This window comes from Pseudomonas sp. SL4(2022) (assembly GCF_026625725.1).
Taxonomy (GTDB): Bacteria; Pseudomonadota; Gammaproteobacteria; order Pseudomonadales; family Pseudomonadaceae; genus Aquipseudomonas.
In genome coordinates this window covers 1-54,589 of record NZ_CP113060.1, presented here as the reverse complement: position 1 = coordinate 54,589, position 54,589 = coordinate 1, and the positions used below count along the sequence as shown (strand labels likewise).

General features: G+C 59.6%; 55 protein-coding genes, 2 tRNA genes and 2 rRNA genes (1 of these 59 cut by a window edge). 35 read left to right on the top strand and 24 right to left on the bottom strand.

What is annotated here, in order from left to right:
• Nucleotides 1-844: the 3' portion of an electron transfer flavoprotein subunit alpha/FixB family protein gene (locus OU997_RS00295; RefSeq protein ID WP_267808481.1), read on the top strand. The gene continues 86 nt to the left of window position 1, outside the view; only the last 844 of its 930 coding nucleotides appear in the window; its start codon lies beyond the left edge, outside the window; its stop codon occupies nt 842-844.
• A 28-nt stretch (nt 845-872) separates the two neighbouring features.
• Here OU997_RS00295 and OU997_RS00290 read toward each other — a convergent pair whose 3' ends face one another.
• On the bottom strand, nt 873-1,865 hold the full coding sequence (locus OU997_RS00290; RefSeq protein ID WP_267808480.1) for an alpha/beta fold hydrolase: 993 nt from the start codon (nt 1,863-1,865) through the stop codon (nt 873-875).
• Between the two features lie 111 nt (nt 1,866-1,976).
• Between OU997_RS00290 and OU997_RS00285 the strand changes: the two genes are divergently transcribed.
• From OU997_RS00285 to OU997_RS00275, 3 genes are read left to right on the top strand one after another with little or no spacing between them, the layout of a single operon-like run.
• On the top strand, nt 1,977-2,804 hold the full coding sequence (locus OU997_RS00285; RefSeq protein ID WP_108486314.1) for a substrate-binding periplasmic protein: 828 nt from the start codon (nt 1,977-1,979) through the stop codon (nt 2,802-2,804).
• A 9-nt stretch (nt 2,805-2,813) separates the two neighbouring features.
• Nucleotides 2,814-3,170: a DUF4398 domain-containing protein gene (locus OU997_RS00280; protein WP_371920658.1), complete on the top strand. Its 357-nt coding sequence runs from the start codon at nt 2,814-2,816 to the stop codon at nt 3,168-3,170.
• Nucleotides 3,167-3,976 carry an OmpA family protein gene (locus OU997_RS00275; protein ID WP_108486313.1) on the top strand — a complete coding sequence of 270 codons (810 nt, stop codon included), beginning with the start codon at nt 3,167-3,169 and terminating at the stop codon, nt 3,974-3,976. Before OU997_RS00280 ends, OU997_RS00275 begins: the two co-directional genes overlap by 4 nt.
• Before the next feature lie 92 nt (nt 3,977-4,068).
• Here the strand turns inward: OU997_RS00275 and cysB are convergent, their stop codons facing one another.
• From cysB to OU997_RS00250, 5 genes are all read right to left on the bottom strand, one after another.
• Nucleotides 4,069-5,043 (bottom strand): HTH-type transcriptional regulator CysB, encoded by a 975-nt coding sequence (gene cysB / locus OU997_RS00270; RefSeq protein ID WP_267808476.1) that lies wholly within the window; start codon nt 5,041-5,043, stop codon nt 4,069-4,071.
• A gap of 113 nt (nt 5,044-5,156) precedes the next feature.
• The gene (locus OU997_RS00265) at nt 5,157-5,657 is read right to left on the bottom strand and encodes a universal stress protein (protein ID WP_108486311.1); all 501 of its coding nucleotides are present in this window, start codon (nt 5,655-5,657) and stop codon (nt 5,157-5,159) included.
• Nucleotides 5,658-5,793: 136 nt separating this feature from the next.
• Nucleotides 5,794-6,699, bottom strand: coding sequence for a 5'-nucleotidase (locus OU997_RS00260; RefSeq protein ID WP_108486310.1), 906 nt, complete (start codon nt 6,697-6,699; stop codon nt 5,794-5,796).
• 9 nt (nt 6,700-6,708) lie between these two features.
• A complete protein-coding gene (locus OU997_RS00255) occupies nt 6,709-7,656 on the bottom strand; it encodes a putative 2-dehydropantoate 2-reductase (protein ID WP_267808474.1) in 948 nt (315 codons plus the stop codon).
• Complete coding sequence (locus OU997_RS00250; RefSeq protein WP_371920666.1) at nt 7,656-8,045, bottom strand: thioredoxin; 390 nt, start codon at nt 8,043-8,045, stop codon at nt 7,656-7,658. Before OU997_RS00250 ends, OU997_RS00255 begins: the two co-directional genes overlap by 1 nt.
• On the opposite strand from OU997_RS00250, the gene OU997_RS00245 reads away from it, so the two are divergent.
• Both OU997_RS00245 and OU997_RS00240 read left to right on the top strand, forming a co-directional pair.
• On the top strand, nt 8,044-8,463 hold the full coding sequence (locus OU997_RS00245) for a PilZ domain-containing protein (RefSeq protein WP_108486307.1): 420 nt from the start codon (nt 8,044-8,046) through the stop codon (nt 8,461-8,463). The two genes, OU997_RS00250 and OU997_RS00245, sit on opposite strands and share 2 nt — an antisense overlap.
• Nucleotides 8,464-8,642: 179 nt before the next feature.
• Entirely contained in the window at nt 8,643-9,719 is a 1,077-nt protein-coding gene (locus OU997_RS00240) for a 3-deoxy-7-phosphoheptulonate synthase (protein ID WP_177479984.1), read from the top strand.
• Nucleotides 9,720-9,865: 146 nt separating this feature from the next.
• Here the strand turns inward: OU997_RS00240 and OU997_RS00235 are convergent, their stop codons facing one another.
• From OU997_RS00235 to OU997_RS00225, 3 genes are all read right to left on the bottom strand, one after another.
• On the bottom strand, nt 9,866-11,062 hold the full coding sequence (locus tag OU997_RS00235) for a benzoate/H(+) symporter BenE family transporter (protein ID WP_108486305.1): 1,197 nt from the start codon (nt 11,060-11,062) through the stop codon (nt 9,866-9,868).
• Nucleotides 11,062-11,673, bottom strand: coding sequence for a LysE family translocator (locus OU997_RS00230; protein ID WP_267808472.1), 612 nt, complete (start codon nt 11,671-11,673; stop codon nt 11,062-11,064). The genes OU997_RS00235 and OU997_RS00230 overlap by 1 nt, the downstream gene beginning before the upstream one ends.
• A 124-nt stretch (nt 11,674-11,797) precedes the next feature.
• Entirely contained in the window at nt 11,798-12,253 is a 456-nt protein-coding gene (locus tag OU997_RS00225) for a MarR family winged helix-turn-helix transcriptional regulator (protein WP_267808471.1), read from the bottom strand.
• Between the two features lie 111 nt (nt 12,254-12,364).
• On the opposite strand from OU997_RS00225, the gene OU997_RS00220 reads away from it, so the two are divergent.
• The 3 genes from OU997_RS00220 (at nt 12,365) to OU997_RS00210 (ending at nt 16,202) form a co-directional block, all read left to right on the top strand.
• Entirely contained in the window at nt 12,365-13,522 is a 1,158-nt protein-coding gene (locus tag OU997_RS00220; protein WP_267808469.1) for a PLP-dependent aminotransferase family protein, read from the top strand.
• A gap of 31 nt (nt 13,523-13,553) precedes the next feature.
• A complete protein-coding gene (locus tag OU997_RS00215) occupies nt 13,554-14,156 on the top strand; it encodes a glutathione S-transferase family protein (RefSeq protein ID WP_108486301.1) in 603 nt (200 codons plus the stop codon).
• A 114-nt stretch (nt 14,157-14,270) separates the two neighbouring features.
• Nucleotides 14,271-16,202, top strand: coding sequence for a DEAD/DEAH box helicase (locus OU997_RS00210; RefSeq protein WP_267808467.1), 1,932 nt, complete (start codon nt 14,271-14,273; stop codon nt 16,200-16,202).
• Between the two features lie 9 nt (nt 16,203-16,211).
• Here the strand turns inward: OU997_RS00210 and OU997_RS00205 are convergent, their stop codons facing one another.
• Nucleotides 16,212-16,613: a hypothetical protein gene (locus OU997_RS00205; RefSeq protein WP_108486299.1), complete on the bottom strand. Its 402-nt coding sequence runs from the start codon at nt 16,611-16,613 to the stop codon at nt 16,212-16,214.
• A gap of 114 nt (nt 16,614-16,727) precedes the next feature.
• Here OU997_RS00205 and OU997_RS00200 point away from each other — a divergent pair, with 114 nt between their 5' ends.
• The gene (locus OU997_RS00200; RefSeq protein ID WP_108486298.1) at nt 16,728-17,141 is read left to right on the top strand and encodes a hypothetical protein; all 414 of its coding nucleotides are present in this window, start codon (nt 16,728-16,730) and stop codon (nt 17,139-17,141) included.
• 82 nt (nt 17,142-17,223) lie between these two features.
• Nucleotides 17,224-17,727: a cupredoxin domain-containing protein gene (locus OU997_RS00195; protein WP_267808465.1), complete on the top strand. Its 504-nt coding sequence runs from the start codon at nt 17,224-17,226 to the stop codon at nt 17,725-17,727.
• Between the two features lie 70 nt (nt 17,728-17,797).
• On the opposite strand, the gene OU997_RS00190 is transcribed toward OU997_RS00195, so the two are convergent.
• Nucleotides 17,798-18,169: a glutaredoxin family protein gene (locus OU997_RS00190; RefSeq protein ID WP_108486296.1), complete on the bottom strand. Its 372-nt coding sequence runs from the start codon at nt 18,167-18,169 to the stop codon at nt 17,798-17,800.
• A gap of 134 nt (nt 18,170-18,303) precedes the next feature.
• On the opposite strand from OU997_RS00190, the gene OU997_RS00185 reads away from it, so the two are divergent.
• A complete protein-coding gene (locus tag OU997_RS00185) occupies nt 18,304-18,540 on the top strand; it encodes a DUF3820 family protein (RefSeq protein WP_267808463.1) in 237 nt (78 codons plus the stop codon).
• Between the two features lie 130 nt (nt 18,541-18,670).
• On the opposite strand, the gene OU997_RS00180 is transcribed toward OU997_RS00185, so the two are convergent.
• Nucleotides 18,671-20,266: a malate:quinone oxidoreductase gene (locus OU997_RS00180; protein WP_267808462.1), complete on the bottom strand. Its 1,596-nt coding sequence runs from the start codon at nt 20,264-20,266 to the stop codon at nt 18,671-18,673.
• Between the two features lie 222 nt (nt 20,267-20,488).
• Here OU997_RS00180 and OU997_RS00175 point away from each other — a divergent pair, with 222 nt between their 5' ends.
• Nucleotides 20,489-20,689 carry a hypothetical protein gene (locus tag OU997_RS00175; RefSeq protein ID WP_267808460.1) on the top strand — a complete coding sequence of 67 codons (201 nt, stop codon included), beginning with the start codon at nt 20,489-20,491 and terminating at the stop codon, nt 20,687-20,689.
• On the opposite strand, the gene folE is transcribed toward OU997_RS00175, so the two are convergent.
• Entirely contained in the window at nt 20,679-21,227 is a 549-nt protein-coding gene (gene folE / locus OU997_RS00170) for a GTP cyclohydrolase I FolE (protein WP_108486294.1), read from the bottom strand. The two genes, OU997_RS00175 and folE, sit on opposite strands and share 11 nt — an antisense overlap.
• Before the next feature lie 89 nt (nt 21,228-21,316).
• Nucleotides 21,317-21,658 carry a winged helix-turn-helix transcriptional regulator gene (locus OU997_RS00165; RefSeq protein ID WP_267808459.1) on the bottom strand — a complete coding sequence of 114 codons (342 nt, stop codon included), beginning with the start codon at nt 21,656-21,658 and terminating at the stop codon, nt 21,317-21,319.
• 87 nt (nt 21,659-21,745) lie between these two features.
• Between OU997_RS00165 and OU997_RS00160 the strand changes: the two genes are divergently transcribed.
• Nucleotides 21,746-22,294, top strand: a complete 549-nt coding sequence (locus OU997_RS00160) for a carboxymuconolactone decarboxylase family protein (RefSeq protein ID WP_267808458.1) — start codon at nt 21,746-21,748, stop codon at nt 22,292-22,294.
• A 9-nt stretch (nt 22,295-22,303) separates the two neighbouring features.
• Here OU997_RS00160 and OU997_RS00155 read toward each other — a convergent pair whose 3' ends face one another.
• The 3 genes from OU997_RS00155 to OU997_RS00145 form a co-directional block, all read right to left on the bottom strand.
• Entirely contained in the window at nt 22,304-22,861 is a 558-nt protein-coding gene (locus OU997_RS00155) for a Smr/MutS family protein (protein ID WP_108486291.1), read from the bottom strand.
• A 60-nt stretch (nt 22,862-22,921) separates the two neighbouring features.
• Entirely contained in the window at nt 22,922-23,242 is a 321-nt protein-coding gene (locus OU997_RS00150) for a hypothetical protein (RefSeq protein WP_108486290.1), read from the bottom strand.
• A 114-nt stretch (nt 23,243-23,356) separates the two neighbouring features.
• Nucleotides 23,357-23,953: a cysteine hydrolase family protein gene (locus OU997_RS00145; protein ID WP_267808455.1), complete on the bottom strand. Its 597-nt coding sequence runs from the start codon at nt 23,951-23,953 to the stop codon at nt 23,357-23,359.
• A 157-nt stretch (nt 23,954-24,110) separates the two neighbouring features.
• On the opposite strand from OU997_RS00145, the gene OU997_RS00140 reads away from it, so the two are divergent.
• On the top strand, nt 24,111-24,242 hold the full coding sequence (locus tag OU997_RS00140; RefSeq protein WP_256583010.1) for a hypothetical protein: 132 nt from the start codon (nt 24,111-24,113) through the stop codon (nt 24,240-24,242).
• A gap of 72 nt (nt 24,243-24,314) precedes the next feature.
• Nucleotides 24,315-25,247 carry a 50S ribosomal protein L3 N(5)-glutamine methyltransferase gene (gene prmB / locus OU997_RS00135; RefSeq protein ID WP_256583009.1) on the top strand — a complete coding sequence of 311 codons (933 nt, stop codon included), beginning with the start codon at nt 24,315-24,317 and terminating at the stop codon, nt 25,245-25,247.
• On the opposite strand, the gene OU997_RS00130 is transcribed toward prmB, so the two are convergent.
• On the bottom strand, nt 25,248-28,724 hold the full coding sequence (locus OU997_RS00130; RefSeq protein ID WP_267808452.1) for a PAS domain-containing hybrid sensor histidine kinase/response regulator: 3,477 nt from the start codon (nt 28,722-28,724) through the stop codon (nt 25,248-25,250).
• 242 nt (nt 28,725-28,966) lie between these two features.
• On the opposite strand from OU997_RS00130, the gene OU997_RS00125 reads away from it, so the two are divergent.
• Both OU997_RS00125 and OU997_RS00120 read left to right on the top strand, forming a co-directional pair.
• Entirely contained in the window at nt 28,967-29,536 is a 570-nt protein-coding gene (locus OU997_RS00125; RefSeq protein WP_267808450.1) for a GNAT family N-acetyltransferase, read from the top strand.
• A 3-nt stretch (nt 29,537-29,539) separates the two neighbouring features.
• Nucleotides 29,540-30,373, top strand: coding sequence for an AraC family transcriptional regulator (locus tag OU997_RS00120; protein ID WP_108486285.1), 834 nt, complete (start codon nt 29,540-29,542; stop codon nt 30,371-30,373).
• Nucleotides 30,374-30,594: 221 nt separating this feature from the next.
• Here OU997_RS00120 and OU997_RS00115 read toward each other — a convergent pair whose 3' ends face one another.
• Nucleotides 30,595-31,386 carry a hypothetical protein gene (locus OU997_RS00115; protein ID WP_267808449.1) on the bottom strand — a complete coding sequence of 264 codons (792 nt, stop codon included), beginning with the start codon at nt 31,384-31,386 and terminating at the stop codon, nt 30,595-30,597.
• Nucleotides 31,387-31,450: 64 nt separating this feature from the next.
• The gene (locus tag OU997_RS00110; RefSeq protein WP_267808447.1) at nt 31,451-32,446 is read right to left on the bottom strand and encodes an alpha/beta hydrolase; all 996 of its coding nucleotides are present in this window, start codon (nt 32,444-32,446) and stop codon (nt 31,451-31,453) included.
• A 162-nt stretch (nt 32,447-32,608) separates the two neighbouring features.
• Here OU997_RS00110 and aroC point away from each other — a divergent pair, with 162 nt between their 5' ends.
• From aroC to OU997_RS00085, 5 genes are all read left to right on the top strand, one after another.
• On the top strand, nt 32,609-33,700 hold the full coding sequence (aroC, locus tag OU997_RS00105) for a chorismate synthase (RefSeq protein ID WP_108486282.1): 1,092 nt from the start codon (nt 32,609-32,611) through the stop codon (nt 33,698-33,700).
• Between the two features lie 88 nt (nt 33,701-33,788).
• The gene (locus tag OU997_RS00100; protein WP_108486336.1) at nt 33,789-34,940 is read left to right on the top strand and encodes an MFS transporter; all 1,152 of its coding nucleotides are present in this window, start codon (nt 33,789-33,791) and stop codon (nt 34,938-34,940) included.
• Between the two features lie 45 nt (nt 34,941-34,985).
• A complete protein-coding gene (locus OU997_RS00095) occupies nt 34,986-35,534 on the top strand; it encodes an acireductone dioxygenase (RefSeq protein ID WP_108486281.1) in 549 nt (182 codons plus the stop codon).
• Nucleotides 35,535-35,606: 72 nt separating this feature from the next.
• Nucleotides 35,607-35,798 (top strand): PLDc N-terminal domain-containing protein, encoded by a 192-nt coding sequence (locus tag OU997_RS00090; protein WP_108486280.1) that lies wholly within the window; start codon nt 35,607-35,609, stop codon nt 35,796-35,798.
• Nucleotides 35,799-35,824: 26 nt separating this feature from the next.
• Nucleotides 35,825-36,355 carry a histidine phosphatase family protein gene (locus OU997_RS00085; RefSeq protein ID WP_267808444.1) on the top strand — a complete coding sequence of 177 codons (531 nt, stop codon included), beginning with the start codon at nt 35,825-35,827 and terminating at the stop codon, nt 36,353-36,355.
• Between the two features lies 1 nt (nt 36,356).
• Here OU997_RS00085 and OU997_RS00080 read toward each other — a convergent pair whose 3' ends face one another.
• The 4 genes from OU997_RS00080 to OU997_RS00065 all read right to left on the bottom strand — a co-directional run bounded on the left by OU997_RS00080 (nt 36,357) and on the right by OU997_RS00065 (nt 40,654).
• Nucleotides 36,357-36,854, bottom strand: coding sequence for a methylated-DNA--[protein]-cysteine S-methyltransferase (locus tag OU997_RS00080; protein ID WP_267808443.1), 498 nt, complete (start codon nt 36,852-36,854; stop codon nt 36,357-36,359).
• A 4-nt stretch (nt 36,855-36,858) separates the two neighbouring features.
• Nucleotides 36,859-37,743: a DNA-3-methyladenine glycosylase family protein gene (locus tag OU997_RS00075; protein WP_267808440.1), complete on the bottom strand. Its 885-nt coding sequence runs from the start codon at nt 37,741-37,743 to the stop codon at nt 36,859-36,861.
• A gap of 307 nt (nt 37,744-38,050) precedes the next feature.
• The gene (locus tag OU997_RS20895) at nt 38,051-38,590 is read right to left on the bottom strand and encodes a methyl-accepting chemotaxis protein (RefSeq protein WP_371920665.1); all 540 of its coding nucleotides are present in this window, start codon (nt 38,588-38,590) and stop codon (nt 38,051-38,053) included.
• A gap of 1,044 nt (nt 38,591-39,634) precedes the next feature.
• Entirely contained in the window at nt 39,635-40,654 is a 1,020-nt protein-coding gene (locus OU997_RS00065; RefSeq protein ID WP_420713266.1) for an AraC family transcriptional regulator, read from the bottom strand.
• A 122-nt stretch (nt 40,655-40,776) separates the two neighbouring features.
• On the opposite strand from OU997_RS00065, the gene OU997_RS00060 reads away from it, so the two are divergent.
• From OU997_RS00060 to OU997_RS00005, 12 genes are all read left to right on the top strand, one after another.
• Entirely contained in the window at nt 40,777-42,252 is a 1,476-nt protein-coding gene (locus OU997_RS00060; RefSeq protein WP_267808436.1) for a flavin-containing monooxygenase, read from the top strand.
• Complete coding sequence (locus OU997_RS00055) at nt 42,236-43,165, top strand: alpha/beta hydrolase (RefSeq protein ID WP_267808435.1); 930 nt, start codon at nt 42,236-42,238, stop codon at nt 43,163-43,165. The genes OU997_RS00060 and OU997_RS00055 overlap by 17 nt, the downstream gene beginning before the upstream one ends.
• Complete coding sequence (locus tag OU997_RS00050) at nt 43,165-43,926, top strand: SDR family oxidoreductase (protein ID WP_267808433.1); 762 nt, start codon at nt 43,165-43,167, stop codon at nt 43,924-43,926. Before OU997_RS00055 ends, OU997_RS00050 begins: the two co-directional genes overlap by 1 nt.
• A gap of 315 nt (nt 43,927-44,241) precedes the next feature.
• Complete coding sequence (locus OU997_RS00045; protein ID WP_108490342.1) at nt 44,242-44,577, top strand: ribonuclease E inhibitor RraB; 336 nt, start codon at nt 44,242-44,244, stop codon at nt 44,575-44,577.
• 176 nt (nt 44,578-44,753) lie between these two features.
• The gene (locus OU997_RS00040) at nt 44,754-45,461 is read left to right on the top strand and encodes a type 1 glutamine amidotransferase (RefSeq protein WP_267808430.1); all 708 of its coding nucleotides are present in this window, start codon (nt 44,754-44,756) and stop codon (nt 45,459-45,461) included.
• Between the two features lie 251 nt (nt 45,462-45,712).
• A complete protein-coding gene (locus tag OU997_RS00035; RefSeq protein WP_267808429.1) occupies nt 45,713-47,122 on the top strand; it encodes a circularly permuted type 2 ATP-grasp protein in 1,410 nt (469 codons plus the stop codon).
• A 2-nt stretch (nt 47,123-47,124) separates the two neighbouring features.
• Nucleotides 47,125-48,075: an alpha-E domain-containing protein gene (locus OU997_RS00030; RefSeq protein ID WP_108490345.1), complete on the top strand. Its 951-nt coding sequence runs from the start codon at nt 47,125-47,127 to the stop codon at nt 48,073-48,075.
• On the top strand, nt 48,072-48,866 hold the full coding sequence (locus OU997_RS00025; RefSeq protein ID WP_108490346.1) for a transglutaminase family protein: 795 nt from the start codon (nt 48,072-48,074) through the stop codon (nt 48,864-48,866). Before OU997_RS00030 ends, OU997_RS00025 begins: the two co-directional genes overlap by 4 nt.
• A gap of 690 nt (nt 48,867-49,556) precedes the next feature.
• Nucleotides 49,557-51,092 (top strand): 16S ribosomal RNA (locus tag OU997_RS00020).
• A 65-nt stretch (nt 51,093-51,157) separates the two neighbouring features.
• Nucleotides 51,158-51,234, top strand: a tRNA-Ile gene (locus OU997_RS00015).
• A 31-nt stretch (nt 51,235-51,265) separates the two neighbouring features.
• Nucleotides 51,266-51,341: transfer RNA gene (locus OU997_RS00010), tRNA-Ala, on the top strand.
• Between the two features lie 242 nt (nt 51,342-51,583).
• A 23S ribosomal RNA gene (locus OU997_RS00005) occupies nt 51,584-54,474 on the top strand.
• Together the 16S and 23S rRNA genes with 2 tRNA genes alongside form the textbook arrangement of a ribosomal RNA operon.
• Nucleotides 54,475-54,589: the final 115 nt, after the last annotated feature.

Below are 54,589 nucleotides of genomic sequence, written 5' to 3'. Positions count from 1 at the left end.
TGGTGACATCCACGTTCTGGTTGCAGGTTCCGCTTGCGGCGCTGTTGCTGATGCCGCTGCCAAAATTGCTGGCGTTGCTAAAGTGTTGGTTGCTGACAACGCAGCCTTCGCTCACCAGCTGCCGGAAAACGTTGCGCCGCTGGTAGCTGAGTTGGGCAAGGGTTACAGCCACATCCTGGCTGCTGCCACCAGCAACGGTAAGAACATTCTGCCGCGCGTTGCTGCTGCGCTGGACGTTGATCAGATCTCGGAAATCATCGCTGTTGAAAGTGCTGATACCTTCAAGCGTCCGATCTACGCTGGTAACGCCATTGCCACCGTGCAGTCTTCCGCTGCCGTTAAAGTCATCACCGTGCGTGCCACTGGTTTTGATCCTGTTGCTGCTGAAGGCGGTTCTGCTGCTATTGAAGCAGTCGGCGGCGCCGCTGACGCTGGCAAATCGACCTTCGTTGGTGAAGAACTGGCCAAGTCCGATCGTCCAGAACTGACCGCTGCCAAAATCGTCGTTTCCGGCGGTCGTGGTATGCAGAACGGCGACAACTTCAAGCATCTTTACGCGTTGGCTGACAAGCTTGGCGCAGGCGTGGGCGCTTCGCGCGCTGCCGTTGACGCCGGTTTCGTACCCAACGACATGCAGGTCGGCCAGACCGGCAAGATCGTTGCACCGCAGCTGTACATTGCTGTCGGTATCTCCGGCGCGATCCAGCACCTGGCCGGTATGAAAGACTCCAAAGTGATCGTTGCGATCAACAAGGACGAAGAAGCGCCTATCTTCCAGGTGGCTGATTACGGCCTGGTTGCTGATCTGTTCGAAGCTGTCCCTGAGCTGGAGAAACTGGTTTAAGCCGGTTTCCTGTCCAGAAAAAACCCGCTCACTGAGCGGGTTTTTTTATGCCTACGTGTTCTTGGTTGTTGCCGCGGCCTGATTCACTTCGTGAGTTGTGCAGGCTCTGCAGGAAGTCCCGGTAGTGTTGTGCGGTCAGCTGTGGACGCTCGATCATCGGTGCATGGCCGGTATCTGCGAGGGTCACTACGCGAGGATCACGCAACAGCGGGCGCATGACATCAATGCTGGAGACATCGAGCACCCGATCTTCTGCGCCCCAGATGATCAGCGTCGGTGCCTGGATCTTCGGCAGCACCGGTTCCAGCGGAATGTAGCGGTCGATCAAGTGGGCAAACACTTGGTCGTAGTGCGCGCTATTGGCGATGGCCTGCTCGGCGAAATAGCCCTTGAGCGATTCTGGCAAGTAGGGCGGTTGTACGAAGATGAACTGCAGCAGGCGCTGAAAGTCCTCGGGGCTTTTCACCACCAGTGGATTGGGTTCCCCGCGCTGCAGTCGTTGCATCAGTTCGCTGGGCTGCGGCGACGTGATACCGGCGTTGTTGAGTAATGCCAGAGAACGGGTTCTATGTGGATAGCGCGCGGCATAGAGTGCGTTGATATGCCCGCCCATGGAATTGCCGATCAGGTGCAGCTGCTCAATTCCCAGCGCATCAATCACGCTGGCCATGTGCTCGGCTTGGGTGCCTACATCGTAGCTGCCAGCAGGTTTTTCGCTGGTGCCGAAACCCGGCAGGTCGAGTGCTATCACTCGATAATCCTGGCTGAAATGGCGGGCAAAGCGCAGCCAGTTGTCTTTGTTGGCGGCAAAGCCGTGCACCATCAGGATGGTTTGTGCATTGCGCGGGCCGCCTTCGTAGTAATGAATGTTAAGATTGTTCACGCTGATCTGTTTGAGGCTGAGTCCGGCGCGTTGCCGTTCGATCAGCTGCAGGCTTGCCAGCTGGGCGGCAGGTGACAGGTAAAGCAGCGCAGTACTCCCGATGAGTATCAGCGCTAATCCTGCAATGAGTTTTTTCATGGCAAGCCTTTATCGCGAATTGGTATTAGTGCGTATTAAGCTAGCATGTTGCTGCTGTTATCCGATCTGCGCTCGCAGACGCCCATCCTAGGTTAAATCGAGATGTTGCCAATGTTTGAGCGTGGCTTTGTTAAATCATTTCTATTGCTGCTTGGTCTGCTGTTGCCCGTTTTTGCAGCGGCTGCAGGCAAGTGTGAGCGTTTGGTTGCGACCGGAAATCCTGAGTATCCGCCCTATCTGTGGCGTGATCCGCAAAATCCTCAGCAGCTGATCGGTGCCAATGCCGACTTGCTTAAACACCTTGCCCAAGAGTTGGGGGTGGGGGTGGACATCATCTATACCGGACCGTGGTCGCGGGCACAGGATGAAGTCAGAACCGGGCGTGTGGACTTGATTGCTGGTGCATTCCTGACTTTGGCCCGCTTAGAGAGTATGGACTATGTGCATCCACCGTTTTTAAACACACCCAGTGTGGTGTGGGTGCACCGTGGTGCAGAGTTTCCCTATGCTGGCTGGGAGGATCTGCGTAGCCGCTTGGGTGATACGCTGCTCAACAACAGTTTTGGTCAGCATTTTGATACCTATGCAAAAGACAATCTGAGCCTGGAAGGTGTATCCAGCTTGACCCAGGCTTTCCAGAAGCTACTTCTCGGGCGTACTGACTATGTGCTTTATGAGCGTTACCCAGGCCAGGCTGTAGCAGAGTCATTGGCTATTCAGGATGATCTGTTGGTCCTTGATCCGCCTATATCCAGTGAAGGCCTGCACCTTACGCTGTCACACAATTCGGCCTGTAATGATGCTTGGTTACGCGGCATGCTTGCCAAGAAAATGACCGAGGCCGTTGCCGCCGGCTTGCCTGAGGTCTTGTTGCAACGCAATCTGCAGCGTTGGAAAGAGCAACAGCTCAGCCCAGCCTATGCGACTCAAGAAGAGTAGGTAATTTCTGTGATATCCAGACGAATCTGTGCATTTTTGCTGCCGCTCGTGCTCAGCGCCTGCGCAACCGACCCCGCGCCGCATGAACAACTGCGCTTGAGTGAGCAGGCACTCAGTCAAGCTAAAGCAGTAGGCTTGTCTGTCGAGCAATCTGCAACATTGCGCCAGGCTGAAGATAAGTTCGCTCAGGCGCAAGTGGCCATGCAGGACGAAGATTTTAAACAGGCGCGGCTCTTGGCTGAGCAGGCTGAGCTGGATGCGCGTCTGGCCGAAGCGCAGCTGCTAACCGAGAAAAGCCAGCAACAATTGACTGAGTTGAGTAACGCTATCAACCGCCTACGCAAACAACTGGGAGGTTTGCAATGATGAACGCCCGGATAGTGTTTGTGGCGTTGATAAGTTCGTACGGGCTTGCCGGGTGCACATCCCAAGGTGCCAGTCATAAGGCGCTGGAGTCCGCTCACGTGGCTTTTCAGCAGGTGAAGGATGATGCCAATGTATTACGCAGTGCACCCAAAGACCTGATTCGTGCTGGAGAGTCGCTGGCCAAGGCTGATCGACTTTCAAGCTACTGGGGCAGCACTGCGGATGTGGCGCACTACGCGTACCTTAGCCAGCAGTACAGTGCGATAGCTGTACAGAAGAGTGCTCTCAATCTGAATCATGAGCGGGCTGCCAAGCTTGAGCTGGAGCGCCAGCGGCTGCAACTGGCCCTGCGCGAGGCCAAGCTGCTGAGCGTCCAGGATCAGACGAATTGGCTTGAGGAACAAATGGTCAGCCTGGCGACTACGCAAAGTGAGCGTGGGCTGGTGATGACGTTGGGCGATGTACTGTTTGATGCAGGACACAGTGATCTGAAAGCTTCAGCCAACCGTACTGTGCTCAAACTGGTGCAGTTCCTGCGGCTCAACCCCCGCCGCATCGTGCGCATTGAAGGCTACACCGACAGCCGTGGTGATGCGCAGGAAAACTTGGAGTTGTCCCGCGCCCGTGCGCAAGCGGTTGCTGATGTACTTGTTGACCTGGGTGTTGAAGCCCGCCGCATTGAAGTTCAAGGGCACGGCGAGAGTTTTCCTGTTACTGAAAATGCATCAGCCAAGGGGCGAGCACAGAATCGACGCGTTGAGATTGTGTTCTCGGATGAGCAAGGGGCGCTCGGCTCATCGCGTTGAGCGGGGGCCTTAGCACAAAGCGTCAGGTTTCTTTTTTACACGAGACCTAGCATAGCCGGCAGCATCATAGTGATACTGCCGTTGTGCAGACGTTAGTGCAGCGGAAGCTCAACGCCTTTGAACAATTCCTCCAGTTCTACCCTGCTGTGGCACTGTACCGCTTTGGCCATCACTTCGCGGGTGAGGTGGGGGGCAAATCTCTCGATAAAGTCACACATAAAGCCACGCAAGAAAGTGCCACGGCGAAAGCCGATCTTGGTGACGCTGGCTTCGAACAGATCGCCTGCATCCAGCACGACGAGATCTGGGTCGATTTTAGGGTCAATCGCCATCTTGGCCACGATGCCCACCCCCAACCCCAGTCGCACGTAGGTCTTGATGACGTCAGCATCAGCTGCTGTGAACACGACCTTAGGCGCGAGCCCTCGATGGCTGAATGCTTCATCCAGTTTGGAGCGGCCCGTGAAGCCGAAGGTGTAGGTCACGATTTCATGTTCGGCCAGGGCTTCCAGTGTGAGCTTAGGCAGCTTCGTAAGTGGGTGCCCTTGTGGCACCACCACACAGCGGTTCCAGCAGTAGCAGGGCATCATGATCAAGTCGTTGAACAGTTCTAGGCCTTCCGTAGCGATGGCAAAGTCGACTGTGCCGTCAGCTGCCATTTCAGCGATTTGTGTCGGTGTGCCCTGATGCATGTGCAGGGCCACGTCCGGGTATTGCTTGATAAAGGCGCTGATAACGGGCGGAAGGGCATAACGCGCCTGAGTGTGAGTGGTAGCAATCGACAGAGTGCCTTTCTTTTCGTTGGAGAATTCCTGGGCAATCTGTTTGATGCTTTCGACCTTGCGCAGGATTTCACCGGCGGTATTGATGATGCGCTCGCCCGCCGGTGTGATGCGGGTCAGGTGCTTGCCGCTGCGTGCAAAAACTTCGACGCCCAGTTCGTCTTCGAGTAGGCGGATCTGTTTGCTAATACCCGGCTGAGAGGTGTAGAGGCTTTGTGCCGTGGCAGAAACGTTAAGGTCGTGATGCGCAACTTCCCAGATATAGCGCAGTTGTTGAAGCTTCATAGAAAACCCTCAAAGCAAAAAGACCGCCGTTCAGGTTGCCGGCGCTTTATATAACCATAACGAAGATTGAAGCGTTTAATTTAGACCAAAAATAAAAGAAAGTCCGTGTTTCTTCACAGCTCTCCACGGCTTCGGTGCTGCAGCATTGGTACTAAGTACACCGGCACTTCGGAAAGCTGCACCAAGCGCGAAGCCGTTCGACCCAGGGGAATGTCCATATCAGTGCCGTGACTGTGGCTACCCAGTACCAAGAGATCCACGCCAAGTTGCTGCGCTTCATCGAGTATCACCAGGGGGGGATCGCCCTGAACCACTCGTACTGCCTTGATCAGATCAAGGTCGTGCAGGGCCTCGCCAATTTCATCGCGAAACCCCTCCAGTACCCGCTGTTCGATGCTTGCCATCACGGTGCTCAGACCGTTTTTGCGCAACTCCGTGAGTCGCTCTTCATCCAGATAAGTTTGCAGCACTGACTCGGCAAACAGGCCCATGGGTTCTACTGCGTGCACCACATACAGGCTGGCATTGAATGAGCGAGTCAGCGCCAGTGCGTGTTGCAGAATGTAGGGGGCGTACAGGCCGAGATCAGTGGCATAGAGAATCGAGCGAATCATGCGGCCTCCTTGACTGCCTGACTGGCGGGCCTGATCTGAGCTTAGCAGCGCCTTCGATAAGTCAAAGAAAGCTGAGGTTTTGAGGACGAATGGTTATATAGGTAGTGGGAGGGCGGTTGCGCGCCCTCGCGTGGGGCTAGAGTTGCGGTTCGTTGCTGACGCCATGTGGCACATGCCCGGTGGGCACAACTTTACTGGCTTTTTCACAGTGGCCGGCCTGGTCGTCGAAGAACACGTCAGCACCAAAGGTTTCCAAGATTGCAGCTTTTTCCAGGCCCCCAAGGAAGAAGGATTCATCCAGACGGATATTCCACTCACGCAATGTGCGGATCACCCGTTCATGTGCCGGAGCCGAGCGTGCAGTGACCAGGGCTGTACGAATCGGGCACTGTTCTTCGGCAAACTCCTGCTGCAGGCGGTGCAGGGCGGCAAGGAAGGGTTTGAATGGACCGCCGCCGAGCAATTCACGGGCGGACTGGCGCTCGTGGCTCTGGAACGCTTCCAGCCCCGCTTGTTGGTAGACCCGTTCGGATTCATCGGAAAACAATACGGCATCGCCGTCGAAGGCGATGCGCAGCTCATTGCTGGCCGCTCGCCGAGCGCCGCCAGAAAGAATGGTCGCCGCACCGAAGCCGGCACGCAGGGCGCTGCGCACATCTTCGGCATGGGTGGAGAGAAACAGATGGCAGCCGAATGCGGCCAGGTAAGGATCGGGGCTGCGCCCGCCGACAAACGCGGCGCGGGAGATGCCCAAACCGTAGTGTTGAATTGAGTTGAACGCGCGCAGGCCGGTGTCGGCGCTGTTGCGCGAAACCAGAATGACCTCGACCCGCTGCTGCTTGAGGGCGGTGTTCAATGCCAGCAGTTTCTCTACCAGTGGAAAGGCATCACCAGGGAGGAGTATTTCGTCCTCGTGCTCAATCTGGTATTGGCGATAGGCCTCGACGCCCTGGCTTTCATAGACCTGATGACTGTCGTGCAGGTCGAACAGCGCCCGCGAGGAGATCGCCAGCACCAGTTTGTCGCCTAATTTCGTGCTCATGGCTGGGTCCTATCGCGCGCGTTGCTCGAGGAAAAGCAGGGTCTGATAAAGCATCTTGGTGCGTGGCATGGCGCAGCCAGCCAGGGCCGCTGCGGCCAATGGCGCGGCGTAGATGGCGTGCAGTTCCAGTGGGCGCTGCAGAGCAAAGTCGTGGTACATGCTCGGCAGGTAATCCGGCATGCGGTCGGTGGCCGCCAGCAGCTTGCCGGCAAAGCCTGCGGGCAACTGATAGCCACAGGCGCCGGCGGCATCCGCCACTTCCTGCATGATCGCCTCAATCAGCGCGCGGCTGTCAGCATTGCCCATCAACGCCGTGGTGGCGCTGTTCAGCAGCACGGCCAAGCCGTTGTAGGGCACGTTCCACACCAGTTTCTGCCAGCGCGCCTGGTTCAGTTCGGCCATGGCGGTGGAGTCCAGCCCAGCGGCCTGGAACAGCGCGCTGCCTTGTTCGAGGATCTGTTGACGGCTCTCAGCATCGTTCGCCGGGCCTGAGTGATAGCCCAGATTGACGCTGCCCAGCGCCTGATGCTCGACCACCCCCGGTGCGCTGCGATGGGCGCAGATATAGCAGAGTCCGCCCAGCAGGTGCAGTGAGTCCGGTAACAGCGGGCGCAGTTCATCTTCCACGGCCAGGCCGTTCTGCATCAGTACCACCTTGGCGCCGGGGGCGGCAGCTTGGCTGATCAGCGGGGCCAGTTCGATGTTGCTGGTGGTCTTGGCGCCAATCAGCAGCCAATCGCACGGCGGCATATCGGTCGCTGACTGATACGCCTGCACGTTATCCAGGTGCAGAGTGCCGTGTACCGCGCTGTTGACTTGTAGGCCCTGGCTGGCGACAGCGGCAAACTCGCTGCGCAGCAGAAAGTGCACATCAAAGCCGGCGCGCGCCAACATCAGGCCATAAAAGCCGCCAATCGCGCCGGAACCGATAATGCCGATACGGGGGGCTGCATTCATCAGGGTAATTCCTCTGCGGGGCGCGACAAGGCAGTCTCTAGCGCCTGAGTGAGTTCGGCGATATGCAGATGACTGTGCACAGCGCCATAAAATTGGCCATCACGCACGGCAAACAGGGCCGGTAGCTGAAAAACCTCGTAGCGCGCTACTAAACCGCCATTGTTGGCAGCATCGACCCAGGCCAGTCGCGCCACCGGCAGTGGCAGTTGAGCCAGTTCACGGCGGGCCCAGCGACAACTGGCACAACCTATGCTGGTAAATATCAGCAGTGATGTGCCGGGCAGGTCCAGCAGATGGCGATCTGCATCAAGGTCGGTCAGTTCCAGCTCAATCACGCTACTGCTCAATGTGGTGGTGTCAGGCTTAAGGCATCCGAGGTCAACACAGATGCGTCACTTTTTGCGTCATCCCAGTGATATGCCGGTTGAGTTGGTTCTGCGTAAACAGGCGTTTGTGCCTAGGCAGCGGCTCAACAATATCAGCCTCGGTGGTGTGGCATGCAACTCCAGTCGCGCTTTTCGCCGTGGTACGGCGGTTGAGTTGCGTATCCCGCTGTTTGGAGAGCATGCGCGCTATCCAGGCTTGGTAGCCTGGTGTCGCAAGCAGGAAGAGGGGTATCTGGTCGGTGTTGCCTTTGTCGATGAAGACACCCTGTTTCGCGCGCGCATGGTCGAGCAAGTTTGCCAGATAGAGCATTACCGCCATCAGCGCGAGCAGGAGCTGGGCTGCAGTTTACCGATCGAAACGGTTGCGCAGGAGTGGATCAGCCGGCACGCCGCGGAGTTTTCTCGCGCCAGCCTGAATTAAACGCATGCAGGCGAATCCATCTGTCGAGGCGGCTTAAGCCGCCAAGCCCATTGTCGAGCCGGGCCTTTACGCGCTAAGGTTCGGCTTCCCCGCTGTGCTCATAATGCTGTGCTCCGCCACACGGGGAGCGCTGGCGGCCGGCACCCGTGACCTGATGACTCTGACTGATGAATAGCACGATGGCTGATTTACCGATTGATGACCTGAACGTTGCCTCCAACGAAACCCTGATCACCCCCGCACAGCTCAAGCGTGAAATTCCGCTGACCGAAGCTGCCCTGCGTACGGTTGCCAGCGGCCGGGAGGTAATCCGCAATATTCTCGATGGCAAGGATCATCGTCTGTTTGTCGTGGTTGGGCCGTGCTCGATTCACGATATCAAGGCTGCTCACGAGTATGCGGCACGCCTAAAGGCGCTGGCGGCCGAGCTGTCGGACAGTCTGTATCTGGTTATGCGCGTGTATTTCGAAAAGCCACGTACGACCGTTGGCTGGAAAGGGTTGATCAACGACCCGTTTATGGATGACTCGTTCAAAATCCAAGATGGCCTGCACATCGGTCGTCAGTTGCTGCGTGACCTGGCGGAAATGGGCCTGCCGACCGCTACCGAAGCCCTCGATCCGATCTCCCCGCAGTACCTGCAGGACCTGATCAGTTGGTCGGCAATTGGTGCGCGTACCACTGAATCGCAAACCCACCGTGAAATGGCCTCTGGCCTGTCTTCGGCTGTGGGCTTCAAGAACGGTACTGACGGCGGCCTGACCGTGGCGATCAATGCCCTGCAATCAGTGTCCAGCCCGCACCGTTTCCTCGGCATCAACCAAGAAGGTGGCGTGTCCATCGTCACCACCAAGGGCAATGCCTACGGTCACGTGGTGCTGCGCGGTGGTAATGGCAAACCAAACTACGACTCGGTCAGCGTGGCCGTGTGCGAGCAAGAGCTGACCAAGGCAGGCATCAGCCCGAACATCATGGTCGATTGCAGCCATGCCAACTCCAACAAGGACCCGGCCCTGCAGCCGCTGGTGATGGACAACGTCGCCAACCAGATTCTGGAAGGTAACCAGTCCATCGTCGGCCTGATGGTGGAAAGCCACCTCGGCTGGGGCAACCAGTCGATTCCCAAGGACCTCAGTCAGCTCAAGTACGGTGTGTCCATCACCGATGCCTGCATCGATTGGGAAAGCACCGAGAAAACCCTGCGCGGCATGCACGCCAAGCTCAAGGATGTGCTGCCAAAGCGTCAGCGCGGCTAGGTTCAACGGCTGTAATAAAAACGGGCTTATGCGTGCTGCATAAGCCCGTTTTTTATTGAGCGATTGAACGGGGTGCAGTGTGGGAGGGGCTTTAACCGCGAGCATTCAACGCCGTTATTGCGGCTAAAGCGCCTCTCACGTGACACTCAAACGTCGCGCTTGCCCCAATTGAGAATCACCAGGGTCAGCAAGCCGGTAACAATCCCCCAGAACGCCGAGCCCACCGAGAACAGGGTCATCCCCGAGGCCGTCACCAGAAAGGTGATCAGCGCCGCTTCGCGTTCTTTCGGCTCGCTCATGGCCTGGGTCAGGCCGCCGATGATCGAGGCGAATAACGCAAGCGCCGCGATGGACAAGATCAATGCTTTTGGCAGCGCGGCAAACAGCGCCGCCAGAGTGGCGCCGAAAATGCCGGCGATGCCGTAGAACACCCCGCACCAGATGGCGGCGGTGTAGCGTTTTTTCGGGTCTTCGTGGGCTTCCGGGCCGGCGCAGATCGCTGCGCTGATAGCGGCCATATGAATGCCATGGCTGCCAAAGGGTGCCAGCAGCATGGATGTCAGTCCGGTCGTAGTTAGCAAGGGGCTGGCCGGCACGTCATAACCATTGGCGCGCAGCACCGCCATGCCCGGCAGGTTCTGCGAGGCCATGGCGACGATAAACAGTGGGATACCGATGCTGATCATTGCGGCCAGTGAGAAGCTTGGTGTGGTCCATTCTGGCACCGCCAGTTGCAGCTCGAAATGCTCGAAGTTGAGCAGGCCGAAGAGTGCAGCCAGCACGCTACCGACGATCAAAGCAGCGAGCACGGCATAGCGCGGCAGCAGACGTTTGCCCAACAGGTAGGCGACCAGCATGGCCACCACCAGCACCGGCTGCTGCTCGGCGGCTACGCAGATTTCCAGGCCGATCTTGAACAGTACGCCGGCCAGCAGCGCGGCGGCGATGGAGGCAGGGATGCGACGCATCAGGCGGTCGAAGGTGCCGGTCAGGCCGATCAGCACAATCAGCACCGAAGCGAAGATATAGGCACCAATCGCCTCGCTGTAAGGCACGCCCGGTAGGCTGGTGATCAGCAGCGCGGCGCCAGGGGTGGACCAGGCGATCATGATTGGCGCGCGGTAGCGCAGCGACAGGCCAATGCAGCAGAGTGCCATGCCAATCGACAGTGCCCAGATCCACGAGGAAATCTGCCCGTTCGTCAGCCCGGCGGCCTGACCAGCCTGGAACATCAGCACCAGCGAGCTGGTGTAGCCGGTGAGCATGGCAATAAACCCTGCGACCACCGCCGAGGTCGATGTGTCGGCCAACGGCCTTAGGCGGGTTGGTGTTAGATCGTGCATCAGAGCAGTCCGGTGTCGGCGAAGATGGGGTACAGCGAGGCGACCAGCAGCAGGGCCATGCTGATATTGAACACGCGCAGCGCTCGGGTATTGCTCAGCCAGTTGCGCAGCAGGCTACCCGCGACCGTCCACAGGCCGACGCTGGGGCAGTTGACCAGAGCGAACAGCGCGGCGATCACCAGTACATTGACCACGAAATTGTCTGGCGGCGTGTAGGTGGTGATGGCGCCGATGGCCATGATCCAAGCTTTCGGGTTGACCCATTGGAAGGCCGCCGCCTGGAGAAAGCTGAAAGGTTTGCCGGCGGCGTTACTCTGGCTGTCCGGCGCGCCGGAGTTGGCGATTTTCCAGGCCAGATATAGCAAGTAAGCCGCGCCCAGATAGCGCAGCACGCTGTACAGCAGCGGTACCTGCTCGAATAGCTGACCCAGGCCAAGGCCTACCGAGGCCACCAGCAGCATAAAGCCCAGGCTGATGCCGAACATATGCGGCAGGCTGCGACGCAGGCCGAAGTTCACTCCGCTGGCGAGCAGCATCATATTGTTCGGCCCCGGCGTTACCGAGGTGACAAAGGCGAAGGCGATGAAGGCGAGCAGCAGTTCGGTGGTCATGGCGCAGCACTCAGGGGCAGTGCTGATCAGCCTAGGGGTAGATGCTCAGAGCGTCGCGGTACAGCGACGCGGGCAATCAACGGTACAGTTCTGCAGTGTATATGCGCAGTCAGTACAGTTTGCTCTAGCCTTCGACGGTACCGCTCTGGCGACTGTGGCCCAATGTCTGGTTGACCTGCAGCCAACCGCTCACGGCGGTTTCCCCGGCCTCACTGAAGACCCGCTGCAGCAGTTTGGCCTGTTCGCGGCGTAGCGCCTGTTCCAGCTTGGCGCCTTCAGCAGTAAAGCCGAGCAGGCGTTTGCGCTTGTCGTCTTCAGCGGCAAGGCTCTGCACCAGGTTCATTTCGAGCAATTGGCGCAGTGGGGTGTTTAGCGCCTGCTTGCTCACGCCCAGGTAGCCGAGCAGTTCTTTCATGCTCAGCCCCGGGTACTTGGCGATAAAAAACAGAATGCGGTGGTGCACCCGCGACAGGCCACGGCGCGCCAGCATTTCATCGGCCTTGGCGGTAAACGCCTGGTAGCCAAAGAAGAAAGCTTCCATGGCGATTTGCTGAGTGGTAGTGCTTTTGAGGTCAAGCATTAAGGTCAAGCCTATTGACGTATCTGCAGTGGTCGTCGTAGTTTCAGGCAACCAGAATTTCGGTCAAACAGTTTGACCTATTTTTATTTGCCTTTGCTACCGGTGATATCCATGGCCTTCTCCGAACGTGTTGCCCGCCTGAAAAGCTCCCTGATCCGTGAAATCCTCGCCGCGGCGCAGCGTCCGGAAGTCATGTCCTTTGCTGGCGGCTTGCCTGCCGAGCCGATGCTGCCGAACGTCGAGTGGACCGAGATGCCGGCCAGCATGGGCCAGTACGGCATGAGCGAAGGTGAACCGGCACTGCGCGAAGCCATTGCCGCCGAAGCTCGTGCCTTAGGCGTGCCGTGCGATGCCAGCCAGGTGCTGATCGTCAGCGGCTCGCAGCAGACCCTGGATCTGGCCAGCAAGCTGTTTATCGACCCGGGTACCGAAGTGCTGCTGGAGGCGCCGACCTACCTGGCCGCGCTGCAGGCCTTCCAGCTGTTCGGCGCCGATTGCATCGCCGTGCCGCAGGAAGCCGACGGTCCGCAGATCGACGCCCTGCGTCAGCGTCTGGAAAACCACAAGCCGGCGTTTGCCTACCTGATCCCGACCTTCCAGAACCCTTCGGCGGTACGTTACAGCGAGGCCAAGCGCGACGCGGTGGCGGCGCTGCTGGATGAGTTCGGCGTGACCCTGATCGAAGACGAGCCCTACCGTGAGCTGGTGTTCGACGCAGGCAGTGCCACGCCGATTGTCAGTCGCCTGCAGAAGGCCAGCTGGATCTACACCGGCACTGTGTCGAAAACCCTGTTGCCGGGTCTGCGCGTCGGTTACCTGATCGCCACCCCGGACCTGTTCCCTTACCTGCTGCGCCTCAAACAGTCGGCGGACCTGCACACCAACCGCATCGGCCAGTGGCAGGCGTTGCAGTGGCTGGGCAGTGAAAAATACCGTGGCCATCTGGCTGAACTACGCGACTTCTACCGCATCCGCCGTGATGCCATGCAAGCGGTGCTGGAAGAGCATTTCAGCGACCTGGCCGACTGGCAGATTCCCCAGGGGGGGTTGTTCTTCTGGTTGACCCTCAAGCAGCCATTGGATACCCGCACCCTGCTGGCACCGGCGCTGGCGCAGAACGTGGCGTTTATGCCGGGCGAGCCGTTCTTTATCGACCCGGACGTCAACCCGGGGCATTTGCGGCTTAACTTCAGCCACGTCGCACCGGAGCGCCTGAGCGAAGGCCTCAAACGCCTGGCCGAGGTTATTCGTCAGGCGCAAGCAAGCTAGTCCAAGCGTTCAAGCAGGTTAGGAGGGCGATATGTACAAGGTTTATGGCGATTACCGCTCGGGCAACTGCTACAAGGTCAAGCTGATGCTGCATCTGCTGGATCAGCCCTATGAGTGGATTCCGATCGATATCCTCAAGGGCGAGACCCAGAGCGACGTTTTTCTGGCCAAGAATCCCAACGGCAAGATCCCGGTACTGGAGCTGGACGACGGCACCTGCCTGTGGGAATCCAATGCCATCCTCAACTTCCTCGCTGATGGCAGTGCGTTTCTGCCAACCGAGCCGCGCCTGCGCACCCAGGTGCTGCAGTGGCAGTTTTTCGAGCAATACAGCCATGAGCCTTATGTCGCGGTGGCGCGCTTTATCCAGCTGTATCAGGGCCTGCCTGAAGCGCGCCGCGCAGAGTACGAGGAGTGCCATGTGCGCGGTCATAAGGCGCTCAAAGTGATGGAGAAGCAGCTGCAGCGCACGCCGTATCTGGTTGGGGAGAACTTCTCGATTGCCGATATCGCGCTGTACGCCTACACCCATGTGGCGGACGAAGGCGGCTTTGACCTGACGCCGTATCCGGCCATTCGCACCTGGCTGGCGCGGGTTGCTAGCCACCCGCGTTATGTCGGCATGCTCGACTGATAACCGTCGGATGAGCTGAGCGGTGAGAGGCGCTGCGCTTTCTCATCGCTCAGTCGCCAGCTCGCCGTAAAAAGCACTTATCATTCAACGATCTATCTTCTGGCTGGGTCGCGAATGCCATCTGCTGTTCAGCGCTATAAGCGGCTGTTTTCCGCTGCTTTGGCGCGCTACTTCCCTCATACCACGGCCTACCTGCGCGCCGAGCGTGATGCGGCTGCGCAGCTAAACCAGCCAGCGCCTCGGGCGAAAAAAGCGCCTGGCAAGGGCCAAGCGGCTAACCCGAAGCCGCCGGCTGAACCGCGCCGCACTGCGAGTAAACCGCGTGTCCAAGGCATTTACGGACCGGCTATGCTGACGGTCGAGGCCGCGCAAGCCCAGGCCATGCGCGAGCAAGTGGCGCGGGCGGTGACGGCTGGGGTGCTCAGTGCGCCATCGGATGAACAGTGGGCGATGATCCTCAGCCATCATCCGCTGACGCGCATCTTCGCCGGGGCCGGTTCGGGCAAGTCCACCACGTTGGTGCTGCGGGTGGCATTTATGATCTGCCATCTGGGCATCAAGCCCGAGCAACTGACGGTGATTTCCTTTACCAATGCCTCCTGCGCCGAGCTGCGCGAACAGCTGCTCAAGGTCCTGGGCTTCTTCAACTATCCCTTCGATGGCAGTCAGGCGCGCCAGTGCGTGCGCACCTTCCACTCAGCCATGGGCAGCGTGGCCAAGAGTCTGCTGGGTAATCCGCGCTGGTTTGAACAACTGGACGACCCGCAGGCGGCGAGCCGCGAACTGGATAACCCACTGAGCGCTGGCCGCCTGCGCCCGGCCCAGCAGCGTCTGCTCAAGCAGGCTTACCAGCAGTGCTATGCCGAGCAGCGGGTGTTTCGGCAAAAGGTGCATAGCCTGCTGCAGCTGCCACCACCGTCCGATACGGTTAAGCGCCTTCCCAAGGCCCCGCTTGATCTGTTCAAACTTACGGGCGAGTTCAGCGGCGTGCCGCTGTATGAAGCCTTCTACGCCCAGGCCGGCTTTGCCGAGAGCATCGGCATTGAGCTGTCGACGATGCAGCCGCAACGCCTCGACACTGCGGCGCCCGTGCGTGAGTTTCTTGAAGCATTGCTGCTGTTCTGGCCCTATTTTCAGCGCGCTTTGCAGGAGCAGGGGCTGTTGACCTTCAACGCCGCCTTTGCCCAGCTGACGGCGCAGCTAAATGCCGGCGAACAGAGCGTTGCGCCACAGCTGCTGGCGCTATTTAGCCATCTGCTGATCGACGAATTTCAGGACATCTCGCCGCAGATCGTCCAGTGGCTGCAGGCCGTGCAGCGCACGCTGGCCGGGCAGGGCGCAGCCGTCAGCTTGATGGCCATCGGCGATGACTGGCAGTCGATCTACGGCTGGCGTGGCAGCTCACCGGAGCTGTTTATCGACTTCGACCGGCACTTTCCCGGGAAAGGCAAAGCCAAGTGCAGCGCCGTGCTGACCCTGGCCAACAACTACCGCTCGATTGAGCCGATTATCCGTGACGCCGAAGCGCTGCTGGGCGACGTGCAGCACAAACAGGTGAAGGCCAGTCAGGCAATCAAAGCCACGCAGCCGGGTGATCATGGCGTGCGCCTGATTCAGCGCTTCGACAGCAAGGCGCGTTTGCCGGAGCTGCTCAAGCAGATCGGCGAGCAGTGCGCCTACGCCGCCGAGCGCAACAGCCGTGAGCCCAATGCGGTGTTGCTGCTCAGTCGGCGTAATGAGCCGCTGCAGGCCATGACTGCGCAGCTCGATAAGAAACTGCCAGTCAAGGCCTACACCATCCATCGCGCCAAGGGCCTGCAGGCCGAAGTGGCGATCATCCTCGATGACTGCATGCCGCCTGAGCCGCATCCGGTGCGTAATGCGCTGTATGCCTACTCGGGCTTCTTCAGCAACAGCTACGACCAGGCCATGCAGGATGAAAGCCTGCGCCTGGCCTATGTGGCGATCACCCGTGGGGTCAGCCGGGTGTTCTGGTACTGCCAGAAGGCTCAGGGCGCAACAGCGATATTGGCGAGGCGCAAGTGATAGACGCTGTCAGGTATCGCGCAGCAGGTCATGGGCGTTAAGCAGTTCGTAGGCGATCTGCGGGCGTTTCTCCAGACCTCTGCGGATGGCCGTGGGGATCGATTGACGGGTTTTGCGGCACAGCCCGGGCAACTCATCGATCTGAATCGCGATGCCGCGCATGCTGCGTACTTCATTGAAGCCTGGGGCAACCGCGACGCGAACGCCGAGTTGTTCGTAGATGCGCCGTTGCAGCTTTTCCAGATCCGCCAGGCTTTCAAGGTTTTCCAGGCGCTCTAGCAGGCGCTTTTCCTCGGTGCGGGTGAGCAACAGGATGCGCACATCGCTGTTGGCTTGCTGCAACAGCTGCTCGCGCCCGCAATCGCAGGCACCGGGTGGGCAGGGTTGGCGCAAGGGTGGGGTGCTGGTCATGGGCTCCGATCATAGCCAGCTATGGGCGCATTTGCCCATGCTCAGGCATGGACAAAGCTGCTGTTGGGCGGATAATCCGCCTCCATGCCCTTGCTCACGATAACTTCCGCTGCCATGCGTTCACTGCGAACTGCCCTGATCTGCCTGCTGATGCTGACCCTGCCGGCGCAGAGTATGGCTGCCCTCAGCATGCAGGTGTGCGCGGTAATCCAGCAGGGCGGGCCGATGGCCCAGGTTGATCCACAAGTGACGGCGCACCATCCGGGCGTGATGGGCATGGCTGCGTCTGCTGAGGCGTCTACCCATGGCGAACATCACGCCCGCGACAACGCCAGCCAGTCGCTAACTGCCACCGATAACAGCCTGTGTAGCCTCTGCGCCTTTTGTGTCGGTGCGGTGGCGCTGAGCACGGCGGCGGCCAGTAATACCCCACTGCAAACGGTCGAGCCGTCTCTGGCGCGGCTGGATCAATTTATCGGTTTTATCAGCGAACCCCTCGAACGGCCGCCGCGGTTATTTCTTGTCTGAACACCGTGTCGTTGTGTGTGGCCAGCTTTATCGAGCGGCCTGCTCACAGCGTTTATTCAGCTTTTAGTTCGAGAAAATAACCATGAGTGCATCTTCAAATGCTGTCGCGTTGCTATTGAGTCTGGGCGTTCTGTTGGGCAGTGGCGCTGCGTGGGCCGCTGGCGAGCATCACGGCGGGCATCACGCGGCTGCGCCGGCCCAGCAGCAGAAGGCCTGGGGGATTGCCGGCGAGCCGGAGCAGGTCAGTCGTACCATCGAAATCAGCATGAGTGATCAGATGCGTTTTAGCCCCGACCAGCTTGAAGTCAAGCAGGGCGAAACCATCCGCTTTATCCATCGCAATGACGGGCAGGTCATGCACGAGTTTGTGCTCGGTACCCAGACTGAATTGCAGGCGCATGCTGCGATGATGGCGACATCCACGGGCATGCAGCATGAATCAGCGGATATGACGCATGTGGCACCGGGACAGCGCGAGGAGGTTATCTGGACCTTCAACCGTGTCGGTGAATTCGACTTTGCCTGCCTGATTCCAGGCCACTACCAGGCCGGCATGGTCGGTAAGGTGCGGGTGTTGGCGAACTGAACACGTTGGGCTGAGTGATCAGCCATAGCGCTGAAACAACCGGGGCCGCTTAGCGGCCCCGGTTGTTGGTTCAGACGGCTGCGAAGCGCTCGTCGAGATAGGCGATGATCGCCTTGGACTCATACAGCCAGGTGCTCTGGCCGTTTTCTTCGATGCGCAGGCACGGCACTTTGATCTTGCCGCCTTGCTGTTCCAGCTCGTTGCGCGCCTGGACGTCGTTCTTTGCATCGCGCAGGGCCACGGGCACATTCAGCTTATGCAGGGTGCGGCGGGTTTTTACGCAGAACGGGCAGGCGTGGAATTGGTACAGCGCGAGGTTGCTGGCGCTTTGCTCGACCGCAGCCTGAGCTTCTGCGGTGCGCTTGAGCTTGGCCGGACGGCTGATCCAGTCGAGGAAGATGATCAACTGGCCGAGGCCGATACGCAGTGCCTTGATAATCATGCGGGGACAAACCTTGGGTCGATAAACAGGGGCGCGCAGCTTACCCGAGTTTGCTGCGATTGGCCCGGCGCTGGCCGTGCTCCCGGTCGAACGGCATAATTTGCGCTCGATTACCTGACCCTGCCGAGCCTGCGATGAAACCCGAAGACCTGTTGTTGCTGGTGACCCGCGAGATGCCGTTCGGCAAATACAAAGGCCGTTTGCTCGCCGATCTGCCGGGTAATTACCTCAACTGGTTTGCCCGTGAAGGTTTCCCCCAGGGTGAAATCGGCCGGTTGCTGGCGCTGATGCAGGAGATCGACCACAACGGCCTGTCGGGCCTGCTCGACCCGCTACGCACTAAGCCGCGTGTGCCGTTCAAGGGGCGGTAGGTTTTTCACCGGGCAATAAAAAACCGGCTTATGGCCGGTTTTTTATTGCGTGCCATCCATGGCGGCAGCGTGTGTCGCGTGAGCGACGGTAAAAGGTGCTTCTGGCAATTTGCATTGCGCAGCAGGCGGCTTACTGCGCCTGGCTGACCTCTGGGGTGAGGGCCAGCGGTGGCACTTCAACGAACTCCAGTTGCAGGCGTTCGCTACTCCAGGCGCGTGTCTGGTTGGTCAGCGCCAGGTTGTCGTTCAGCTTTTGGCCGTAGGACGGGATGATTTCTTTCAGCTTGGCTTGCCACTGCGGGCTTTGCATCTTGTCCTTGAAGGTCTTCTCCAGCACCGAGAGCATGATCGGCGCGGCGGTCGAGGCACCTGGAGAGGCGCCGAGCAGCGCGGCGATGCTGCCATCGGCGGCGCTGACCACTTCGGTGCCGAATTGCAGAATGCCGCCGTGTTCAGCGTCTTTTTTGATGATCTGCACGCGCTGGCCAGCCTGGATCAGCTCCCAATCCGCCGATTGGGCGTTGGGGAAATACTCGCGTAGCGAAGCCATGCGGTCTTCCTGGCTGAGCATCAACTGGCCCATCAGGTAGGTGCTGAGTGAGAAGTTGTCGATGCCGGCGTGGGTCATGGGCAGGATGTTGTCAGTGGTCAGGGCGCTGAAGGTGTCGAGCAGCGAACCATTCTTCAGGAACTTGGTGGAGAAGGTGGCGAACGGGCCGAACAGCAGCACCTTCTTGCCATCGATCACCCGAGTGTCCAAGTGCGGCACGGACATGGGCGGCGAACCGACCGACGCTTTGCCATAGACCTTGGCTTGGTGCTGGGCGACGATCTCCGGGTTGCTGGTGGCGAGGAACGAGCCACCCACCGGGAAGCCGGCATAGCCTTCGGCTTCGCTGATGCCGGACATTTGCAGCAATTTCAGCGCTGCGCCGCCGGCACCAATGAACACGAACTTGGCATTCACGGTTTTTTCTGCGCCGCCATTGGTCAGGTCGGCCACCCGTACGTTCCAGGTGTTGTCGGCATTGCGCTCGATGCCGCGCACTTCATGCTGCAGGTTGAGGCTGATGTTGTCCTGTTGGCTTAGCGAGTCGAACAGCTGACGGGTGATTTCGCCAAAGTTGACGTCGGTGCCGATCGACATACGGGTCGCGGCCAGGGTTTGTCCCGGTGTACGCGCCTGCATGATCAGCGGCGCCCACTGCTGGATCTGCTGTGGATCTTCGGAATATTCCATGCCGCGGAACAGTGAACTGGCCTGCAGCGCCGCATGGCGCTTCTTAAGGAAGTCAACGTTATCCTCACCCCAGACAAAGCTCATATGCGGCACGTTGTTGATAAACGAGGTCGGGTTATTCAGAACCTTGCGTTCAACCTGGTAAGCCCAGAACTGTTTGGAAATCTCGAAGGCTTCATTGATCGCTACGGCCTTGCTGATGTCGATGCTGCCATCGGCCAGTTGCGGGGTGTAGTTCAGTTCGCAGAAGGCCGAGTGGCCGGTACCGGCGTTGTTCCAGGCATTGGAGCTTTCGCTGGCCACCTGATCGAGGCGCTCGTAAATGTCGATGCTCCAGCCCGGCTCCAACTCGTTGAGGTAGGTGCCCAGGCTGGCGCTCATGATGCCGCCGCCAATCAGCAGAACATCCACGGTTTTTTCCGGCTCGGGTTGCTTGGCGCAGCCGATCACGCTCAAGCACAGCAGGGCCAACAGGAGTTTTTTCATTGAACCAATCATCTCACTCGGTGAACTCGGGATGACGCCCGCGTCGACACAGGGGCTGTGTGCGGCAAACACTGCCGTGCCCGTCGCTTAGCGACAGGCGCATGACAGGTTTGCTGGGCGTCGTGTGCAAAACGGCAGTGGCACTGATGGCAGGCTGCTTGGCCTGTCATGGCACGCCAGGAGGCGCGGTTGACTGCTGTGGCTGGGTTAATGGCAAGAAGCGTGCCCGATATCCTGATGCCACTGGCTGCGGCGCTCTGCCGCATCAGCGGACGGTTGAGCGGGTACGCTGGTGGCGTGATCTCGCCATGCGCCAGGCCGTTTTTAACTGGCTTTGGCGGAATCTCGCCGTTTGTCTCGGGGGAAAATGAAAAAACCGGCGCATGGCCGGTTCTTTCTAACGCTGGATTGATCAGCTATTGACCAGACTGAGGAACTCGCTGCGCGTAGCGGCGTTCTCGCGGAACTCGCCGAGCATCACCGAGGTGACCATGGACGAGTTCTGCTTCTCCACGCCGCGCATCATCATGCACATGTGCTGGGCTTCGATTACCACCGCCACGCCGAGAGCACCAGTGACTTGTTGGATGGCTTCGGCGATCTGCCGGCTGAGGTTTTCCTGGATCTGCAGGCGGCGTGCATACATGTCGACGATGCGGGCGACTTTCGACAGGCCGAGCACCTTGCCATTGGGGATATAGGCGACGTGGGCTTTGCCAATGAAGGGCAGCAGGTGGTGCTCGCACAGCGAATACAGCTCGATGTTCTTCACCAGCACCATTTCACTGTTATCGGAGCTGAACAGTGCGCCGTTGGTCACTTCTTCGAGGCTCTGCTGATAGCCCTTGCACAGGTACTGCATGGCTTTGGCGGCACGCTTGGGGGTGTCGAGCAGGCCTTCGCGGGACACGTCCTCGCCAAGCTGGCCAAGGATCGCGGTGTAGTTTTGTTCCAGGGACATGATCTTCCTGTGGCACTAGCGGAGATTTACAGACGCGCAGGTTAGGGCGGTGCCGTCGGGCTGGCAAGGGCACGGCACGCCAATGTGCATCAGTTTTCTGACCAGGGCGGTAGCTGGGCAGCCCAGTTGTCGGCCCACAGGGTCAGTGGCAGGAACTGTTCGACCAACTCGATACCCAGGCGCGATAGCTGGTAGCCGCGCTCGCCGTTCTCCAGCAGCTGGGCGTCACGCAGCTCACCCAGGCGGGTGTTGAGCACGGAGGGCGATACGCCTTCGCAGCGGCTCTGCAACTCGCGAAAGTTGGCCGGGGTCTGATGCAGTTCCCAGAGCACACGCAGGCTCCAGCGGCGACCCAGCAGGTCGAGCAGTGCCATGATCGGGCGGCCTGTTTGCGAGCCACGTACCGGCTGGCCGGGTGTCGGGGTGTCCATGCTGGCTCCTTGCTTCTTTTTTAGTAGCGGCCTAGAGTGAGTTTGCTACTTTTTTCGTAGCTTAACAGCCCGTCAGGAGTATTGCCTATGTACAGCCCGCGTATTCAGCCCGTGCAACCACCCTATACCTCTGATGTGCAGGCGGCGTTTGATCGGGTTATGCCGCCCGGTATGCCGCCGTTGAAACTGTTTCGCAGCATGGCGCACAACCCGCGGGTGCTGCAGCGGTTGCTGGCTGCAGGCTTGCTTGATCGTGGCAGCATCAGCCTGCGCGAGCGTGAACTGCTGATCCTGCGCACCACGGCACGTTGTGGCGCGGAGTATGAGTGGGGGGTGCACGTTGCCGCATTCAATGGTCAGGCGGGGCTCAGCCCTGAGCAGCTGGCCGATACCTGCGCCGTCGTGACTGATGGCGGGTTATGGAGTTCGACTGAGCAGGCGTTGCTGGCGCTGGCTGACAGCCTGCATAGCAGCGCAGCGGTGGAGGATCGTCTGTGGCAGCAACTCAGTTCAGCATTCACTGAGGCACAACTGATCGAGTGCCTGGTGCTGGTGGGTTTTTATCACGCGGTCTCGTTTGTGGTGAACGGCCTGCGTGTCGAGCACGAGGCCCAGGCACCACGCTGGGCTGGCTAGGCGAGCGTGCTAGTCGTCGCGGCCGTCCATCATGGTGCGTTTGAGCATCACATAAACAGCGCCAGTGCCGCCGTGCTTGGCCAGGCAGGAGGTGAAACCGAGCACCTGCGGGTGCTGGCGTAGCCAGGTGTTGACGTGGCTTTTGATCATCGGTTTGCGGCCATCCATGCGCACAGCCTTGCCATGGGTGACGCGCACGCAGCGCACTTCCAGCTTGTTGGCTTCGGCAATGAACGCCCAGAGGGTGTCGCGGGCCTTTTCCACGTTCATGCCATGCAGGTCGAGACTGCCCTCGAAGCTGATCTGGCCCAGCTTGAGCTTGCGCATCTGGCCTTCCTGCACGCCGTTGGCCGCCCAGTACAGCGGGTCTTCAGCGCCCACGTCGATGACAAACTGATCGGACAGGCCGTCGACCTTGATACTGTCCACGCGCGCCGTAGCCGCCTGGCGCAGAGTGGCCAGCTGGGCACGGTTGGGTTTTGGCTTACCGGTATCGGCGCGGTCATGCTTGATGGGTTTGACGCCGCGCAGTTCGGCTTTGAATAGAGAAAAATCATCGTCTTGCATAGGGGCCTCCGCGAAGGCCGCTAGTGTACCTAAGCGACCGGCTTTCGTGCTGGCCTGTCGCTAGTCGCGCTTTTTCATCAGGTGGGGGGCCATGTTCAGTTCAGTGGCGCGCCGCGCACGGCGTCGACAGCGGCGCCAGAGCATGATGCCGACATACAGCAGGGCCAGGCCGATCACGGCGAACAGGCTGGCAGCCACTGCGGATTCATTCAGCGGGCCGAGTACCGAATGCTGGCCGAGTAGGGCGGCAACGCCGGCCATGCTCAGCAGAATGCCGAAGGTCGCCAGCAGGGCCCCCAGCGCGGCCCCCAGACGCGTTTGCCAGCTGCCGGCACTGCGCGGGCGCAGGCGTCGAGCATCAAAACCATCGGATAACTTCATGCCGGTTTCCTCATGCCGATTGACTCAGTGGCTATCGGCGGTATGACCGGCCGCTGCCGGTGTGGTTCAACCGTCACTGCTTAGGGTGTGACGGCACGCCCGTTTGTAGACGCTTCAGAGCAGGGCGCTGGCGCGTGGCACCACGGCGGCAAAGTTGTCGGCCAGGGCGATCATCTCGGCCCGGTGCATGTCGGCCGCACTGATCACCTGGCCGTCGAGCGTCGGCAGATCACGGGTGGCGCAGGCCGCATCGACCACGGTGCAACGGTAACCATAGTCCTTGGTGGCGCGTACCGTGGTGCTGATGCTGGAGTGGGTCATGAAGCCGCAGACAATCAAATCCAGCCGACCCAGTGTCTGCAGACGTTCATGCAGGTCGGTACCGGTAAAGGCATTGGGCATTCGCTTCTCGACGATGAACTCGCCCGGGAGCGGTGCTGCTTCCGGCAGGTGCAGGCCACGTGGGCCGCGCGGGTCGAGTAAACCGTCAGGGATACCCAGGTGTTTGACGTGAACGATGGCACTGCCCAGGTCTCGGGCCGCAGCGAGCAACTTGGCGATTTCTTCCAGCGCAGCATCCAGTCCCGGTAGTTGCAACACGCCGCTGCGGTATTCCTCTTGCGCATCAATGACCAGCAAGGTCGCATTGCTCAGGCTAGCGGGCGCATGGCCGCGGCCAGTGAGGGCGAACATCGTTTTAGGGGTGGACATGGCAGGAACTCCAGGCTGGCATGGACAGTCCACCCATTGTCCGCCTGTGCCGCGCTGCTGTGAACCTTTGTGGTTGATGATCTTGCGTGTCGCCTGTGCGGCGAGCAGAATCGAGCGGCTGCCGAGGAACGGTTTTTTCAAGCAAAGGAGCTGCAATATGAATCTGATTGCACTGTTTTTTGAACACTTCTGGCTGTTGTTCGCTGTGGCTATTTCCATAGCTGTGCTGCGCGAACTGCGCATCAAACGTGACGAGCCGTCCTCCAGCGAGTCGCGCAACAACCCCTAGGTCAGCTCGGGTACAGCTCTATAAGGCGCGCAATGGGCTAGAATGCGCGACTTTATCCTGCGGAGAGCTGCCGTGAGCGACGCTAAAAACGCCTATCCAACCCGTCTGCGCACCATCCGCGACTACATTCGCTGGGCCGTCAGCCGCTTTCATGGCGATGAACTGTTTTTCGGTCACGGCACCGATAATGCCTGGGACGAAGCCCGTCAGCTGGTGCTGGGGGCACTGCATCTGCCGTATGAAATCGCCGACAACTACCTCGACTGTCGCCTGGATGACGCCGAACATCAGCACCTGCACAGCCTCCTGCAGCAACGCATCGAATTGCGCGTGCCCACGGCCTACCTGCTGGGTGAAGCCTGGTTTTGCGGTTTGCCCTTTATCGTGGATCAGCGCGTGCTGATTCCCCGCTCACCGATTGCCGAGCTGATCGAGCAGCACTTCGAGCCTTGGCTGGCAGTCGAGCCCGCGCGGATTCTCGACCTGTGTACCGGCTCGGGCTGCATCGGTATTGCCTGCGCCTATGAGTTCCCCGAGGCCGAAGTGGTGCTCGGTGATCTGTCCTATGAAGCGCTGGAAGTGGCCAACCAGAATATCGAGCGCCATGGTCTGGATGACCGTGTGTACACCGTGCAGGGCGATGGCTTTGCCGGGCTGCCGGGTCAGCGTTTTGACCTGATCGTATCCAACCCACCTTATGTGGATGCCGAGGATTTCGCCGATATGCCGGCCGAATATCAGCATGAGCCTGAACTGGGCCTGGCCTGCGGTGAGGATGGCCTGGATCTGGTTCGGCGCATGCTCGCCGAGGCGGCGGATCATCTGACTGAGAAAGGTGTGCTGATTATCGAAGTCGGCAACAGCCAGGTGCATGTCGAGGCGTTATACCCGGAAGTCGACTTCACCTGGCTGGAGTTCGAACGCGGTGGGCACGGCGTATTCCTGCTCGCGGCCGCGCAGTGCCGCGAGCATCAGGCATTGTTCCGTCAGCGCCTACTGGGCTGATCAACGCAACATCAGGTGCCGGCTGAGCAAGGCGCGCAAGGCCGCTGGTTTGACCGGCTTGCTCAGGTAATCCAGACCGGCGGCATGCACCTGAGCGATCAGCTCGGGGCGGCCGTCGGCGCTGATTACCACGCCCGGCAGTGGCTCGGCCAGGCGGGTACGTAACCAAGCCATGAGTTCGGTGCCGGTTTCGCCGTCATCCAGGTGGAAATCCACCAGCGCCAGTTGCGGGCGCACGTTCTCGCTCAGCAGATGCTCACATTCCAGCCGATTGCGCGCGGTCCACACCTGGCACCCCCAGCGTGACAGCAGGCTGTGCATGCCGGTGAGGATGCTGTCTTCATTGTCCACGCAGAGCACCTGCGTGCCGGCCAGGGCCTGACCGGACTGCTCTGGCGCGATGGCGGGTTTGGGGGCTTCGGCCTGCTGTGCCAGGGGCACGGTGACGCTGAACACGCTGCCTTTGCCCGGCCAGGAGCGTACTTCCAACTGGTGGCCGAGCACGCGGCACAAACCGTCGGCAATCGCCAGGCCCAGGCCCAGGCCTTTTTCGGCGCGGGTCTGGTGGCTGTCCAGGCGTTTGAATTCTTCAAAAATCACCTTGCGCTTGTCGTCGGGAATCCCCGGGCCGCGATCCCATACTTCTAAACGCAGCTGCTGGCCGTTGCGGCGTACGCCGAGCAGTACGCGGCCCTTGGCGTAGCGGAAGGCGTTGGTCAGGAAGTTCTGCAGAATGCGCCGCAGCAATTTGATGTCGCTGTCGATCCGCAGGCGGCTGCCGCGCAGGCGGAAGTCCACGCCGTGTTCGGCGGCCAGCACCTTGAATTCCGCACCGAGGGTGTCGAACAGGCTGTTCAGTGCAAACGCGTGGCGATCCGGGGTGATGCGGCCGTTTTCCAGGCGTGAGATATCCAGCAGGTCACTGATCAGGTCTTCGGCGGAACGCAGCGAGCTATCCAGGTGGCGTACCAGTTCGCGGGCGTCGCTGGGCAGGGCGTCATCCTGATGCGCAAGGGCGGCGGAGAACAGCCGCGCGGCATTCAGCGGCTGCATCAGGTCATGGCTGACTGCGGCGAGAAAGCGGGTTTTTGACTGGTTGGCCGCTTCCGCCACGCGCTTGGCTTCAATCAGCGCCTGGTTCAGTTGCGAAAGCTCCTGAGTGCGCTCGCTGACCCGCTGTTCCAGGCCTTCATTGGCGTCCTTGAGTGCACGCTCGGCTTCGCGGAACTCGGTGATGTCAGTGAAGCTCATCACGAAGCCGCCGCCGGGCATGGGGTTACCGATCAGCTCGATCACCCGGCCGTTGGGAAACATGCGTTCAGAGGTGTGCGCCGTGCCCTGACGCATCCAGTACAGGCGTTTGCTGACGTGTTCCTCGATATCGCCGCCACCGAGCAGGCCGCGTTCAGCGTTGAAGCGGATCAGCTCGGCCACCGGCCGGCCGACATACACCTGGCCGTCGGGGTAGTTGAACAGCTCGATATAACGATGGTTCCAGGCCACCAGGCGCAGCGACTGGTCGACCACGCTGATGCCCTGGGTGATGTTCTCGATGGCGCCCTGCAGCAGTGCGCGGTTGAACTGCAGCACTTCCGAGGCTTCGTCGACGATGCGCACCACATCCTCGACGTGCATCTCGCGGCCTTCGATGGCGGCCTTGACCACGGCACGTGTCGAGGATGCCCCCAGCACACCGGCCAGCAGCCGCTCGGTGTGGGCGATCCAGTCGCTGGTGGCATTCTGGTTGGGGTCAAAACCCTTGCCCTGGCGGTAGGCAAAGCGCATGAAACTCTGCCGCGCGCGGTCTTCACCGACAAAACGGTTGGCCAGCAGCAATAGGTCGCCGACCTGCACCGCGAGCATACTGCGGTTGCTCGGCTTGGTACCCAGGTCGTGGCCGATAAAACGGCCGGCTTGCCAGTGCTCGGCCACGCGGGTGCGCGAGAAGTAGGAAACCCAGGCAAACAATAGGAAGTTGCCGGCCAGTGACAGCACCACACCGCGGGTCAGGGGGTCGACCTGGAAGCCAATCGGACCATACAGCAGGCTGGGCAGGCCAGGGAAACTCTCCAGCGGCCAGCCCAGACCACGTGCCACCAGCGGTATGACCAGGGTATAGAGCCAGATCAGCGCACCAAAGAACAGGCCGGCAAACACGCCCTGGCGGTTGGCCTGTTTCCACACCAGGGCACCGAACATCGCCGGGGCCAGCTGGCCAATGGCGGCAAAGGATACCTGGCCGATGGTTGCCAGGCTGGCGTTGGAGCCGAGCAGGCGATAGCACACGTAGGCCAGCAGCAGGATCAGTACGATGCTGACCCGGCGCGCGGTAAGCATCCAGTGGCGGAAGGCTTCGAACGGCCGCTCGGTGTTCTGCCGACGCAGCAACCAGGGCAACAGCATGTCGTTGGAAATCATTGTCGACAGCGCCACCGAGGCGACAATCACCATGCCGGTGGCCGCCGAAGCACCGCCGATAAAGGCCAGCAGCGCCAGCGCCGGGTGTGCCTCGGCCAGCGGCAGACTGATTACGAAGGAGTCCGGGGTGATGCCGGCCGGCAGGAGCATCTGCCCTGCCAGCGCGATGGGCACTACAAACAGTGCGGCGAGGATCAGGTAGGCAGGGAATACCCAGCGTGCCAGATTCAGGTCCTTGGGCTCGATATTCTCCACCACTGTTACATGGAACTGCCGTGGCAGGGCGATGATGGCGATCATCGCGAGGCCAGTCTGGGTCATCATCGCTGGCCAGTTGACGGTTTGTTCCCAGAATTTCTCCAGTCCTGGGCTGGCCTTGGCCTGGCTGAACAAATCGCCAAAACCGTTGTACAGGCCGTAGGTGACGAATGCGCCGACGGCGAGGAAGGCCAGCAGCTTGACCAGCGACTCGAAGGCAATCGCCAGAACCATGCCGCGGTGATGCTCGGTGACATCCAGATTGCGTGTGCCGAACAATATTGTGAACAGTGCCAGTGCCAGTGACACGATCAGGGCGGTGTCCTGAGCGCTGGTGCCACTGGCGCTGGCCCCTTCGCCAATCAGCAGATTGACCCCAAGTACGATGCCCTTGAGTTGCAGCGCAATGTAGGGCAGCACGCCGACCAGGCAGATCAGCGCCACCACCACCGCCAGCGCCTGGGACTTGCCATAGCGCGCGGCGATAAAGTCAGCAATCGAGGTGATGTTCTCCTGCTTGCTGATCATCACCATTTTCTGCAGCACCCAGGGGGCGAACACCAGAATGATGATTGGCCCGAGGTAGATCGGCAGAAATGACCACAGCTGCTCGGCGGCCTGGCCTACCGCGCCGAAAAAGGTCCAGCTGGTGCAGTACACCGCCAGCGACAGGCTGTACACCCATGCCCGCACGCGTGGCGGCATAGGTGTGGCGCGGCGGTCGCCATAGAAGGCAATGGCGAACAGGGTGGCCATGTAAATCAGCGCTACGGCGGCGATCAGCCCACTGGACAGGGTCATGCAAGCTCCGAAAGCAAACTATAGGGGGCTGCCGGGGTCATAACTGGCAGCGCAGCGGCTGACCAGAGCCTACCGCATCAGCGCCCATTGAAGAGGATGGGTGTCAGTCTCGCAGCAAAGTGATGGTGCGTCAGGCACGACCAAGGTCGCACTGGCGTATAACCTATAGCTGTTGTGGATTGTGCACACGGGTTGGCCCTGTTAGCGTGTCGCGCCTGCGACGCTGTCCGAGGAGGGACCCTATGTTCAAGCCGCAACTGATTACCCTGCAACGTGGCGGATTGCGCATCGAACCGATGGTCGATGCCGATATTCCCGCCCTGATCAGTCTGGCCGAAGCCAATCGCCAGGAACTGATCTACATGAGTGGCAGCCAGCGGCTGGACTGGTATCGCCAGGGTTTGCTTGAGCAGCGTGAAGGGCGCGCCTTGCCCTTTGTTATTCGTTTGGGCGATCAGTTGGTGGGCACCACCCGTTTCGGTGACTTCATGAACAGCTTGCCGGCGGTTGAGATCGGCTGGACCTGGCTGGATCGCAGTCAGCACGGCACGGGCCTGAATACCACCATCAAGTACCTGATGCTGCGGCATGCCTTCGAGAACTGGAGCATGGTGCGGGTGCAACTGAAGACCGCTGCCAGCAACCTGCGCGCGCAGCGTGCCATCGAAAAGCTCGGTGCGCAGCGCGAAGGCGTGCTGCGCAACCACCGCCGCCTGGCCGATGGCCGTCTGGATGATACGGTGCTGTACAGCATCACCGATCACGACTGGCCGGCGATCAAGCAGCAACTGGAGGCGCGTTTCAGCGGTTGAGGCATGGCGCACGCGGGTATCGAGCAAACACGTTTCTGGCAGGCGCGCGAACTGGGCGGTATCGAGCTGCTGCACGCGCACTATATCGAGCAGCGCTTTTCGCCCCATGTGCATGAAGGCTTTGTCTTCACGGTGATCGAAGAGGGTGCCCAGCGCTTTCGCCACCGTGGCAGCGAGCATCTGGCGCCGGCTGGCAGCATGGTGCTGATCAACCCGGATGAGTTGCACACCGGCTCCAAGGCCCATGATCAGGGTTGGCACTACCGCGGCTTCTACCCGGACAATGCGCAGGTGTACGGCGTGTTGGCGGAGTTGGAGTTGGGGCGGCAGGGCATGCCGTCATTCATCCTCAGCGTGCTGCATGATCCGCAACTGCATCGCCAATTCGGCAATCTGCATAAGCTGCTGGACAGCCAGGCGTCGGCGCTGCAGCTGCAGACCGCCTGGCGCGAGGCGATTCTGCTGCTATTCCAGCGCCATGCGCGGTTGCCTGAGGGCCTGGTGCCGGGCCATGAGCCGCGTGCTGTCAGCCGTGCCAAGGAATTGCTCAGCAGTCGGCTGGCGGCGCCACCCTCATTGGAGGAGTTGGCGCAGGCGGTGGGTTTGTCGCCGTTTCATTTCGCCCGCGTATTCCGCCGCGCCACCGGCCTGCCGCCACACAGCTGGCTGCAGCAGCGCCGCCTGGAGCAGGCGCGGGCGCTGCTGCGTGATGGTTGTGCGCCGCTGAGTGTGGCGATGCAGTTGGGTTTTGCCGACCAGAGTCATCTAAGCCGACAGTTCAAACAGGCTTATGGCGTGGCACCGGGGCAGTACCGCCAGGCCCGCGCCATTTATTAGCAGCCCGCTGAAAACGTCGCGAGGCAGCCGAGACAAGGCGCTACGTTAGTAACAGCCTCTGGCTGGTCAACGCGGCGAAGAAGCGGAGTTTACGAGCTGTAAATGAGCATTACTCGTTTCACTCGCCCTTCGGGTCGCGCTAAAGCGCGTTAGCCGCAAGCGGCTAGCTGAGCCTGCTTTTAACGCTGTATCGGCAATGCAGGTAGTTTTCAACGGAGCTGCTAGCGCGTGGCAATCCATATCAGCAACCCCGCCTGAAACACACAGAATGCCACCAGACAGGTGATGGTAAAGCGCAGGCCGTTGTCTTCACGCTTGAATACCCCGATGCGTTCTTCCAGTTTGCGCACTTTCACGTCCTGCTCGCGCAGGCTCTGGTCGGCCTGTTGCAGCATGCTGGCGGCGTCCAGCAATTCGACGACCTGCACTTTTTCCGTATGCCAGTCGCCATGCAGCGAGCTGACCCGTGGCGCGCCGCATTGCGCTTTGATTTTCAGCGGGTCGAGGTACTCGACGACAAAGCCCTGGGCCTGCAGACAGTGGTCGCGCCGGGCGCGGGCTTCCTCGGTAAAGGCATCCTTGCTCGGCAGGGGGCTGTGTTGCACCTGGTAGTGGGCGAAGTGCTGACGCGCCCAGGCAATCCCCTGGGCCAGCAGGAAACGTCCCAGGCCACGGTTTTCTGGCTCCACATACAGGCCTTTTTCCGGACCGAAGCGCACCACGCGCTGCTCGTGATCGGCCCAGACTTCAAGCATGTTCTGTTCCTGGCGTACGCGCTGACCGGGGAGCTGTAAGGTCAGACGCAGTAGGCTTTGCTGCTTGCCCAGGCGTTCGACGCGGCCTAACTGGATAAAGCGCAAGGGCCGCGCGCCGGTATGGCGGTCGGTGGGCAGGGCGGCCAGGCGCAGCAGGCGAAAGTGCTCAGGCGGCAGCTCCGCCCACGGATGAGCCTGCTCGACGACCTCCGGGACGGCGGCGTCGGTATCGGTGTGTGGCTCTGGATTGTCAGTCATACATGGCGATCCTGTGCGCGACATCTTCAGGTGTCGCCTGATGCGCTTATCGGCTGCCGCGAGGCTAACTGGAGGCTGGCTTTTTGCCGCTGCGCTGGATGAACTGGGCGATCTGCTCGCCCAGTCCCTGTGCCAACGGTAGCCGAGGATTGTTGTAACTGGCCAGTTGCGCCGGTAAATCCAGCGCGCTGATGCGCAGCATATGGTTCATGCCGGGGATGATCAGCAACTCGGCATCCGGCTTGGCCGCCTGCAAGGCGTGGGCATCGGCGAGACTGACCTGAATATCGTGGCTGCCTTGGACGATCAGCGCCGGAATCTGCAAACGGGCAAAGGCCTGGCCGGGGTCTTGCTGCAGCAGGGTGATCAGGTAGGGCTGCACGCTTGGGCGAAACAGCACTTGCAAGGACTTGGGCACCTGCGGCATGAGCTGCCCGCCCAGCAGGCGGTCGAGCAGGTGATTGCTCTGTGCCAGCTGATCCGGCGGCAGGCGGGCGGCCAGTTGTTCACGCAGCAGTTGGTCGATCGGTCGGGAGCTGCCGGCAATCGCCACCAGCGCATCGGCCTGAGCCCGCTCGGCCGCCAGGCTGGCAATCAGCGCGCCTTCGCTGTGGCCGATCAGGATCAGTCGGTCAAACGCCGGGTCAGCCCTGAGCAGCTGTGCCCAGCCCACGGCATCGCTGACATACCCCTCAACACTGAGGTCGCGTTCATCCGGGGTGGCGGCGCGGCTCGCGGCTACACCGCGTTTGTCATAGCGCAGGCTGGCGATGCCCTGTTTGGCCAGACTTTGCGCCAGGCGCTTGAGGCTGTCGCTCTGGCCGCCTTCGGGGTTGTTGCCGTCACGGTCGGTGGGGCCTGAGCCGGCAATCAGCAGCGCCACAGCCACTGACGTGGTGCTGCTGGGCTTGAGCAGCGTGCCCTGCAGCGTGCCCTGGCTTGTCTGCAGGCGCATGGGGTGCTGCACGCTGCTGTGCGCGGTGCTGCTCTGTGCGACGTCGGGGGCGGCTTGCAGCAGGGCGCTACAGAAAAGAAGTGGCAATAGAAGAACTCGGGTCATGGAAAGGAACTGCCAGGGATGAGCCTATTGGACGTTTATCCCCCCTGAAGGTTCGAGGATGATCTGGGCGAACGCCACGGGTATACTCGCCGCCTTTACTCAAGTGGGGTATTGCGCCGGCTGGCGTAGCCTCGGAGCTGATTTTCGCGGAGCGTTTTGCACATGTCCGGCAATACCTACGGCAAGCTGTTCACTGTCACCACCGCTGGCGAGAGCCATGGCCCGGCATTGGTCGCCATTGTCGATGGCTGCCCGCCGGGGCTGGAAATCAGCCTGGAAGACCTGCAGCGTGACCTCGACCGACGCAAACCCGGCACTAGCCGGCATACCACGCAGCGCCAGGAAGACGATGAGGTGGAAATCCTTGCCGGGGTGTTCGAGGGCAAAACCACCGGTTGCTCGATTGGCCTGCTGATCCGCAACACTGACCAGAAGTCCAAAGACTACTCGGCGATCAAGGATTCCTTCCGCCCGGCGCACGCCGATTACACCTATCACCACAAGTACGGCGTGCGTGACTACCGCGGTGGTGGCCGCAGCTCGGCGCGGGAAACCGCCATGCGTGTGGCCGCGGGTGCCATCGCCAAGAAATACCTGGCCACTCAGGGCATCGTGATTCGCGGCTACATGAGCCAGCTGGGGCCGATTGAAATCCCGTTCAAGACCTGGGACAGCGTCGAACAGAACGCCTTCTTCAGCCCCGATCCGGACAAGGTGCCGGAGTTGGAAGCCTATATGGACCAGCTGCGCCGTGATCAGGATTCAGTTGGCGCGAAGATCACCGTGGTTGCCGAGGGCGTGATGCCCGGCCTGGGCGAGCCGATTTTCGACCGCCTGGACGCCGAACTGGCCCATGCGCTGATGAGCATCAACGCAGTCAAGGGCGTGGAAATCGGTGCGGGTTTCGCCAGCGTGGCGCAGCGCGGCACCGAGCACCGTGACGAGATGACCCCTGAAGGTTTCCTCTCCAACAATGCTGGCGGCATTCTCGGTGGGCTCTCCAGTGGTCAGCCGATTGTGGCCCACCTGGCCCTCAAACCGACGTCGAGCATCACCACGCCGGGGCGCTCGATCGATATCCACGGCAACCCGGTGGACATCATCACCAAGGGCCGTCATGACCCGTGCGTGGGCATTCGTGCTACACCAATCGCCGAGGCGATGATGGCCATCGTGCTGATGGACCATCTGCTGCGCCACCGTGCGCAGAATGCCGAGGTGCGGGTCAGCACGCCGGTGTTGCCACAGCTGTGACAGCCCGCGTAGGTTGGGTTGCGCGCAGCGAAGCCCAACAATGCGCGGCCTGGGTGTCGCTCTGCTCAACCCAGGCTACGGCCAAACCATGAGCGGCGCATTGCCTTACTGGCGTTTGTCCGGTTTCTACTTCTTCTATTTCTCGCTGCTTGGCGCCACCGCGCCGTTTCTCGCGCTGTATTTCGATCACCTGGGGTTTTCTGCTGCGCGGATTGGCGAGCTGATCGCCATTCCCATGCTGATGCGCTGCATCGCGCCAAATATCTGGGGTTGGCTGGGTGACCACACGGGCCGGCGGCTGGGCATTGTGCGCTTTGGTGCGCTCTGTACGTTGCTGTGTTTCGCCGGCATCTTTGTCAGCCAGAGCTACGCCTGGCTGGCGCTGATCATGGCGCTGCATGCGTTCTTCTGGCATGCGGTGCTGCCGCAGTTTGAAGTGATCACCTTTGCCCATCTCAAGGAGCAGGCGGCGCGCTATAGCCAGATCCGTCTGTGGGGCAGTATTGGGTTTATTGTCGCGGTGGTCGGTTTGGGCAAGCTGTTCGAGCGGCTCAGCCTGGATGCCTACCCCTGGGCGCTGATCCTGATCATGAGCGGCATCGTCCTGAGCAGTTGGTGGGTGCCCAATGCGCAGCCGCAGATGCGCCCCAATACCCAGGATCAAGGCGGCTTTCTCCAGCAGCTTCGGCGGCCGGGGATTCTCGCCTTCTACTTAAGCGCCGGCCTGATGCAGTTGAGCAACGGCCCGTACTACACCTTTCTCAGCGTGCACCTGGAAACACTCGGCTATTCGCGCGGGGTGATCGGCCAGCTGTGGGCGCTGGGTGTGCTGGCTGAAATCGTGCTGTTTATGTTTATGGCCCGGTTACTGGCGCGCTATTCCCTGCGTACCGTGCTGCTGGCAAGCTTTCTGATTACCGCTGTGCGCTGGTTATTGCTGGGCAATCTGGCTGGGCATCTGCCGGTGCTGCTGTTTGCCCAGTTGATGCATGCCGCAACCTTTGGCAGTTTCCACGCGGCGGCCATGCATTTTGTCCAGCGCAGCTTTGCTGATCGCCAGCAGGGCCAGGGCCAGGCCTTGTATGCTGCGTTGGCGGGCGTCGGTGGGGCATTGGGGGCGTTGTATTCCGGTTATAGCTGGCACAGCCTCGGCGCGGCCTGGACCTTTGCCATCGCCAGCCTGATTGCCCTGGCGGCGGCGGTGATTACCGCACGCTATATGCGTGATGAGCGGCCCTGAGCTGCTATCTATTGAATTGAAACCGACTGTACGAGAGCCCTGAGCATGAGCAGCCTGACCGTCTACCCGCAGTCTTCGCCCGAGTACCCGAACAAGCTGCTGACTCACGTCGAAGACATCGCCAGCACTCTGGCTGCCGTTGGTGTGCAGTTCAGTCAGTTGCCTGTTCAGCAGGCGGTCACGGCCGGTACAGCCAGTGATGAGCTGCTGGCAGCCAGCCAGGTGCAGATCGACCAGTTGCTGACCCAGCATGCTTATGCAAGCGCCGAGGTGCTGAGCCAGTGTGATGAGCGCGGGGAGGGCAGTGAACTGGCTCGTAGCCTGCGCGCGGAGCAACGCTGTCAGCCGGCTCATCTGCATTACTACCTGGCTGGACGTGGCCTGCTGGCGCTGCATATCGACGAGTACGTCTACAGCCTGCTGTGCGAGAAGGGCGACCTGGTGCAGTTACCCGCCGCCACTGCGCATTGGTTTGACGGCGGTGAACATCCGCGCTTTGCCGTTTTGCGCTTGTTTGACAGCCCCAAGGTCCCCGATTTTGTGCCTGTAGCGGGTGATTTCGCCGCCACATTCGCGGGGTTGGATGACTGCTGATAGGGGGCGCGACTGAACTGTTCAGCGCAGCGGCTATCCTACCTAGGCACCCCAACCAAGGAGAGACAGCATATGGGCTCAATGTTCAGCGGACTACTGGGTCTGGTGATTCTGGCACTGGATGTCTGGGCGATCCTCAGCGTTATAAAAAGTAATGCCGAGATTGGTATCAAGGTGCTGTGGGTCTTGCTGATTGCTCTGTTGCCGGTGATTGGTCTGATCATCTGGGCATTGCTGGGGCCGCGTGGCACGGTCAAGTTCTAGCCAGGCGGCGGGCAGGCGCGTGGTTAGTGGCGCTTTGCTTGCTGAGCGGCGCGCTTCAAGCCAGTGATCAACACGCCTGGACCGCGCTGCGTGACGGTCGCGCCGTGCTGCTGTTGCGCCATGCCACAGCGCCCGGTACAGGTGATCCGGCGAATTTCCAGCTGAATGATTGCCGCACCCAGCGCAACCTCAATCAAGTTGGCCGTGAGCAGGCGCAGCGCTGGGGACAGTTGTTGCGTAGCCAGTGGATTGAAGCGCGTCTGCTGAGCAGCCGCTGGTGTCGCGCTCAGGATACGGCCCGCGAAATGGGCTTGGGCGCAGTCGAAGCGCTGCCTGCGCTGGATTCATTCTTTCAAACGCCCAACACCGCCCGTGAGCAAACTGTCGCGCTGATCGAGCAGATCAATGCACAACCGCGTGGTGCGTCGTCGGTGCTGGTCTCCCATCAGGTCACTATCACCGCGCTGACCGGCCTCTACCCGGCGTCTGGCGAGGGTCTGATTCTGGCATTGCCGCTAGAGGCTCCGGCGCGTGTGCTGGCGCGAGTTCAGCCCTAGGCTAAATGCTCAGCAAGCGCTGTTCCGGCAGTTGCGCGCCCTCCAGTTTGAGCAGCAGCGCCTTGCGTGACAGGCCGCCGGCATAACCGGTAAGGCTGCCGTCACGGCCAATCACCCGGTGACAGGGAATGATGATGGCAATCGGGTTGGCACCATTGGCTGCGCCGACCGCACGCACGGCCTTGGGCCGTGCGATCTCGGCGGCGAGGTCGCTGTAGCAGCTGGTATGGCCAAACGGAATGGCCTGCAAAGCCTGCCACACCGCTTGTTGAAACGCCGTACCTTGCGGCGCCAGCAGCAGCTCGAAGCGTTGCCGCCGCCCGGCGAAATACTCATCCAGTTGCCGGCACACCTCATCCAGCTCATCGACCGCGCTGCGCCATTTTTCGCCGATGTGCCAGGGCTTGTCAGCGACATCCATCAGCAGTTGTTGCAGGCCCGTTTCGTCAGCGGCCAATAGCAGGCGTCCAATCGGGCTGTCGTGGTAGCGGTAGAACATCGCTTTAACCTTCCGAGTAGTTGTGCCACAGGTGCGCGGCGGCGTAAGCGCGCCATGGTCGCCAGGCTTCGGCACGGACCTTGAGCTGTTTGGCGTCGATGCCGTCTGGCCCCCACACCGGGGCCTTGAGCAAGCCCAGGTCACTGGCAGGAAAGGCATCAACCTCGCCAAAGGCACGCAGCGCAATGTATTCCGCCGTCCACGGGCCGATGCCGGGCAGGGCGCAGAGTCGTTCGATAAATGCCGTATAGCCGTCCTGCAAATCCAGACGCAGAGCACCGCTGGCTACCTGCGTAGCGAAATGCTGCAAGGTCTGCACGCGTTTGCCGGGCATGCCGATGCCCTCCAGATTGGCTTCGGCGATTGCGTTAGGGCTGGGGAACAGCCTTTGAATATCGGGCGCATCGGCAAATTGCAGCGATTCGCCCAGTCGGGAAACCAGGCGGCCAGTGATGGTCACCGCTGCCTTGACCGTGACCTGCTGGCCAATAATGGCGCGCACGGCTTGTTCAAATGGCTCGAAAGCGGTGGGTAAACGCAAACCAGGATTGCGTGAAACCAGAGGCCCGAGCTGCGCATCGTTGGCAAAGTGCGCGCTGATCTGCTGCGGCTGGCAGTCCAGATCAAACATCGTACGGACCCGCGCAGTGAGCGTCGCCAGGCAGGGCTGCAGCGATTCGCTGTACTGCAGTTGCAGCGCGTGCTGATCAGCCAGCGGCTGCACGCGGAACCAGCCATGTTGGCCATCGAGGTGCACGCTGCGCGCGTAACTGTGCGGTTGCAGGCTTTCCACCCCCGCTAGGGCACGCAGGGCAAAGTGCGCGTGGAATTGTTGCCACTGCCAGGGCGGCTGGTAGCTCAGTAACAGGGTGTGGGGTGATGGGCTCATGGCCGAACAATAACCGCCGTTCGGCTGGCTGTCAGCGCAGAACTGACTTTCAAACTGGAGCCGGTAGGGCGGGATGTGCTCGTTTTAACAACTGTTTACGACCTCGCGAGCTAGAGTCCGGCAAGGCGCTACGTTAGTAACAGCCTCCGGCTGGTCAAAACAGGCGAGGAAGCGGAGCGTACTGTTGTACATGGGCATTACTCGTTTCACTCGCCCTTCGGGTCGCGCTGAAGCGCGTTAGCCGCAAGCGGCTAGCCGAGCCTGTTTTTAACGCCGCAGGGCCGACGCGCAGCAGGTCGTGGAGGCGCTAAGCGCTGGCCACCCGCTGATGCAGCTGATGCGATAACTGCTCCAGCTGTTGGCCAAGTTGCACCAGCGACTCTTGGGCATCCAGCAGTTCGGCACTGGCGGCGCGCTGGCGCTGACTGGCATCGCGTTGTGCGGCACTGTTGTCACGCACGTGCAGCAGTTGCTGGTGCGCCTGGGTGAGCGCCTGACTGTGCTGCAGGATTGACTGCGACAGGTTGTCGGTCAGTCCGGCGTTGTTGCTCAATGCGTGGCTGACATCACTGACCTGCGTGGCTCCGGTGTCGATGATTTGCTGCGATTGGCCGAGTACGCTCTGCACGGTGTCGGCGGTTTCGTTGCTGCGTTGCGAGAGGTTGCGTACTTCATCGGCGACCACCGCAAAACCGCGACCATGCTCTCCGGCGCGGGCCGCTTCGATGGCGGCGTTAAGCGCCAACAAGTTGGTCTGCTGGGCGATGGCGCTGATCATCTGCATGGATTCGGCGATGCGCTGGTTGCTCTGCTGGATGGCCTGCATGCTGGCCTGGGCATCCTCCATACGCTGTGCGCAGGCATTGACCTGGCTGCTGCTGTGCTGGGTGTCCTGGCTGAGCTGCTGCATATGGCCGGTGCTGTCAGCGAGGCTGTCCAGTACTTCATGCAGGGCCAGGTCCAGTTGCTGCATGGCATCGGCCTGTTGCTGCACATTGGTGTCGATGCTCTGGCAACGCTGGCGAATACCACCGAGGGTCTGTTGCAGCTGGCTGGCCATCTGCAGCAGGTCGCTGGCGGTGCTGCGCACGTCATCGACGATGCCGCCGAGCTGATCCTGATTGCGTGCGGCGCGTTGACCGAACTCGCGCGATTCGCTCAGGGCCTGTTCGGCATCGGCCAAGGCCTGGTTACGCAGTTGCGCGCTGTACCACTGTGCCAGCCACACCGTCAGCACCGGCAGGATGTAACCCGAGTAGGTGTTCACGGCAGCATCGCGCGGGCTCAGTTCAAATACCGGCAGGCTGGCACCGCTGCGTTCCAGGCGGATCAGCCAGAACACGAACAGCACCTGTACCAGGCTCCAGACCATGGCGCTGCGCGCACCGGCCAGCAGGTAGGCGAAGACGATGATCACGGCCGGCCAGTAGATATGCGCCGAGTGCAGACCACCCAGCTGGTAGATCAGCAGCATCGAGTAGCTGGCCATGCACGCCAGTGCCATGTTCGCGGCGACCGCTAGCGGCAGCACACTGCTGCGCAGTACCAGCAGCATCAGCGGCATGCCCAAGACCAACAGCAACGAGCCATACATCAGCGCATCGTTGCCCAGGCGCCCCCACTTGATGCAGCTGTACAGGCCGATCACCACGCTGCACAGCGCGCTGAAGGCCAGAGTGCGGGCCAACAGGATGCTGGCCTGGTCGGTCAAATCATGTGGCAGGAACTGCCCAAGGAAACCCTGTCGCATGAAAACTCCAGTCAGTAGATTGTTCAGCAGTATCGGCGCAAATGGTCGCCAGCTTGAGGGTGGAAACTGCCAATTTGGCGGATGAAATGGCAACGTGTCAGTTATCCGGCCCGCCGCCCGACGACTTGTCAGTCGCGTTATTCAGCCCAGTGTCTGGCGGTATTGTCCAGGCGTGAGGCCTTTCCAGCGCTTGAACGCATGCAGGAAATTCGACACCTCGCTGTAGCCCAGGCGCTCGGCAATCTCCTCCTGGCTTAGGCTGGCGATGGCCAGCAGTTCTTCGGCCAGAGCCTGGCGCACTTCTTCCTGCAACTGGCGAAAGCTGCTGCCTTGCTCTTCCAGACGGCGACGCAGGGTGCGGCTACTGATGTTCAGTTCGCTGGCAATGACTTCCATGTCTGCCAGCCGTCCCGGTGTACTCAACAGACGATCACGAATCTGCCCGGCCAGGCCACTGCGTACCTGACGTTTGGCCAGCAGGGCCTGGCATTGCTGTTCGCAGAGTTGAGCACTGTGTGGGTTGGCGCGGGGCAGGGGCAGGTCGAGCAGGTGGCGGGAAAAGCTGATGCGGTTCTCTGCGCAGGCAAACGTTGGCAGCAGCCCGAACTGCTCGATAAAACGCGTCGGATCGACAGGCGCCGGCATGCTTAATTGCACCTGGCTCAGGGGCATCTTGGCGCCGGTTAGCTCGCGCTGAATCACCATCACCGCGACGGCGTCGCGCAGCAGGAGAAAATCGCGCACCTGGTCCGGCAAGTGGCTGCCATCGAGCGCCAGGTGCGCCTGGCTGGCGTCTTCGCGCAAGGTGATGCGGTTGAAGGCGAAGGTCAGGTCGAGGTAGCGCAGGCCAAGGTCGGCGGCCTGGCGGAAGCTCTGGCTGCTGAGCAGGGCGTAACCCCAGATGCCATAGGTGGTCAGTTGATAACGCAGGCCGGCTTGCAGGCCGAGGTCATCCTGATCAGGCAGAGCCTCAATCAGGTTGCGGATCAGCTGCAGCTCCTGCGCCCCTTCGATTTCACTGTGCAGCTCGGCCAGTTGCAGGGGGCTGAGGCCGGTGTCGCGCAGGCAGTGCTCAACACTCAAACCATGGTCGAGACCCAGCTGGGTCAGCAGTTGCACACTGGTGATGCTGCGTCGTGGCAGGCTGTAGGGAATGGCCAACATGCAGTTATCCGCTGATTTGTCCGAAAGTCACAATCGATTGGCCGACTATGCCATAACCGGGTCTGGCCCAGACAAGTAGCATCCGGTTATCCGCACTGTTTGCGGTTGGGGATATAACAATGCACAACACTTCCCAGAACCAGACGCCCTTGCGCGTGCTGATTATCGGCAGCGGCTTTGGCGGTCTGGGCATGGCGATTCAGTTACAGAAGGCCGGGGTCGAGGATTTTCTGATCCTTGAGAAGGCCGCAGAAATCGGCGGCACCTGGCGCGATAACAGCTACCCGGGAGCGGCCTGCGATGTGCCGTCGCACCTCTATTCGTTTTCCTTCGAGCCGAAAACCGACTGGAGCCGCAAGTTCGCGCCCCAGACGGAAATCCACGGCTACATGCTGTATTGCGTGGCCAAGTATCAGTTGCGTTCGCGTATTCGCTGCAATGCCGAGGTGGCGTCTGCCGCTTTCGATGCGGTCGCAGCGCTGTGGCGGGTGACCCTGAGCAATGGCGAAGAACTCTGCGCCGAGGTGCTGATCAGCGCCTGTGGTCAGCTCAATCAGCCTGCCTATCCGGCGTTGCCGGGAGTCGAGCAGTTTGTCGGTGAGGTGTTTCACTCGGCGCGCTGGCGACACGATCTGAATCTTTCTGGCAAGCGCGTGGCGGTAATTGGCACCGGCGCCTCGGCGATTCAGTTTGTTCCGCAGATTCAGCCCAAGGTGGCGCAGATGCAGCTGTTTCAGCGTTCAGCCGCCTATGTGCTGGCCAAACCGGACCGCGCCTACCGGCCGTGGGAGCTGGCCGTGATGCGCCGACTGCCCTGGCTGCAACGCCTCGATCGTGGCCTCAAGTACCTGCAACACGAGGTGCGCGGCTTGGCGTTTATCAGCATGCCGTGGCTGATGAAGCTGTTTCGCTTCAGCTTCGAACGGCACCTCAACCAGCATATTCGCGACCCGCAGTTGCGGGCGCAGCTGCAACCGGATTATCCCATGGGTTGCAAACGCATTCTGATCAGTAATGACTACCTGCCGGCACTGGCGCAACCCAATGTGACGGTGATCAGCGAAGCGATCAGCCGCGTCAGTGAGCGTGCCATCATCACCGCCGATGGCCGCGAGCACCCGTGCGATGTGCTGATCTACGGCACCGGCTTTGCCGCCACGGATTTTCTTGCGCCGATGCAGATTCGCGGGCTCGGCGGGCAGGAGTTGAACCAGGCCTGGCGCGACGGCGCCGAAGCCTACAAGGGCATCAGCGTCAGTGGTTTTCCCAACCTGTTTATCCTCTATGGGCCGAATACCAACCTGGGGCATAACTCGATCATTTATATGTTGGAAAGTCAGTTCCGTTACGTGCTTGGCTGCATCGATTTGCTGCGCCAACAAGGCGCCCGTTATCTGGATGTGAAGGCCAGCGTGCAGCAGCGCTTCAACCAGCAGATTCAGGCCAGCTCACATCGAACGATATGGGAGCAGGGCTGCTCAAGCTGGTACAAAACCGCCTCCGGCAAAAGCACCAACAACTGGCCGGGCTATACCTTTACCTATCGCCAGCAGACCCGCGCCCCGGAGCTTGATGACTATGAATGCACCCGTTGAATTTACCGCCCCCGCCGCTGAGCAGGCGTTGCTGCGCAGCGTTTTGCGTACCAGCCTGCGCCTGCTGTTCCGTGGTTTGGTGCGTCCGCCGATGCCGATTGCCGGTCAGCGCACGGTGCTGCGCCTGCTGACGGCGGCCAGCCCGACGCCGCGCGGTATCACCCGCAGCACTGGCACCCTGGGCGGGCGGCCCTGCGAGTGGCACAAGCCGCAGAGCGGCCGGGGCACGGTGCTGTTGTACTTGCATGGTGGGGCTTATCTGATCGGTGGGCCGAACACCCACCGGGCGATCTGCTCCAACCTGGCCAAGCGCGGGCAGATGGATGTGTGCGCGCTGGATTACCGCCTGGCTCCGGAACACCAATACCCAGCGGCTCGTGAGGATGCGCTGGCGGCGTTTCAGGACCTGCTCACGCTGGGTTACAAGCCCGAACAAATTGTGATCGGCGGCGACTCGGCCGGCGGCAATCTGAGCCTGATCACCAGTCTGCGTCTGCGTGACCTGGGCTTGGCGCAGCCGGCAGCGCTGGTGTGCTTCTCTCCGGTCACCGACTTTACCGGCACGCAGCTGCACGAGCCGCCCGCCGGTGACCCGCTGATCCACCGCAAATGGGTGGAACAGGCGCTGGCGCTTTATTGCCCGGCGGGTTTGGCCCACGACGACCCGGGTCTGTCGCCGCAGTTTGCTGACCTGCAGGGTCTGGCCCCAGTGTTGATCCAGGTCGGTGAAGACGAGATTCTACGTAACGACAGCTTGCGCTTTGCCGACAAGGCCAGGGCCGCGGGTGTGGATGTACGCCTGCAACGTTATCCAGAGTTGTGGCACGTGTTCCAGGCCCATGCGGGCATGCTCAAAGCGGCGGATTTTGCCCTGGCCGAAGTGGTGAGTTTTCTGCGTGAGCGGGGTTGTTGATGAACAACATTCTGATCACCGGCGCCGCATCGGGCATCGGTGCGGCCACGGCCAGGCTGTTTCATCAACACGGCTGGCAGGTCGGGCTGTTGGATATCAATCACCAGGCACTGGCCAAGCTGGCCGGCGAGCTGGGTAACGTCTGGCATGGCGAACTGGATGTGGCCGACCCGGCGGCAGTCAGGGTCGCCCTGGCGGACTTCTGCGCCCTGCATGGCGGTCAGTTGCGCCTGCTGTTCAACAGCGCTGGGGTTCTGCAGTGCGGGCACTTCGAGGACATCGAGCTAAGTGAGCATGCGCGCATCCTGCAGATCAACGTGCTGGGCCTGCTGAACATGACCCACGCGGCGTTTCCCTATCTGAAAGCCACGCCCGATGCCCAGGTGATCAATATGGGCTCGGCATCCGGGCTCTATGGCGTACCGCATCTGGCCAGTTACTCGGCGTCCAAGTTCGCCGTGCGCGGGCTGACCGAGGCGCTGGATCTGGAATGGGCCAAGCACGGCATCCGTGTTGGTGACCTGATGCCGCCGTTTGTCAGCACGCCGATGCTCAACAACCAACGCTTCCAGGCCCCGGTGTTGCGCCGTCTGGGCGTCAATCTTCAGGCTAAAGCTGTTGCCCAGGCTGCCTGGGCGCAAAGCCGCAGCCGTGCTGTACACCGGCCGATCAGCCGACAATTCAAGCTGCTGTACTGGTCTGGCCAGCTGACGCCCGCCTGGCTGACCCGGCGCATCATGGCCTGGCTTAGTCGCGACTGATGGGCTGGATGTGTGGCTGAAACAACTTTTTGCTGGGCAAATGCGCGTTGATAGGACTAGTCTGCAGGTAACGCTTCTGACTTGTTCGCTCTGAACAAGCCTGCGTTGACCAGCCCTGGTTTCAGGTCTGGCTTATGACATATCAAGCAGCACATCGCTTGATTCTCGGGCGGCACTGCAATCGGTGCCGCGACGCCGCCGAAACTCTGCGGTAGCAATGGGAATGCGTTTATCAGGTCGTAGCACTGCAGTATCGACACCTAGTTGGTTCTTTAGCGTCCTGTAAATTTGTCCATCGCCTGAGGAGGTCACTTCATGAGCACAGCCTTGCACGATGATGTCAGTAACGGGGTTTTACGGCGGATGAAGGAGGGTGGCTTCGACTTTGCCAGCTTCCACCCCATCGAGTTCTACGCCCTTTTCCCTGATGAGGAGCGGGCCCGCATGGCCACCCGCAAGTTTCGAGGTGAGTCTTTACACGCCCTGGTGACCGAGCGTGATGACGGTGTCTGGCACCTGCAAGTTAGTAAAGTGATGTTTGCGACATACCACGGCATCGATGACTTCGAGCATGACCTGGAGTCTGTCGTGGCGCCGCTTGGCGGTAAGCTGGATGGGTGGGGCGTTACCCAGGAGGTGAGGCAGCCCTGAGAACCTGCTGTTATTACGCAGCGCCATGAATGGCTCTAGCTCGCGAGAGCGTAAACAGGTTCTGCAATCCAAACACGGGCCAGCCATGAGCTGGCCCGTATCATTTGTATTTGGTCAAAGTGCTCCCAGCCAATCGCCCCTCGACCCCAGCCTGCACTTTGCTTCAGACTTGGTGCATGACCGATATCCTGATTTTTACCCACATTGATTACTGTCCGCCGGCTCACCTGGGCAAGGTGCTGGAGCAGGCTGGCCATTTTTATAGAGTGCTGCGCGCTGACCTCGGCGAGCTAGAGGGCATTGACCTCGACCGGCCTAAGGCTGTGGCCATCATGGGCGGGCCGATGAGTGTGAACGATCCGTTGCCCTGGCTGCAGACCGAAGTGGCCGCGCTGCAGCATTTTATTCGCCGTGATATTCCGCTGATCGGCCACTGCCTGGGTGGCCAGTTGTTGGCCAAGGCTCTTGGCGCGGAAATCAGCCGCATGCTTTACACCGAAAGCGGCTGGCAGACACTGACCCGTCTTGATCAGGTTGCGCCCAGTCCCTGGTTACAGCATTTGCCCGAACAGTTCCCGATCTTCCAGTGGCATGGCGACAGCTTTGCTATCCCCGAGGGTGCACAGCCCTTGCTGAGCAGCCCCTGGTGCAGTAACCAGGCGTTTGCCTGGGGCGATAAAGTCCTGGCCCTGCAAGGGCATCCGGAAATGGACGAAGCCCTGGTGCGTCAGTGGCTCGGCGACTGGCATCACCTGCTGGATGAAAACCAGCCCAGCCAGCAGAGCAGGGCGCAGATGCTCGACCAACTGCCAGCCAAAGTCGCCGAGCTGAACCGCGTAGCCGAAGGCATCTATCGCCACTGGCTGCAACTGGCCGGACTCTAAACGTCGGGTAGGGTGGATGACGCTTTACCCATCCACCGGTGGTTGTCGTAGGGTGGATAAAAAGAGCGCTATCCACCCTACGGATTGGCCGCCTCAAAATGGCGCGCCCTGCGACCAAGTGGTCACCATTGCGCCCCTGCTTGGTGCGTTACTTGTGCCTTAAATACTCAAGTTTTTGATTTAAAACATTTTTATTGTATGGCGCGAGCTTTGCAAAGCTGTCTCCATGTCCGGGTGACAAGGAGTACGGCATGGTCCGCACCTTTTATGACGAGATGTACGACGCGAGTGGCGCTGTCCGCCCGCACTACCAAGCCTTTGCCCGCTGGTTGGCAGATACCCCGGATGAACTGCTGGCTCAGCGCCGCCGTGAAGCCGATCTGCTGTTCCACCGTGCCGGCATCACCTTCACCCTGTATGGCGATGATCAGGGCACTGAGCGACTGATTCCCTTCGACATCATCCCGCGCAGCATCCCCGCCACTGAGTGGCGCATGGTTGAGCGTGGCTGCATCCAACGGGTGCAGGCGCTGAACATGTTCCTCGCCGACCTCTACCACGACCAGCGCATCATCAAAGCCGGCATCATTCCCGCCGAGCAGGTGCTGGCCAACGAGGGTTACCAGATCGCCATGCAGGGCCTCAATCTGCACCGCGACCTCTATGCTCACATCGCTGGGGTTGATCTGGTGCGCGATGGCGATGGCAGCTACTACGTGCTGGAGGACAACCTGCGCACGCCCAGCGGCGTCAGCTACATGCTCGAAGACCGCAAGATGATGATGCGTCTGTTCCCCGAGCTGTTCGCCGCCCAGCGTGTGGCGCCGATTGATCACTACCCGAACCTGCTGCTTGACACGCTGAAGTCCTCCAGTCCGCTGGATAACCCCAACGTTGTGGTGCTGACGCCGGGACGCTTCAACAGCGCCTACTTTGAGCACGCCTTCCTGGCCCGCGAAATGGGCGTGGAGCTGGTCGAAGGCGCGGATTTGTTTGTGCGTGACGACAAGTTGTTTATGCGCACCACGTCTGGGGCCAAGCAGGTGGACGTGGTTTATCGACGCCTCGACGACGCGTTCCTCGACCCGCTGGCCTTTAACCCGGACTCCATGCTCGGTGTGCCCGGTCTGCTGGCCTGCTACCGCAGCGGCAACGTGGTGCTGGCCAACGCCATCGGCACCGGTGTGGCGGACGACAAATCGATCTACCCCTATGTCGACGACATGATTCGCTTCTACCTCAGTGAAGAGCCAATCCTGAAGAACGTGCCGACCTTCCAGTGCCGCAAACCTGCTGAGTTGTCGCACGTGCTGGCCAACCTGGAGCACTTGGTGGTCAAGGAAACCCAGGGCTCCGGCGGCTACGGCATGCTGGTTGGCCCGGCAGCCACCAAGGCCGAGATCGAAGACTTCCGCGCCCGCCTGATTGCCCGGCCCGAGGCCTACATCGCCCAGCCGACCCTGTGCCTGTCAACCTGCCCGACCTTTGTTGAGCGCGGCATCGCGCCACGCCATATCGACTTGCGGCCGTTTGTCCTGTCCGGCAAGGAAACCCGCATCGTCCCCGGCGGCCTTACCCGTGTCGCGCTGCGCGAAGGTTCGCTGGTGGTCAACTCGTCTCAGGGTGGCGGTACCAAAGACACCTGGGTGGTGGAGGACTAATCATGCTTTCAAGAACTGCCTCTGATCTGTACTGGATGTCGCGCTACCTGGAGCGCGCGGAAAACCTCGCGCGCATGCTTGAAGTCAGCTATTCGCTGTCGCTGATGCCGCAGGACGGCCGCGGCGATGGCCTGGAAGAGCTGGCCCTACCGCTGCTGATTACCGGCACCCTGGATGATTACCTGGAGCGCCACGGCCCGCTGCACGCCGAACGCATGCTGCATTTTTTTGCCCTTGATGCGACCAACCCTGCGAGCATCTACTGCTGCCTGCAGGCCGCGCGCAGCAACGCCCATGCTGTGCGTGGGCGGATCACCGCCGACATGTGGGAAAACATCAACGCCACCTGGCTGGAAATTCGCGGTATTGCCGAACAAGGCTTGAGCCGTTATGGCATCAGCCGCTTCTGCGAATGGGTCAAGGAGCGCTCGCACCTGTTCCGTGGCGCCACCTTTGGCACCATCATGCGCGGCGACCCGTATCGCTTTATTCGCCTCGGTACCTTTATCGAGCGCGCTGACAACACCCTGCGTCTGCTTGACGCGCGCTATGAAATGCTCGGCGAAGACATCGATGAAGTCGACGGCCGCCCGGCACGCAGCTATTACCAATGGACTGCGCTGCTGCGTGCTTTGTCATCATTCGAGGCGTTTGCCGAGATCTACCGCGGCTCGCCCGGTACGCGCAAAGTCTCCGAACTGCTGTTGCTACGCGCCGACGTACCACGCTCGTTACGTGCCTGCATGGACGAACTGAGCCTGATGCTCGCCAGCCTGCCCGGCGACAACGGCCGCCCGGCCCAGCGCCTTGCCGCCGAACTGGAAGCGCGGCTGCGCTACACCAGCATCGAAGAAGTACTCGACGAGGGCCTGCACGCCTGGCTCACCGATTTCATCCTGCTGGTTCGCCAGTTAGGCCAAGCCATCCAAACGTCCTACCTGGAGGTCGCATGAGACTGTCCATCAGCCACGACACTACCTACCACTATGAAGACCAGGTGCGCACCAGCATCCAGTACCTGCGCATGACGCCGCACGACAGCGAGCGTCAGCAGGTGCTCAGCTGGGAGTTGACCCTGCCACGCCCGGTGCGCGCCCAGATCGACCCCTACGGCAATATTCTTCATGTGCTGACCATGGACGAGCCGCATGAGTCCATCGTGATCGGTGCCCGTGGTCAGGTCGAGATCGACGAAACCCGTGAGGCCGAACACGAAAGTCAGTCGGCGCTGCCGTTTCTGCGCTTCACCCGCCTCACCGAAGCCGACGAAGCCCTGCGTGAATTTGCCAAGCTGCAAAGCAAAAACCGCCACGACCGCACCGGCCTGATTGATCTGATGCACGCCCTCAATGCACATATCAGCTATCTACCAGGCAGCACGGCGGTGGACACCAGCGCTGCTGAAGCCTTTGCCGGCGGCAAGGGCGTCTGCCAGGATCACGCGCATGCCTTTCTGGCCTGCACGCGCAGCTTGGGCATTCCGGCGCGCTATGTCTCGGGTTACCTGTTTACCGACAGCGAAGACCACCTGGCCAGTCACGCCTGGACTGAAGCCTGGCTGGACGATGCCTGGTACAGCTTTGATGTGACCAACTGCTTGGCCAAGCCGGAGCGCCACTTGAAATTAGCCATGGGCCTGGATTATCTAGATGCCTGCCCGGTACGCGGTATGCGACGGGGTGGCGGCGCCGAGCAGATGTATGCACGTGTCGAAGTGGCCCCGATGAGTTGTGTCCAGCAGTAATAAGAAGGCAGTGAGTAGACAAATGGCACGACAAAGCCGTTGAAGCGCAAGCTTCAACGGCTTTGTCGTATCTGCAGGCGGTGCGGTGCTTGGTTCTGTTCGCAGTGGCTGCCGTGTCGGCGAAACAAATATGAAACAATCAGTTGACCTCAGGGTTTGAGTCCCTATAATGCGCAGCTCTTAAGGCACATGCGGCTCCTTAAACTTCTTATAAAACAAGAAGTTAGATTTAAATAAGGGGTTGCAAAGCAGTGAAAGCTGCGTAGAATGCGCCTTCTCTTCAGGGGTGATGTTTGAGTCTGAAGGGTTCGGTCGAGGTGATCGGAAGCGGTAAAAGAGGATGTTGACAGTGGTTTTAAACGCTGTAGAATTCGCCTCCCGCTGACGAGAAGCTAGGTGTTGATCGAAAGCGCAAGTGGTTGAGATTGAAAAGAAATTTTCGAAATCGCTTGACGGAGAATGAGGCTGCTGTAGAATGCGCGCCTCGGTTGAGACGAAAGACTTAACCAACCGCTCTTTAACAACTGAATCAAGCAATTCGTGTGGGTGCTTGTGAGGTAAGACTGTTAGTCGCAAGATTATCAGCATCACAAAGCAACACTCGTTAATTCGAGAGTTACCTTTCATTAAATTGAAAGTTTTGCGATTGCTGAGCCAAGTTTAGGGTTTTCTCAAAACCCAAGCAGTATTGAACTGAAGAGTTTGATCATGGCTCAGATTGAACGCTGGCGGCAGGCCTAACACATGCAAGTCGAGCGGTAGAGAGAAGCTTGCTTCTCTTGAGAGCGGCGGACGGGTGAGTAATGCCTAGGAATCTGCCTAGTGGTGGGGGATAACGTTCGGAAACGGACGCTAATACCGCATACGTCCTACGGGAGAAAGCGGGGGATCTTCGGACCTCGCGCCATTAGATGAGCCTAGGTCGGATTAGCTAGTTGGTGAGGTAATGGCTCACCAAGGCGACGATCCGTAACTGGTCTGAGAGGATGATCAGTCACACTGGAACTGAGACACGGTCCAGACTCCTACGGGAGGCAGCAGTGGGGAATATTGGACAATGGGCGAAAGCCTGATCCAGCCATGCCGCGTGTGTGAAGAAGGTCTTCGGATTGTAAAGCACTTTAAGTTGGGAGGAAGGGCAGTAACCTAATACGTTATTGTTTTGACGTTACCGACAGAATAAGCACCGGCTAACTTCGTGCCAGCAGCCGCGGTAATACGAAGGGTGCAAGCGTTAATCGGAATTACTGGGCGTAAAGCGCGCGTAGGTGGTTCAGTAAGTTGGAAGTGAAATCCCCGGGCTCAACCTGGGAACTGCTTTCAAAACTGCTGAGCTAGAGTACGGTAGAGGGTGGTGGAATTTCCTGTGTAGCGGTGAAATGCGTAGATATAGGAAGGAACACCAGTGGCGAAGGCGACCACCTGGACTGATACTGACACTGAGGTGCGAAAGCGTGGGGAGCAAACAGGATTAGATACCCTGGTAGTCCACGCCGTAAACGATGTCAACTAGCCGTTGGAATCCTTGAGATTTTAGTGGCGCAGCTAACGCATTAAGTTGACCGCCTGGGGAGTACGGCCGCAAGGTTAAAACTCAAATGAATTGACGGGGGCCCGCACAAGCGGTGGAGCATGTGGTTTAATTCGAAGCAACGCGAAGAACCTTACCTGGCCTTGACATGCTGAGAACTTTCTAGAGATAGATTGGTGCCTTCGGGAACTCAGACACAGGTGCTGCATGGCTGTCGTCAGCTCGTGTCGTGAGATGTTGGGTTAAGTCCCGTAACGAGCGCAACCCTTGTCCTTAGTTACCAGCACCTCGGGTGGGAACTCTAAGGAGACTGCCGGTGACAAACCGGAGGAAGGTGGGGATGACGTCAAGTCATCATGGCCCTTACGGCCAGGGCTACACACGTGCTACAATGGTCGGTACAAAGGGTTGCCAAGCCGCGAGGTGGAGCTAATCCCATAAAACCGATCGTAGTCCGGATCGCAGTCTGCAACTCGACTGCGTGAAGTCGGAATCGCTAGTAATCGTGAATCAGAATGTCACGGTGAATACGTTCCCGGGCCTTGTACACACCGCCCGTCACACCATGGGAGTGGGTTGCACCAGAAGTAGCTAGTCTAACCGCAAGGGGGACGGTTACCACGGTGTGATTCATGACTGGGGTGAAGTCGTAACAAGGTAGCCGTAGGGGAACCTGCGGCTGGATCACCTCCTTAATCGAAGACTTCAGCTTCTTCATAAGTTCCCACACGAATTGCTTGATTCATTGAGAAAGACGATTGGGTCTGTAGCTCAGTTGGTTAGAGCGCACCCCTGATAAGGGTGAGGTCGGCAGTTCGAATCTGCCCAGACCCACCAATTGTTGTGGGGTTTGGCCTTGTAAGAATATGGGGCCATAGCTCAGCTGGGAGAGCGCCTGCCTTGCACGCAGGAGGTCAGCGGTTCGATCCCGCTTGGCTCCACCATACACAGTCTCGTTTAGAGTTCAGAAATGAACGTTCCTGCTTGTCAGATGAATGTTGATTTCTGGTCTTTGACCAGTAACAAATCGTTCTTTAAAAATTTGGGTATGTGATAGAAGTGACTGATTGATTACTTTCACTGGTAATTAATCTGGTCAAGGTGAAATTTGTAGTTCTCAATTGCAAATTTTCGGCGAATGTCGTCTTCACGTTAGAGACAATAACCAGATTGCTTGGGGTTATATGGTCAAGTGAAGAAGCGCATACGGTGGATGCCTTGGCAGTCAGAGGCGATGAAAGACGTTGTAGCCTGCGATAAGCTCCGGGGAGTCGGCAAACAGACTTTGATCCGGAGATCTCTGAATGGGGGAACCCAGCCAGCATAAGCTGGTTATTACACACTGAATACATAGGTGTGTAAGGCGAACCAGGGGAACTGAAACATCTAAGTACCCTGAGGAAAAGAAATCAACCGAGATTCCCTTAGTAGTGGCGAGCGAACGGGGACTAGCCCTTAAGTTGATTTGAGAATAGTGGAAGGCTCTGGAAAGTGCCGCCGTAGTGGGTGATAGCCCCGTACACGAAATTCTCTTATCAATGAAATCGAGTAGGACGGAGCACGAGAAACTTTGTCTGAATATGGGGGGACCATCCTCCAAGGCTAAATACTACTGACTGACCGATAGTGAACTAGTACCGTGAGGGAAAGGCGAAAAGAACCCCGGAGAGGGGAGTGAAATAGATCCTGAAACCGTATGCGTACAAGCAGTGGGAGCCCACTTTGTTGGGTGACTGCGTACCTTTTGTATAATGGGTCAGCGACTTATATTCAGTGGCGAGCTTAACCGAATAGGGGAGGCGTAGCGAAAGCGAGTCTTAATAGGGCGTTTAGTCGCTGGGTATAGACCCGAAACCGGGCGATCTATCCATGGGCAGGTTGAAGGTTAGGTAACACTGACTGGAGGACCGAACCGACTACCGTTGAAAAGTTAGCGGATGACCTGTGGATCGGAGTGAAAGGCTAATCAAGCTCGGAGATAGCTGGTTCTCCTCGAAAGCTATTTAGGTAGCGCCTCGTGTATCACTGCTGGGGGTAGAGCACTGTTTCGGCTAGGGGGTCATCCCGACTTACCAAACCGATGCAAACTCCGAATACCAGCAAGTGTCAGCACGGGAGACACACGGCGGGTGCTAACGTCCGTCGTGAAAAGGGAAACAACCCAGACCGTCAGCTAAGGTCCCAAAGTTATGGTTAAGTGGGAAACGATGTGGGAAGGCTTAGACAGCTAGGAGGTTGGCTTAGAAGCAGCCACCCTTTAAAGAAAGCGTAATAGCTCACTAGTCGAGTCGGCCTGCGCGGAAGATGTAACGGGGCTCAAACCATACACCGAAGCTACGGGTTCAACGTAAGTTGAGCGGTAGAGGAGCGTTCTGTAAGCCTGTGAAGGTGAGTTGAGAAGCTTGCTGGAGGTATCAGAAGTGCGAATGCTGACATGAGTAACGACAATGGGAGTGAAAAACTCCCACGCCGAAAGACCAAGGTTTCCTGCGCAACGTTAATCGACGCAGGGTGAGTCGGCCCCTAAGGCGAGGCAGAAATGCGTAGTCGATGGGAAACGGGTTAATATTCCCGTACTTCTAATTACTGCGATGGAGGGACGGAGAAGGCTAGGCCAGCACGGCGTTGGTTGTCCGTGTTTAAGGTGGTAGGCTGATTTCTTAGGTAAATCCGGGAAATCAAGGCCGAGAACTGATGACGAGTTATCTTTTAGATGACGAAGTGGTTGATGCCATGCTTCCAGGAAAAGCTTCTAAGCTTCAGGTAATTAGGAACCGTACCCCAAACCGACACAGGTGGTTAGGTAGAGAATACCAAGGCGCTTGAGAGAACTCGGGTGAAGGAACTAGGCAAAATGGCACCGTAACTTCGGGAGAAGGTGCGCCGGTGAGGGTGAAGTATTTACTACGTAAGCCCATGCCGGTCGAAGATACCAGGCCGCTGCGACTGTTTATTAAAAACACAGCACTCTGCAAACACGAAAGTGGACGTATAGGGTGTGACGCCTGCCCGGTGCCGGAAGGTTAATTGATGGGGTTAGCTAACGCGAAGCTCTTGATCGAAGCCCCGGTAAACGGCGGCCGTAACTATAACGGTCCTAAGGTAGCGAAATTCCTTGTCGGGTAAGTTCCGACCTGCACGAATGGCGTAACGATGGCGGCGCTGTCTCCACCCGAGACTCAGTGAAATTGAAATCGCTGTGAAGATGCAGTGTATCCGCGGCTAGACGGAAAGACCCCGTGAACCTTTACTATAGCTTTGCACTGGACTTTGAGTTTGCTTGTGTAGGATAGGTGGGAGGCTTTGAAGCGTGGACGCCAGTTCGCGTGGAGCCATCCTTGAAATACCACCCTGGCAACCTTGAGGTTCTAACTCTGGTCCGTTATCCGGATCGAGGACAGTGTATGGTGGGTAGTTTGACTGGGGCGGTCTCCTCCTAAAGAGTAACGGAGGAGTACGAAGGTGCGCTCAGACCGGTCGGAAATCGGTCGTAGAGTATAAAGGCAAAAGCGCGCTTGACTGCGAGACAGACACGTCGAGCAGGTACGAAAGTAGGTCTTAGTGATCCGGTGGTTCTGTATGGAAGGGCCATCGCTCAACGGATAAAAGGTACTCCGGGGATAACAGGCTGATACCGCCCAAGAGTTCATATCGACGGCGGTGTTTGGCACCTCGATGTCGGCTCATCACATCCTGGGGCTGAAGCCGGTCCCAAGGGTATGGCTGTTCGCCATTTAAAGTGGTACGCGAGCTGGGTTTAGAACGTCGTGAGACAGTTCGGTCCCTATCTGCCGTGGACGTTTGAGATTTGAGAGGGGCTGCTCCTAGTACGAGAGGACCGGAGTGGACGAACCTCTGGTGTTCCGGTTGTCACGCCAGTGGCATTGCCGGGTAGCTATGTTCGGAAAAGATAACCGCTGAAAGCATCTAAGCGGGAAACTTGCCTCAAGATGAGATCTCACTGGAACCTTGAGTTCCCTAAAGGGCCGTCGAAGACTACGACGTTGATAGGTTGGGTGTGTAAGCGCTGTGAGGCGTTGAGCTAACCAATACTAATTGCCCGTGAGGCTTGACCATATAACACCCAAACAATTTGATGTTTGTGTGTCTCTATGAAGACTGCAACAGCCGAAAATTTGCTCAACTACAAACCAAGACATCACATACCCAATTCGGGATAGCGTCTCGCGAC

What these genes read in the sequence shown, in the direction of transcription:
- OU997_RS00290 (WP_267808480.1), bottom strand. Translation starts at nt 1,865, where the DNA reads ATGAAAAAACTCATTGCAGGATTAGCGCTGATACTCATCGGGAGTACT.
- OU997_RS00285 (WP_108486314.1), top strand. Translation starts at nt 1,977, where the DNA reads ATGTTTGAGCGTGGCTTTGTTAAATCATTTCTATTGCTGCTTGGTCTG.
- OU997_RS00275 (WP_108486313.1), top strand. Translation starts at nt 3,167, where the DNA reads ATGATGAACGCCCGGATAGTGTTTGTGGCGTTGATAAGTTCGTACGGG.
- cysB (WP_267808476.1), bottom strand. Translation starts at nt 5,043, where the DNA reads ATGAAGCTTCAACAACTGCGCTATATCTGGGAAGTTGCGCATCACGAC.
- OU997_RS00265 (WP_108486311.1), bottom strand. Translation starts at nt 5,657, where the DNA reads ATGATTCGCTCGATTCTCTATGCCACTGATCTCGGCCTGTACGCCCCC.
- OU997_RS00260 (WP_108486310.1), bottom strand. Translation starts at nt 6,699, where the DNA reads ATGAGCACGAAATTAGGCGACAAACTGGTGCTGGCGATCTCCTCGCGG.
- OU997_RS00255 (WP_267808474.1), bottom strand. Translation starts at nt 7,656, where the DNA reads ATGAATGCAGCCCCCCGTATCGGCATTATCGGTTCCGGCGCGATTGGC.
- OU997_RS00245 (WP_108486307.1), top strand. Translation starts at nt 8,044, where the DNA reads ATGCGTCACTTTTTGCGTCATCCCAGTGATATGCCGGTTGAGTTGGTT.
- OU997_RS00240 (WP_177479984.1), top strand. Translation starts at nt 8,643, where the DNA reads ATGGCTGATTTACCGATTGATGACCTGAACGTTGCCTCCAACGAAACC.
- OU997_RS00235 (WP_108486305.1), bottom strand. Translation starts at nt 11,062, where the DNA reads ATGCACGATCTAACACCAACCCGCCTAAGGCCGTTGGCCGACACATCG.
- OU997_RS00230 (WP_267808472.1), bottom strand. Translation starts at nt 11,673, where the DNA reads ATGACCACCGAACTGCTGCTCGCCTTCATCGCCTTCGCCTTTGTCACC.
- OU997_RS00225 (WP_267808471.1), bottom strand. Translation starts at nt 12,253, where the DNA reads ATGCTTGACCTCAAAAGCACTACCACTCAGCAAATCGCCATGGAAGCT.
- OU997_RS00220 (WP_267808469.1), top strand. Translation starts at nt 12,365, where the DNA reads ATGGCCTTCTCCGAACGTGTTGCCCGCCTGAAAAGCTCCCTGATCCGT.
- OU997_RS00215 (WP_108486301.1), top strand. Translation starts at nt 13,554, where the DNA reads ATGTACAAGGTTTATGGCGATTACCGCTCGGGCAACTGCTACAAGGTC.
- OU997_RS00210 (WP_267808467.1), top strand. Translation starts at nt 14,271, where the DNA reads ATGCCATCTGCTGTTCAGCGCTATAAGCGGCTGTTTTCCGCTGCTTTG.
- OU997_RS00205 (WP_108486299.1), bottom strand. Translation starts at nt 16,613, where the DNA reads ATGACCAGCACCCCACCCTTGCGCCAACCCTGCCCACCCGGTGCCTGC.
- OU997_RS00200 (WP_108486298.1), top strand. Translation starts at nt 16,728, where the DNA reads ATGCGTTCACTGCGAACTGCCCTGATCTGCCTGCTGATGCTGACCCTG.
- OU997_RS00195 (WP_267808465.1), top strand. Translation starts at nt 17,224, where the DNA reads ATGAGTGCATCTTCAAATGCTGTCGCGTTGCTATTGAGTCTGGGCGTT.
- OU997_RS00190 (WP_108486296.1), bottom strand. Translation starts at nt 18,169, where the DNA reads ATGATTATCAAGGCACTGCGTATCGGCCTCGGCCAGTTGATCATCTTC.
- OU997_RS00185 (WP_267808463.1), top strand. Translation starts at nt 18,304, where the DNA reads ATGAAACCCGAAGACCTGTTGTTGCTGGTGACCCGCGAGATGCCGTTC.
- OU997_RS00180 (WP_267808462.1), bottom strand. Translation starts at nt 20,266, where the DNA reads ATGAAAAAACTCCTGTTGGCCCTGCTGTGCTTGAGCGTGATCGGCTGC.
- folE (WP_108486294.1), bottom strand. Translation starts at nt 21,227, where the DNA reads ATGTCCCTGGAACAAAACTACACCGCGATCCTTGGCCAGCTTGGCGAG.
- OU997_RS00165 (WP_267808459.1), bottom strand. Translation starts at nt 21,658, where the DNA reads ATGGACACCCCGACACCCGGCCAGCCGGTACGTGGCTCGCAAACAGGC.
- OU997_RS00160 (WP_267808458.1), top strand. Translation starts at nt 21,746, where the DNA reads ATGTACAGCCCGCGTATTCAGCCCGTGCAACCACCCTATACCTCTGAT.
- OU997_RS00155 (WP_108486291.1), bottom strand. Translation starts at nt 22,861, where the DNA reads ATGCAAGACGATGATTTTTCTCTATTCAAAGCCGAACTGCGCGGCGTC.
- OU997_RS00150 (WP_108486290.1), bottom strand. Translation starts at nt 23,242, where the DNA reads ATGAAGTTATCCGATGGTTTTGATGCTCGACGCCTGCGCCCGCGCAGT.
- OU997_RS00145 (WP_267808455.1), bottom strand. Translation starts at nt 23,953, where the DNA reads ATGTCCACCCCTAAAACGATGTTCGCCCTCACTGGCCGCGGCCATGCG.
- OU997_RS00140 (WP_256583010.1), top strand. Translation starts at nt 24,111, where the DNA reads ATGAATCTGATTGCACTGTTTTTTGAACACTTCTGGCTGTTGTTCGCT.
- OU997_RS00130 (WP_267808452.1), bottom strand. Translation starts at nt 28,724, where the DNA reads ATGACCCTGTCCAGTGGGCTGATCGCCGCCGTAGCGCTGATTTACATG.
- OU997_RS00125 (WP_267808450.1), top strand. Translation starts at nt 28,967, where the DNA reads ATGTTCAAGCCGCAACTGATTACCCTGCAACGTGGCGGATTGCGCATC.
- OU997_RS00120 (WP_108486285.1), top strand. Translation starts at nt 29,540, where the DNA reads ATGGCGCACGCGGGTATCGAGCAAACACGTTTCTGGCAGGCGCGCGAA.
- OU997_RS00115 (WP_267808449.1), bottom strand. Translation starts at nt 31,386, where the DNA reads ATGACTGACAATCCAGAGCCACACACCGATACCGACGCCGCCGTCCCG.
- OU997_RS00110 (WP_267808447.1), bottom strand. Translation starts at nt 32,446, where the DNA reads ATGACCCGAGTTCTTCTATTGCCACTTCTTTTCTGTAGCGCCCTGCTG.
- aroC (WP_108486282.1), top strand. Translation starts at nt 32,609, where the DNA reads ATGTCCGGCAATACCTACGGCAAGCTGTTCACTGTCACCACCGCTGGC.
- OU997_RS00100 (WP_108486336.1), top strand. Translation starts at nt 33,789, where the DNA reads ATGAGCGGCGCATTGCCTTACTGGCGTTTGTCCGGTTTCTACTTCTTC.
- OU997_RS00095 (WP_108486281.1), top strand. Translation starts at nt 34,986, where the DNA reads ATGAGCAGCCTGACCGTCTACCCGCAGTCTTCGCCCGAGTACCCGAAC.
- OU997_RS00090 (WP_108486280.1), top strand. Translation starts at nt 35,607, where the DNA reads ATGGGCTCAATGTTCAGCGGACTACTGGGTCTGGTGATTCTGGCACTG.
- OU997_RS00080 (WP_267808443.1), bottom strand. Translation starts at nt 36,854, where the DNA reads ATGTTCTACCGCTACCACGACAGCCCGATTGGACGCCTGCTATTGGCC.
- OU997_RS00075 (WP_267808440.1), bottom strand. Translation starts at nt 37,743, where the DNA reads ATGAGCCCATCACCCCACACCCTGTTACTGAGCTACCAGCCGCCCTGG.
- OU997_RS20895 (WP_371920665.1), bottom strand. Translation starts at nt 38,590, where the DNA reads ATGGAGGATGCCCAGGCCAGCATGCAGGCCATCCAGCAGAGCAACCAG.
- OU997_RS00060 (WP_267808436.1), top strand. Translation starts at nt 40,777, where the DNA reads ATGCACAACACTTCCCAGAACCAGACGCCCTTGCGCGTGCTGATTATC.
- OU997_RS00055 (WP_267808435.1), top strand. Translation starts at nt 42,236, where the DNA reads ATGAATGCACCCGTTGAATTTACCGCCCCCGCCGCTGAGCAGGCGTTG.
- OU997_RS00050 (WP_267808433.1), top strand. Translation starts at nt 43,165, where the DNA reads ATGAACAACATTCTGATCACCGGCGCCGCATCGGGCATCGGTGCGGCC.
- OU997_RS00045 (WP_108490342.1), top strand. Translation starts at nt 44,242, where the DNA reads ATGAGCACAGCCTTGCACGATGATGTCAGTAACGGGGTTTTACGGCGG.
- OU997_RS00040 (WP_267808430.1), top strand. Translation starts at nt 44,754, where the DNA reads ATGACCGATATCCTGATTTTTACCCACATTGATTACTGTCCGCCGGCT.
- OU997_RS00035 (WP_267808429.1), top strand. Translation starts at nt 45,713, where the DNA reads ATGGTCCGCACCTTTTATGACGAGATGTACGACGCGAGTGGCGCTGTC.
- OU997_RS00030 (WP_108490345.1), top strand. Translation starts at nt 47,125, where the DNA reads ATGCTTTCAAGAACTGCCTCTGATCTGTACTGGATGTCGCGCTACCTG.
- OU997_RS00025 (WP_108490346.1), top strand. Translation starts at nt 48,072, where the DNA reads ATGAGACTGTCCATCAGCCACGACACTACCTACCACTATGAAGACCAG.